54 protein-coding genes, 1 pseudogene and 2 riboswitches (2 of these 57 cut by a window edge) are annotated in these 55,731 nt (G+C 71.4%); of the genes and pseudogenes, 12 read left to right on the forward strand and 43 right to left on the reverse strand.

Features of this window, described 5'->3' with window-relative positions:
- Together RKD23_RS11630 and RKD23_RS11635 are read right to left on the reverse strand one after the other, a co-directional pair.
- Positions 1–2,282, reverse strand: partial view of a putative bifunctional diguanylate cyclase/phosphodiesterase gene (locus RKD23_RS11630; RefSeq protein WP_424853612.1) — the 5' portion only. Its footprint begins 721 nt before the window's first position; only the first 2,282 of its 3,003 coding nucleotides appear in the window; it begins with the start codon at positions 2,280–2,282; the stop codon falls past the left edge of the window.
- 413 nt (positions 2,283–2,695) lie between these two features.
- The gene (locus tag RKD23_RS11635; protein WP_424853613.1) at positions 2,696–3,658 is read right to left on the reverse strand and encodes a 2-hydroxyacid dehydrogenase; all 963 of its coding nucleotides are present in this window, start codon (positions 3,656–3,658) and stop codon (positions 2,696–2,698) included.
- Between the two features lie 76 nt (positions 3,659–3,734).
- Between RKD23_RS11635 and RKD23_RS11640 the strand changes: the two genes are divergently transcribed.
- Together RKD23_RS11640 and RKD23_RS11645 are read left to right on the forward strand one after the other, a co-directional pair.
- Positions 3,735–4,733, forward strand: a complete 999-nt coding sequence (locus RKD23_RS11640; protein ID WP_424853614.1) for an aldo/keto reductase — start codon at positions 3,735–3,737, stop codon at positions 4,731–4,733.
- Positions 4,734–5,091: 358 nt separating this feature from the next.
- Positions 5,092–6,297: a PQQ-dependent sugar dehydrogenase gene (locus RKD23_RS11645; protein WP_424853615.1), complete on the forward strand. Its 1,206-nt coding sequence runs from the start codon at positions 5,092–5,094 to the stop codon at positions 6,295–6,297.
- Here RKD23_RS11645 and RKD23_RS11650 read toward each other — a convergent pair.
- From RKD23_RS11650 to RKD23_RS11715, 14 genes are all read right to left on the reverse strand, one after another.
- On the reverse strand, positions 6,294–6,518 hold the full coding sequence (locus RKD23_RS11650; RefSeq protein WP_424853616.1) for a DUF6191 domain-containing protein: 225 nt from the start codon (positions 6,516–6,518) through the stop codon (positions 6,294–6,296). The two genes, RKD23_RS11645 and RKD23_RS11650, sit on opposite strands and share 4 nt — an antisense overlap.
- Before the next feature lie 48 nt (positions 6,519–6,566).
- Positions 6,567–9,794, reverse strand: coding sequence for a helix-turn-helix transcriptional regulator (locus RKD23_RS11655; RefSeq protein WP_424853617.1), 3,228 nt, complete (start codon positions 9,792–9,794; stop codon positions 6,567–6,569).
- An 89-nt stretch (positions 9,795–9,883) separates the two neighbouring features.
- Positions 9,884–10,099: a hypothetical protein gene (locus RKD23_RS11660; RefSeq protein ID WP_424853618.1), complete on the reverse strand. Its 216-nt coding sequence runs from the start codon at positions 10,097–10,099 to the stop codon at positions 9,884–9,886.
- Positions 10,100–10,279: 180 nt separating this feature from the next.
- On the reverse strand, positions 10,280–10,855 hold the full coding sequence (locus RKD23_RS11665; protein ID WP_424853619.1) for a hypothetical protein: 576 nt from the start codon (positions 10,853–10,855) through the stop codon (positions 10,280–10,282).
- 35 nt (positions 10,856–10,890) lie between these two features.
- Complete coding sequence (locus RKD23_RS11670) at positions 10,891–11,457, reverse strand: GNAT family N-acetyltransferase (protein WP_424853620.1); 567 nt, start codon at positions 11,455–11,457, stop codon at positions 10,891–10,893.
- Complete coding sequence (locus RKD23_RS11675) at positions 11,435–13,663, reverse strand: MMPL family transporter (protein WP_424853621.1); 2,229 nt, start codon at positions 13,661–13,663, stop codon at positions 11,435–11,437. Before RKD23_RS11675 ends, RKD23_RS11670 begins: the two co-directional genes overlap by 23 nt.
- A gap of 190 nt (positions 13,664–13,853) precedes the next feature.
- Positions 13,854–14,785, reverse strand: a protein-coding gene (locus tag RKD23_RS11680) for an IS5 family transposase (RefSeq protein WP_424853622.1) whose coding sequence is annotated in 2 segments (ribosomal slippage) — positions 13,854–14,413 and positions 14,413–14,785 — 933 coding nt in all. Because the reading frame shifts where the segments join, the coding sequence is not laid out codon by codon here.
- A 55-nt stretch (positions 14,786–14,840) separates the two neighbouring features.
- A complete protein-coding gene (locus tag RKD23_RS11685; RefSeq protein WP_424853623.1) occupies positions 14,841–15,188 on the reverse strand; it encodes a hypothetical protein in 348 nt (115 codons plus the stop codon).
- 104 nt (positions 15,189–15,292) lie between these two features.
- Positions 15,293–16,807: an Asp-tRNA(Asn)/Glu-tRNA(Gln) amidotransferase subunit GatB gene (gene gatB, locus RKD23_RS11690; protein WP_424853624.1), complete on the reverse strand. Its 1,515-nt coding sequence runs from the start codon at positions 16,805–16,807 to the stop codon at positions 15,293–15,295.
- A 15-nt stretch (positions 16,808–16,822) separates the two neighbouring features.
- Positions 16,823–17,062, reverse strand: a complete 240-nt coding sequence (locus tag RKD23_RS11695; RefSeq protein WP_404046124.1) for a hypothetical protein — start codon at positions 17,060–17,062, stop codon at positions 16,823–16,825.
- Positions 17,059–18,552 (reverse strand): Asp-tRNA(Asn)/Glu-tRNA(Gln) amidotransferase subunit GatA, encoded by a 1,494-nt coding sequence (gene gatA, locus RKD23_RS11700; RefSeq protein ID WP_424853625.1) that lies wholly within the window; start codon positions 18,550–18,552, stop codon positions 17,059–17,061. Before gatA ends, RKD23_RS11695 begins: the two co-directional genes overlap by 4 nt.
- Positions 18,553–18,558: 6 nt before the next feature.
- The gene (gene gatC / locus RKD23_RS11705) at positions 18,559–18,855 is read right to left on the reverse strand and encodes an Asp-tRNA(Asn)/Glu-tRNA(Gln) amidotransferase subunit GatC (protein WP_016432511.1); all 297 of its coding nucleotides are present in this window, start codon (positions 18,853–18,855) and stop codon (positions 18,559–18,561) included.
- 96 nt (positions 18,856–18,951) lie between these two features.
- Positions 18,952–19,443, reverse strand: a complete 492-nt coding sequence (locus RKD23_RS11710) for a cupin domain-containing protein (protein ID WP_424853626.1) — start codon at positions 19,441–19,443, stop codon at positions 18,952–18,954.
- Between the two features lie 28 nt (positions 19,444–19,471).
- Positions 19,472–19,843 (reverse strand): DUF4267 domain-containing protein, encoded by a 372-nt coding sequence (locus RKD23_RS11715; RefSeq protein ID WP_424853627.1) that lies wholly within the window; start codon positions 19,841–19,843, stop codon positions 19,472–19,474.
- Between the two features lie 86 nt (positions 19,844–19,929).
- Between RKD23_RS11715 and RKD23_RS11720 the strand changes: the two genes are divergently transcribed.
- Complete coding sequence (locus RKD23_RS11720) at positions 19,930–20,514, forward strand: TetR/AcrR family transcriptional regulator (RefSeq protein ID WP_424853628.1); 585 nt, start codon at positions 19,930–19,932, stop codon at positions 20,512–20,514.
- Positions 20,515–20,687: 173 nt separating this feature from the next.
- Here the strand turns inward: RKD23_RS11720 and RKD23_RS11725 are convergent, their stop codons facing one another.
- From RKD23_RS11725 to mnmA, 7 genes are all read right to left on the reverse strand, one after another.
- On the reverse strand, positions 20,688–22,925 hold the full coding sequence (locus RKD23_RS11725) for a putative bifunctional diguanylate cyclase/phosphodiesterase (RefSeq protein WP_424853629.1): 2,238 nt from the start codon (positions 22,923–22,925) through the stop codon (positions 20,688–20,690).
- Between the two features lie 260 nt (positions 22,926–23,185).
- Complete coding sequence (gene ligA / locus RKD23_RS11730) at positions 23,186–25,378, reverse strand: NAD-dependent DNA ligase LigA (RefSeq protein ID WP_424853630.1); 2,193 nt, start codon at positions 25,376–25,378, stop codon at positions 23,186–23,188.
- 15 nt (positions 25,379–25,393) lie between these two features.
- A complete protein-coding gene (locus RKD23_RS11735; RefSeq protein WP_424853631.1) occupies positions 25,394–26,395 on the reverse strand; it encodes a methionine synthase in 1,002 nt (333 codons plus the stop codon).
- Between the two features lie 60 nt (positions 26,396–26,455).
- Entirely contained in the window at positions 26,456–27,154 is a 699-nt protein-coding gene (locus tag RKD23_RS11740; RefSeq protein ID WP_424853632.1) for an SDR family oxidoreductase, read from the reverse strand.
- A 7-nt stretch (positions 27,155–27,161) separates the two neighbouring features.
- Entirely contained in the window at positions 27,162–27,701 is a 540-nt protein-coding gene (locus tag RKD23_RS11745) for a TIGR00730 family Rossman fold protein (RefSeq protein ID WP_424853633.1), read from the reverse strand.
- Between the two features lie 48 nt (positions 27,702–27,749).
- Positions 27,750–28,568, reverse strand: coding sequence for a hypothetical protein (locus RKD23_RS11750; protein WP_424853634.1), 819 nt, complete (start codon positions 28,566–28,568; stop codon positions 27,750–27,752).
- A gap of 108 nt (positions 28,569–28,676) precedes the next feature.
- Complete coding sequence (gene mnmA / locus RKD23_RS11755) at positions 28,677–29,810, reverse strand: tRNA 2-thiouridine(34) synthase MnmA (protein ID WP_424853635.1); 1,134 nt, start codon at positions 29,808–29,810, stop codon at positions 28,677–28,679.
- 60 nt (positions 29,811–29,870) lie between these two features.
- Here mnmA and RKD23_RS11760 point away from each other — a divergent pair, with 60 nt between their 5' ends.
- Positions 29,871–30,572, forward strand: a complete 702-nt coding sequence (locus RKD23_RS11760) for an N-acetylmuramoyl-L-alanine amidase (RefSeq protein ID WP_424853636.1) — start codon at positions 29,871–29,873, stop codon at positions 30,570–30,572.
- A gap of 146 nt (positions 30,573–30,718) precedes the next feature.
- Here the strand turns inward: RKD23_RS11760 and RKD23_RS11765 are convergent, their stop codons facing one another.
- From RKD23_RS11765 to RKD23_RS11775, 3 genes are all read right to left on the reverse strand, one after another.
- Positions 30,719–31,888, reverse strand: a complete 1,170-nt coding sequence (locus RKD23_RS11765; protein WP_424853637.1) for a cysteine desulfurase family protein — start codon at positions 31,886–31,888, stop codon at positions 30,719–30,721.
- An 88-nt stretch (positions 31,889–31,976) separates the two neighbouring features.
- Positions 31,977–32,249, reverse strand: coding sequence for a DUF4190 domain-containing protein (locus tag RKD23_RS11770; RefSeq protein ID WP_424853638.1), 273 nt, complete (start codon positions 32,247–32,249; stop codon positions 31,977–31,979).
- A gap of 19 nt (positions 32,250–32,268) precedes the next feature.
- Positions 32,269–32,436, reverse strand: a complete 168-nt coding sequence (locus tag RKD23_RS11775) for a hypothetical protein (RefSeq protein ID WP_404046086.1) — start codon at positions 32,434–32,436, stop codon at positions 32,269–32,271.
- 146 nt (positions 32,437–32,582) lie between these two features.
- On the opposite strand from RKD23_RS11775, the gene RKD23_RS11780 reads away from it, so the two are divergent.
- Positions 32,583–33,209 carry a TetR family transcriptional regulator gene (locus RKD23_RS11780; RefSeq protein ID WP_424853639.1) on the forward strand — a complete coding sequence of 209 codons (627 nt, stop codon included), beginning with the start codon at positions 32,583–32,585 and terminating at the stop codon, positions 33,207–33,209.
- On the opposite strand, the gene RKD23_RS11785 is transcribed toward RKD23_RS11780, so the two are convergent.
- The 11 genes from RKD23_RS11785 to RKD23_RS11835 all read right to left on the reverse strand — a co-directional run bounded on the left by RKD23_RS11785 (position 33,175) and on the right by RKD23_RS11835 (position 44,899).
- A complete protein-coding gene (locus RKD23_RS11785; protein ID WP_424853640.1) occupies positions 33,175–34,173 on the reverse strand; it encodes a helix-turn-helix transcriptional regulator in 999 nt (332 codons plus the stop codon). The two genes, RKD23_RS11780 and RKD23_RS11785, sit on opposite strands and share 35 nt — an antisense overlap.
- A 120-nt stretch (positions 34,174–34,293) precedes the next feature.
- The gene (locus tag RKD23_RS11790) at positions 34,294–35,139 is read right to left on the reverse strand and encodes a thioesterase family protein (protein WP_424853641.1); all 846 of its coding nucleotides are present in this window, start codon (positions 35,137–35,139) and stop codon (positions 34,294–34,296) included.
- A 40-nt stretch (positions 35,140–35,179) separates the two neighbouring features.
- Positions 35,180–35,854: a trimeric intracellular cation channel family protein gene (locus RKD23_RS11795; protein WP_404046076.1), complete on the reverse strand. Its 675-nt coding sequence runs from the start codon at positions 35,852–35,854 to the stop codon at positions 35,180–35,182.
- Between the two features lie 63 nt (positions 35,855–35,917).
- A complete protein-coding gene (locus tag RKD23_RS11800) occupies positions 35,918–37,063 on the reverse strand; it encodes an ABC transporter ATP-binding protein (protein WP_424853642.1) in 1,146 nt (381 codons plus the stop codon).
- Positions 37,060–38,154 (reverse strand): ABC transporter ATP-binding protein, encoded by a 1,095-nt coding sequence (locus tag RKD23_RS11805; RefSeq protein ID WP_424853643.1) that lies wholly within the window; start codon positions 38,152–38,154, stop codon positions 37,060–37,062. Before RKD23_RS11805 ends, RKD23_RS11800 begins: the two co-directional genes overlap by 4 nt.
- Positions 38,151–39,149, reverse strand: coding sequence for an ABC transporter permease (locus RKD23_RS11810; protein ID WP_424853644.1), 999 nt, complete (start codon positions 39,147–39,149; stop codon positions 38,151–38,153). Before RKD23_RS11810 ends, RKD23_RS11805 begins: the two co-directional genes overlap by 4 nt.
- A 109-nt stretch (positions 39,150–39,258) precedes the next feature.
- Positions 39,259–41,055, reverse strand: coding sequence for an ABC transporter substrate-binding protein (locus RKD23_RS11815; protein WP_424853645.1), 1,797 nt, complete (start codon positions 41,053–41,055; stop codon positions 39,259–39,261).
- 70 nt (positions 41,056–41,125) lie between these two features.
- The gene (locus RKD23_RS11820) at positions 41,126–42,133 is read right to left on the reverse strand and encodes an ABC transporter permease (RefSeq protein ID WP_424853646.1); all 1,008 of its coding nucleotides are present in this window, start codon (positions 42,131–42,133) and stop codon (positions 41,126–41,128) included.
- 325 nt (positions 42,134–42,458) lie between these two features.
- The gene (locus tag RKD23_RS11825) at positions 42,459–43,259 is read right to left on the reverse strand and encodes an enhanced serine sensitivity protein SseB C-terminal domain-containing protein (protein ID WP_424853647.1); all 801 of its coding nucleotides are present in this window, start codon (positions 43,257–43,259) and stop codon (positions 42,459–42,461) included.
- A gap of 141 nt (positions 43,260–43,400) precedes the next feature.
- On the reverse strand, positions 43,401–44,162 hold the full coding sequence (locus RKD23_RS11830; protein ID WP_424853648.1) for an enhanced serine sensitivity protein SseB: 762 nt from the start codon (positions 44,160–44,162) through the stop codon (positions 43,401–43,403).
- A 68-nt stretch (positions 44,163–44,230) separates the two neighbouring features.
- Positions 44,231–44,899: an AAA family ATPase gene (locus RKD23_RS11835; protein WP_424858218.1), complete on the reverse strand. Its 669-nt coding sequence runs from the start codon at positions 44,897–44,899 to the stop codon at positions 44,231–44,233.
- Positions 44,900–45,071: 172 nt separating this feature from the next.
- A riboswitch (glycine riboswitch) is annotated at positions 45,072–45,165 on the forward strand.
- A riboswitch (glycine riboswitch) is annotated at positions 45,166–45,294 on the forward strand.
- Positions 45,295–45,333: 39 nt separating this feature from the next.
- Here RKD23_RS11835 and gcvT point away from each other — a divergent pair.
- The 5 genes from gcvT (at position 45,334) to RKD23_RS11860 (ending at position 50,206) form a co-directional block, all read left to right on the forward strand.
- Entirely contained in the window at positions 45,334–46,452 is a 1,119-nt protein-coding gene (gcvT, locus tag RKD23_RS11840) for a glycine cleavage system aminomethyltransferase GcvT (RefSeq protein WP_424853649.1), read from the forward strand.
- A 108-nt stretch (positions 46,453–46,560) separates the two neighbouring features.
- Positions 46,561–46,938 (forward strand): glycine cleavage system protein GcvH, encoded by a 378-nt coding sequence (gene gcvH / locus RKD23_RS11845; RefSeq protein ID WP_424853650.1) that lies wholly within the window; start codon positions 46,561–46,563, stop codon positions 46,936–46,938.
- 8 nt (positions 46,939–46,946) lie between these two features.
- Positions 46,947–48,209, forward strand: a complete 1,263-nt coding sequence (gene glyA, locus RKD23_RS11850) for a serine hydroxymethyltransferase (protein WP_424853651.1) — start codon at positions 46,947–46,949, stop codon at positions 48,207–48,209.
- A 61-nt stretch (positions 48,210–48,270) separates the two neighbouring features.
- Complete coding sequence (locus tag RKD23_RS11855) at positions 48,271–49,638, forward strand: L-serine ammonia-lyase (RefSeq protein WP_424853652.1); 1,368 nt, start codon at positions 48,271–48,273, stop codon at positions 49,636–49,638.
- Positions 49,639–49,663: 25 nt separating this feature from the next.
- Positions 49,664–50,206 (forward strand): MOSC domain-containing protein, encoded by a 543-nt coding sequence (locus RKD23_RS11860; protein WP_424853653.1) that lies wholly within the window; start codon positions 49,664–49,666, stop codon positions 50,204–50,206.
- Position 50,207: 1 nt separating this feature from the next.
- Here RKD23_RS11860 and RKD23_RS11865 read toward each other — a convergent pair whose 3' ends face one another.
- Together RKD23_RS11865 and RKD23_RS11870 are read right to left on the reverse strand one after the other, a co-directional pair.
- Complete coding sequence (locus tag RKD23_RS11865; RefSeq protein ID WP_424853654.1) at positions 50,208–50,918, reverse strand: NADPH-dependent F420 reductase; 711 nt, start codon at positions 50,916–50,918, stop codon at positions 50,208–50,210.
- Between the two features lie 55 nt (positions 50,919–50,973).
- Complete coding sequence (locus RKD23_RS11870) at positions 50,974–51,966, reverse strand: zinc-dependent alcohol dehydrogenase family protein (RefSeq protein ID WP_424853655.1); 993 nt, start codon at positions 51,964–51,966, stop codon at positions 50,974–50,976.
- A gap of 113 nt (positions 51,967–52,079) precedes the next feature.
- Between RKD23_RS11870 and RKD23_RS11875 the strand changes: the two genes are divergently transcribed.
- Complete coding sequence (locus tag RKD23_RS11875) at positions 52,080–53,003, forward strand: AraC family transcriptional regulator (protein WP_424853656.1); 924 nt, start codon at positions 52,080–52,082, stop codon at positions 53,001–53,003.
- A gap of 1 nt (position 53,004) precedes the next feature.
- Here the strand turns inward: RKD23_RS11875 and RKD23_RS11880 are convergent, their stop codons facing one another.
- The 3 genes from RKD23_RS11880 to RKD23_RS11890 form a co-directional block, all read right to left on the reverse strand.
- Complete coding sequence (locus RKD23_RS11880) at positions 53,005–53,439, reverse strand: hypothetical protein (protein ID WP_424853657.1); 435 nt, start codon at positions 53,437–53,439, stop codon at positions 53,005–53,007.
- Positions 53,440–53,514: 75 nt separating this feature from the next.
- Positions 53,515–53,727, reverse strand: coding sequence for an EF-hand domain-containing protein (locus RKD23_RS11885; RefSeq protein ID WP_404046033.1), 213 nt, complete (start codon positions 53,725–53,727; stop codon positions 53,515–53,517).
- A gap of 68 nt (positions 53,728–53,795) precedes the next feature.
- Positions 53,796–54,710 (reverse strand): MerR family transcriptional regulator, encoded by a 915-nt coding sequence (locus RKD23_RS11890; RefSeq protein WP_424853658.1) that lies wholly within the window; start codon positions 54,708–54,710, stop codon positions 53,796–53,798.
- Positions 54,711–54,778: 68 nt separating this feature from the next.
- Between RKD23_RS11890 and RKD23_RS11895 the strand changes: the two are divergent.
- Positions 54,779–55,415: pseudogene (locus RKD23_RS11895) on the forward strand (GNAT family N-acetyltransferase).
- Between the two features lie 4 nt (positions 55,416–55,419).
- Here RKD23_RS11895 and RKD23_RS11900 read toward each other — a convergent pair.
- Positions 55,420–55,731, reverse strand: partial view of a YncE family protein gene (locus tag RKD23_RS11900; protein WP_424853659.1) — the 3' portion only. It continues 879 nt past the right edge of the window; the window shows 312 of its 1,191 coding nt (coding positions 880–1,191); its start codon lies off the right edge, out of view; its stop codon occupies positions 55,420–55,422.

The raw sequence follows: 55,731 nt of genomic DNA on the forward strand, positions 1-55,731 counted from the left end.
AGCACCCACCGGCCCAGCTCGGCGGTCTTCTCGCTGTCCTCGGCCACCCGCAGGAACTCCGCGGGCGTGAACAGCACCCCTTGCGAGGACCGCCAGCGTGCCTGCGCCGCGACCGAGGTGATCCGGCCGTCCTCCAGGCACACCACCGGCTGGTGCAGCAGGGTGAACTCGCCGTCGTGCAGCGCGGACCGCAGTCTCGTCGCCAGTTCCGCCTTGCGTACGACGTCCTGCTGCATCTGCGGCTTGTACAGCTCGACCCGGCCCTTGCCGGCCGATTTGGCCCGGTACATCGCGAGGTCGGCGTTGCGCAGCAGCTCGCCCGCGCCGAGGCCGGGCTCGGCGAAGGAGACCCCGATGGAGGCGGCCACGCGGACATCGTTGCCGTCGATCGCGTACGGCTGCGACAGCGTGAGCCTGAGGCGGTCGGCGAGCTCCAGGATGTGCCGTTCGCGGGCCACCCGGTCGCGGCCGCCGTCCCCGACGATCAGGGCCGCGAACTCGTCGCCGCCCAGCCGCGCCGCGGTGTCGGACTGGCGGACCGCCTCCTGGAGGCGGCGCGCGGCCTGGACGAGGAGTTCGTCGCCGGCCTGGTGCCCGATGGTGTCGTTGACCGCCTTGAAGCCGTCGAGGTCGATGAACAGCACCGCCGTACCGCGGTCGGTGGAGCGGCGGCCGGACAGGGCCTGCTGCACGCGCCGGGTGAACAGGGCGCGGTTGGGCAGGTCGGTGAGCGGGTCGTGCTCGGCGTTGTGCTGGAGCTGCGCCTGCAGGCGCACTCTTTCGGTCACGTCCCGGCTGTTGAAGATCAGGCCGCCGTGGTGGCGGTTGACGGTGGACTCCACGTTCAGCCAGCCGCCGTCGCCGGACCTGAAGCGGCACTCGATGCGGGTGGTGGGTTCGTCGGCCGGACTGGCGGCGAGGAAGCGGCGCACCTCGTGGACGACGCAGCCCAGGTCTTCGGGGTGGATCAGCTCGGCCAGTTCGCTGCCCACCAGGTCCTCGGCGGGGCGTCCGTAGACCCCGGCCGCGGCCGGGGAGACGTACCGCAGGACGCCGTTGGGTGCGGCGATCATGATGACGTCGCTGGAGCCCTGCACCAGGGAGCGGAAGTGGTTCTCCTTCTGCGCCAGCTCCTGGGTGAGGGTGATGTTGTCGAGCAGCATGATGCCCTGGCGCACCACGAGAGCGAGCACGACGGTGCCCGCGGTGAGCAGCACGAAGCGGTCGACGCTGCGGCCGTGCAGGACGTTGTAGAGGATGCCGAGGGTGCACACCGCCGCGGCGAGATACGGGGTCAGGGCCGCCAGTGAGCCCGTGATGGGCCGGGCCGCGGCGTAGCGGCCGGGTTCGTGCGGGGTGCGGTGGTGATGGTGGGTGCCGCCGCGCTGTCCGGGCAGGTGCTCGTGGACCACGCGCGTGTGCGGCTCCTCGTCGGGCAGCCCCGGCCGGGACGCGGCCCAGGGGGCGTACGCCAGCAGCAGGGAGCCCGCGAACCAGCCGGCGTCCAGCAGTTGGCCGGAGCGGTAGTTGTTGTGCAGCAGCGGTGAGGTGAACAGCGCGTCGCACATCACGGTCAGGGCGAGAGCGCCGATCGCGGTGTTGATCGCGGAGCGGTGGGCGCCGGAGCGCCGGAAGTGCAGCGCGAGCACCATGCTCACCAGCGCGATGTCGAGCAGCGGGTAGGCGAGCGAGAGCGCGGTGTGCGGCACGCTGGAGTCGTCGGCTCTCGCCGTCTGCGCGAGCGCCAGGCTCCACGACAGGGTGAGCAGCGAGCCGGCGATCAGCCACGCGTCCAGCGCGAGACAGATCCAACCGGCCTTGGTCACCGGCCGTTTGGCGAGCACCAGCAGGCCGACGATGGCCGGGGGCGCGAAGCACAGGAAGAACAGGTCGGCGTAGCTCGGGCTCGGCACGGGCCGGGCCAGCACGACCTCGTACCAGCCCCAGATCAGGTTGCCCAGGGCCGCCATCGCCGAGGAGAGGGCGAACAGCAGCCAGGCGGGGCGAAAGCGGACCCGGTGGCTACGGGCGTAGAGGAAACAGGAGACGGCCGCGGTGCCCGCCGCGGCGCTCAGTCCGAAGTCGCCCATCACCAGGGCGGCTTGCTCGGATCCCCAGCCGAGCGCGGAACCGACGGCGTATCCCGCGCACACCAGGGCCAGGCCGAGCTGGCGGCCGGGGCGCACCCCGCCGCCGACCGGCGGACGGTGGGGCGCCGACGCCGGTGCCGGCCGGCCACGCAGCGCTCCGTCGAGGGTGGTCGTGGGGGGCGGCGAACTCACCGGTCGCTCCCGGTCCGTGCCGCCCCCGCGCCCCTCGGCGTCCGGTGCGCGGAATGCGTCTGCCTCCTGCGGCCACTGTGCCTGCGGTGGCTGTTTCCGCTGCCGTGGCCGCTGTTCCTGCTGTGATTGCCGTGACTGCCGTGGCAGCCGCGTTCGTGCGCGGCCGCACGCCAGGGTCGCCGTCGGCGGCCTCGCCGCGTCGGATCGCTTGTCCATAGGCCGTGCATCGCCCGTCGCCCCCCTCACAGTCCGAAATGTCCGTCCCCGGCGCCGATCGTGCGCGGCGCAGCCCCTGTCGGGACGATACACCAGTCTCGTCACTCAGGGACATAGCTTCTCTACGCTCTGTGACGACCAGGGGTAACGCGAGCACCGCCCGCATCCGCAGGACTGCGGAGGGTGCCCGAACCGGATCACACGCCGGTCGCACTCGTCGTAAGGATCACGTTCGCCAGCGGCTCCCGGTTCACAAAACGGCGCAACTGCCCTACGAGGAGCCGCTTGGCGCGCGGCAGGAACGCGGACGTGGGACCGCCGACGTGCGGGCTGATGAGCACCCCGGACGCGCGCCACAGCGGGTGCCCCGTGGGCAGCGGCTCGGGGTCGACGACGTCCAGGGCGGCGGTGATACGGCCGCTCTCCAGTTCGGCGAGGAGGGCGCCGGTGTCCACGACGGCCCCGCGCGCGACGTTCACCAGCAGGGCACCGTCCTTCATCCGGGCCAGGAAGTCCTTGCCCACCAGGCCGCGCGTGCTGTCGTTCAGCGGTGTGGACAGGATGACGACGTCCGCGTCGGGCAGCAGGGAGGGCAGATCGGCGATCGGGTGCACGGGGCCGCGCTCCGTGGTGCGCGCCGAGCGTGCGACGCGCGCGACCCGCGCGAGCTCGAACGGCACGAGCCGGTCCTCGATGGCCGAGCCGATCGCCCCGTAGCCGACGATCAGCACGCTCTTGTCGGCGAGCGACGGGTGGAAGGTGCCCTGCCAGTGCTCGCGTTCCTGCGCGCGCACGAACGAGGGGATGCCGCGCAGGGACGCCAGGGTGAGGGTGAGCGCCAGCTCGGCGGTGCTCGCCTCGTGCACCCCGCGCGCGTTGCAGAGCTGTACGCCCGGGGCGAGATCGTCCAGGCGGGACAGGACGTCGTCCACGCCCGCGGTCAGCGTCTGCACCAGACGGAGGTTCGGCATCTGCGCGAGCGGCCGCACCTTCACCGGGTACCGCTTCATGTACGGCACGACGTAGACGGCACAGTCCGCGGGGTCGGCGGGGAACTCCTGGTTCCCGTCCTCGCCGCCGTCCCAGAAACGGTAGGTCAGGCCCTCGGGAAGGCCCTCGATCTCGTCCGGCGGGATCGGCAGCCACACATCGGAAGTCATGGTCAGGAGGCTATGCCAGGGATCCTCGGGCGCAGAGGTTAGGTTGGGGTGCCAAGAAAGGGAGGGTCACGACCACGTGGAGCGCAGGACGATCGGCGCGGAGGCACTCTCGGTGGGGGCCGTCGGGCTCGGGTGCATGCCGATGAGCTGGGCCTACAGCACGTCACGGCAGCGGGGCGAGGAGTCCCTCAGGGCGGTGCACAGCGCGCTCGACGCGGGCTCGACGCTGCTGGACACCGCCGACATGTACGGGCCGTTCACCAACGAGCTGCTCCTCGGGCGGGTGTTGAAGGAGCGGCGCGCGGACGCCTTCGTGTCGACCAAGGTCGGCCTGCTGGTCGGCGAGCAGCACATCGTCGCCAACGGCCGCCCCGGCTATGTGAAGCGGGCCTGCGACGCGTCCCTACGACGCCTCCAGACGGACGTCATCGACCTCTACCAACTGCACCGCGCCGACCCCGAGGTGCCGGTGGAGGAGACCTGGGGCGCCATGGCCGAGCTCGTGCAGGCGGGCAAGGTGAGGGCGTTGGGGCTCTGCGCGGTCGGCGTGCGGGGCAGCCGCCGCTCGGGGGCCCGCCTGTACGACGCGACGATCCGGCAACTTCAGCGCGTGCAGCAGGTCTTCCCGGTGAGCGCCGTGCAGGCGGAGCTGTCCCTGTGGTCGCCGGAGGCCCTGCGCACCCTGCTGCCCTGGTGCGCGGCCCGCGGCGTGGGCTTCCTCGCGGCGATGCCCCTCGGCAACGGCTTCCTCACCGGCACGCTCACCCCGGGCCAGGGATTCGAGCCGGACGACATGCGGGCCCGGCACCCTCGCTTCACCGCCGAGATGATGGCCGCCAACCAGCCCATCGTCGCCGGCCTGCGCCGGGTCGCCTCCCGCCACGGCGACGACGTGACCCCCGCGCAGGTGGCCCTCGCCTGGGTACTGACCCAGGGCCCGCACGTGGTGCCCGTGCCGGGGGCCAAGCAGGAGCGCTGGGTCGTGGAGAACGCGGGGGCGGCGGGGCTGCGGCTGACGGAGGGGGACCTGGCCGAACTGGCGGGGGTGCCTCAGGCACGGGGATCCTGGGACTGACGGGATCGGGCTCCACGGGTCCGGGGTCGCGGGAGACGGACGGGATCGCGTGCCGCGGGCCCGGGACCGCGGAAGACGGACGGATCACGCGCCACGGGCCCGGGACCGCGGAAGACGGACGGATCACGCGCCACGGGCCGGGGATGCCGGGACGACGGGATCGCGTGCCGCGGGCCCGGGATCGCGGAAGACGGACGGATCGCGCGCCACGGGCCGGGGATGCCGGGACGACGGGATCGCGTGCCGCGGGCCCGGGACCGCGGGAGACTGACGGGATCGCACGCCACGGGCCGAGGTGTCATGGATCGCCGGCGAAGCCGGTCGCGCGGATCGGGAACCTGAGGGGCGCGAGCGGTGTATGAGAAGTAGTAGCCGCCGCGTCGAAGGGACCAAGATCGTGCAACGTCGAGTCGGGACGGCCGTGCTGGCCGCGGCCGCGCTTCTGCTGACGGCCGGCTGCTCCTCGGACGGCGGCGGAGGGTCTCCGCCGGGCGGAGCGAGCAGCACGGCGTCCGGGGGGACGACGTCCGGGGCACCCTCCACCGGGACCGCCGAGGAGACCCCGCCCGCGAAGGGCTCGGTGAAGGTCGTCCGTACGGTCGCCGAGGGCCTGGACTCCCCCTGGGGGCTGGCCCCGCTGCCGGACGGCGATCTGCTGGTCTCCTCGCGCGACGAGGGCACCATCCTGCGGGTCGACGTGGAGACCGGCCGCAAGACCGAGCTGGGCGAGGTGCCCGGGGTGTCCCCGGAGGGCGAGGGCGGCCTGCTGGGCATCGCCCTGTCGCCGGACTACGCCTCGGACCACATGGTCTACGCGTACTTCACCTCCGCGTCGGACAACCGCATCGTGCGGATGCTGTACGACACGGACAAGCCGTCGGGTGAGCAACTGGGCGCTCCGGACACGGTGTTCAAGGGCATCCCCAAGGGCTTCATCCACAACGGCGGCCGGATCGCCTTCGGCCCGGACGGCATGCTGCATGTCGGCACGGGCGAGAGCGGCAACACCGGCCTGTCCCAGGACAAGGATTCCCTGGGCGGCAAGATCCTGCGGCTGACCCCTGAGGGCGAACCGGCGCCGGGCAACCCCTTCCCCGACTCCCCGGTGTACTCCTTCGGCCACCGCAATGTGCAGGGCCTGGCCTGGGACGCCAAGCAGCGGCTGTTCGCCTCGGAATTCGGCCAGGACACCTGGGACGAGCTGAACGCGATCTCCCCGGGCGGCAACTACGGCTGGCCCGACGCCGAAGGCCGCTCCGGCGAGGGCGACTTCATCGACCCGATAGCCCAGTGGCGCACCTCCGAGGCCTCCCCCAGCGGTATCGCCTACGCCAAGGGCTCCGTGTGGATGGCGGGCCTGCGCGGCGAGCGGCTGTGGCGCGTCCCGCTGAAGGGCACGGCGGCTTCGGCCGATCCGCAGGCCTTCCTGGAGGGCGAGTACGGCCGGCTGCGCACGGTGGTCTCCGCGGGCGGGGGCAAGCTGTGGCTGGTGACGAGCGAGACGGACGGCCGGGGCTCCCCGGAGAAGGGAGACGACCGGATTCTGGAGCTGGAGGTGAGCTAGACCTGCTCCGGCGGCCTCTCGGAGCGCTCCTCGCCCGACCGGCCAGAGTCCTCTTCCGCCTGCTGAGGCGCCCGGACGACCACCTTCCCGGACGCCAGGTCTATCGGCCCACGCCCGGGGTCGTTGTCCCCCACGTCCTCGCGGGTCAGCTCCAACCGCTTCCGCTCGTCACGGGTGTGCTTGCGGCCCGGAGCGAAGAGTTCCTCGAAGGCGTTGAACATCGTTCTCCCTTTCCGGGGCCGGGTGGCGGGGTGGCTCACCTCGTTCCATCATCGCGCAGGCGGGGAATCCACCGCCCCGGGAGCGAACAGTCCCAGCCGATGAGCCAGCGCCGCCGCCTCACCCCGGCCGGAGACGCCGAGCTTGGCGAGGATGTTGGAGACGTGGACGCTGGCCGTCTTCGGGGAGATGAAGAGTTCCTCGGCTATCTGGCGGTTGGTGCGCCCGGCAGCGACCAGGCGGAGCACATCGCGCTCCCGGCTGGTCAGCCCGAGCGCCTCGGCGGGGTCGGCGGGGGCGAGCGCCGCCGGTGCGGTGCGGTCGAGGGTGAGGCGGGCACGCCGGGCGAGACGGGTGACGCGGTCGGCCAGCGGACGGGCACCGAGGTGGCGGGCGGCGGCGAGGGAGAGACGCAGCAGCTCCGTGGCGCGGGCCCGGGCGTCGTCGGTGGCGCGGGCGGAGATGGCGTCGGTGGTGCTGTCGTGGATGTCGTCGGCGGGGCGGGGGCTGGGGCCGGTGGTGGTGCTGTTGGTGCGGGCACGGGTGCCGTCGCCGGTGGTCGGGCGACCCGGGTCGGTCGGCGTGTGGCTGTCCCGGTCGGTCGGCGTGCGGCGGGACTCGTCCGTGGGGGCCGTCCCCGCTGTGAGGAGGGCCTCGGCGAGGCGGTGGCGGACGCGGGCGAGGTCGTAGGGGCGTTCCAGGCGCTCGAAGGCGGTGACCACGGCCGACCAGGTGTCGGGGGTGTCCTCGCCCTGGGCGTGGGCGAGTTCGGCGCGGAGCCAGGCGTCGTGGGCGTGCCAGACGGGTGCGCCGGTGGTGAGTGTCCTGGTGGCCTCGCGGATGCGGGCGAGGGCCTCGGCGCGGCCGTCCTGGGCGGTGGGCAGAGTCCGGGCGTCGGCCTCGGCGACGGCGGCGTCCAGGAACAGGGGCCAGGCGTAGCGGTGGGTGCCCGGGGGGATGCCGGCGTCCAGGGCACGGGCGAGTTCGGCGCGGGCGTCCGGGAGCCGGCCTTCCGCGGCGGCGACGCCGACGGCGATACGGGCCAGGGGCAGCCACTGCTGCGGCATCCGGTCGTGGGAGCCGAAGTAGCGCTGGGCCGAGGACAGTTGGCCGACGGCCTCGGTCAGGTCGCCGCGGTCCAGGGAGATCTGGGCGAGGCACATGGCGGCCGCGCCGAGGGGCTTGGAGCCGAGGTCGCGGCGGGCCGCCTTCTGTGCGGCCTCGACGGCCTCGTCCCAGCGGCCGACGGAGTACAGGGTGTCGGAGAGGTTGGCCCAGGTCCACGCCTCGGCGACCAGCAGGCCGTAGCGCTGGGTGTAGCGGATGCCCTCCTCCAGCAGCGGGGCGGCCTCGCGGGAGCGGCCGACGGATTCGAGGGCGTGGGACAGGTTGGCGTAGGCGCGGCCGGCGACGTAGGGGACGTCTTCCCGGAGGGCCTGTTCCCTGACTCGGTCCATCTCGTCGAGGCCGGTGTCGACGTGGCCGGCGTCGACCATGAGTCCGCCGTGGGTGACGCGGGCGTTCAGTTCGATCTCGCGGGCGCCGACCATCCGGGCGTACTCCACGGCGCGTTCGGCGGCCGCGAGGGCCTCGGGGCCGGGCTCGTGGAGCATCGCCCAGCCGGCGACGCTGCCGAGCACCTCGGCGTGCACCTCGGACGGGGGCAGTCCGCGCAGGAGTTCCTGGGCGGTGCTCAGTTCGTGGTGTCCGTCGCCGCGGCCCAGGGACTGCACGAGCGTGGAGCGCTGGGTCCAGAACCAGGCGGCGCGCAGGGCGTCGTCGGGGTCGCCGTCGAGCAGGTTCAGCGCCCGCTTGGTGATCTTCAGGGCGCGTTCGCGTTCCCCGCACAGCCGCCCGGCGACAGCGGCCTCGGCCAGCAGGTCGAGGTAGCGCAGGGTGGTGGTGGCGGGGTCGCAGCCGCAGTAGGCCTCGGTGTAGTCGGCGAGCCGCAGGGCTGCGCGGGTGTCCTCGGGGGCGCTGTCCCACAGCTCCATGGCGCGTTCCAGGAGCCGCAGTTGTTCGGCGTAGGCGTGGCGGCGGCGGGCGGAGGCGGAGGCGTCGAGGACGGCGGGCAGGGCCTTGGCGGCGTCGTGCGCGTGGTACCAGTAGCTGGCCAGGCGGGTGACGCGTTCGTCGGCGGGGACGAGCGTGGGGTCGGCTTCCAGGGCCTCGGCGTAGCGGCGGTTGAGGCGGGCGCGTTCGCCGGGCAGCAGATCGTCGGCGACGGCCTCGCGGACCAGGGAGTGGCGGAAGCGGTAGCCGTCCCCGTCGGGGGCCGGGGTGAGGATGCCGGCGTTCACGGCGGCGCGCAGGGCGGTGATGAGGTCGTCCTCGGCGAGCCGGGCGACCGCCGCGAGGAGCCGGTGCTCGACGGTGGAGCCGCCCTCGGCGACGATCCGGGCGACCTGCTGGGCGGCGTCGGGCAGGCTCTCGACGCGGACCAGCAGCAGGTCGCGCAGGGAGTCGGTGAGGCCGGTGGGGCAGCCGTCCTGGGCGGCGACGGCGAGTTCCTCGACGAAGAAGGCGTTGCCGTCGGAGCGTTCGAAGATCGCCTCGACCTGTGCGGGGTCGGGTTCGGTGGCGAGGATGCCGGCGATCTGACGGCCGACCTCCTCGCGGCTGAACCGGCCGAGTTCGAGGCGGCGTACGGTGCGCAACCGGTCGAGTTCGGCGAGCAGGGGGCGCAGCGGATGGCGGCGGTGGATGTCGTCGGAGCGGTAGGTGGCCAGGACGACGAGGCGGCCGGTGCGCAGGGTGCGGAAGAGGTAGGCGAGGAGATGGCGGGTGGAGGTGTCGGCCCAGTGCAGGTCCTCCAGGGCGACGACGACCGTGCGGTCGGCGGAGGCGCGTTCCAGCAGTCGGGCGGTGAGTTCGAAGAGGCGGGCCGTGCCCTCCTCGTCGTGCCGGCCGACTCCGGTGTCGCCCAACTCGGGCAGGAGACGGGCGAGTTCGTCCTCCTGACCGGAGGCCGCGGCGGCGAGTTCGTCCGGCAGGGCGCGGCGCAGGGCGCGCAGGGCAGTGGAGAACGGGGCGAAGGGCAGTCCGTCGGCGCCGATCTCCACACAGCCGCCGAGCGCGACGACGGCCCCCGCGCGGGCGGCGGCGTCGGTGAACTCCTCCACCAGGCGGGTCTTTCCGACTCCGGCCTCGCCGCCGACGACAAACGCCTGCGGCTCGCCCGCGGCAGCGCGGGCGAGCGCATCGTTCAGCGTGTCCAACTCCTGGGCGCGGCCGATGAACACGGGACTGACGGACCTGGTCTCCACGAGGGTGAGCATCGCACGGTGATCGAAGTGCGGTGCACCCATTTCATGGAGCTCCGGGGTCGGCAGGTCCCGCGTCTGCACGGCAGGCCCGCCGGCCGTGCTCACGCGGTGCGCGGTGAACGCAGCCGGCGCGGGCGGCGGCTATGCGACTCCGCCTCGTCGGGGCGTACGCCGGCCAGTCCTGCCCCGGCCGCGCGGCGCTCGGCCTCGGTGCGGGCGGCACGGCCCTGGCGGACGGCCTCCCGGGCCAGGCGCTCGTGGTCGGCCCGGCGGATCAGCTCGGCGGAACGCAGCTGCTGGATCTCGTACTCGAACATCTCGTCTCCCTGGTGAAGGCCCGGTCTCCGGTGCTTCCGGAGCCCGGTTCGGCATCGCTCGGTGCGATGACTCAACCTTCGTCTCCCAGGGGGGTCCGCCACATCGGGAGAGTTCCGCATCTTCCGAGGTGGGAGGGGCCTTAGACAGGCCTGAGGGGCCTCAGGCCGCGTCTAAGGCACTTATGCGGCGGGCAGGCCCAGCAGGACGTCCGTGTACTTCAGCACGGCCAGCAGCAGGCCGACGACGCCGAGGGAGATGCCCGCCCAGGAGACCGACTTGATCCAGGGCGCCTGCGGCCTGCCGGGCGCACCGAAGGCGGGGCGGGCGAGCACGACCACGCCGGTGATCAGTGCGGCGAGCGCGAACAGGCCGGCCCACAGGGCGCTGGCCTGCCAGGCGTCGCCGTAGCCCTCCTTGACCATGGTGGCGACGCTGGACGACGACGAGGTCTCCAGCTGGCCCATGAGCGACTCGCGCGCGGAGGCTACGGTGCCGATCCAGCCACCGGTGAGGGAGACCAGACCGAGGGCGGCGGAGACGACGGCCCCGGCGCCCTGGCCGACCCCGGAGGGACCCGCCTCCGCCTCCTCGTCGGCGGAATCCTCCACGGCCTCGGCTTCCGCGTCCTCCATGGCCTTCTCGGCCTTCTCGGCCTCTTCAGCCGAGGCATCGTGCGCCTCGGTGTCCGCCACGGTCTCGGTGGTCTCAGTGGTCTCGGTCGTCTCGGCCGTCTCGTCCTCAGTCTTCGTTCCCATGCCCCGCACCGTACGGACGGAGTCTGAGAGGGGCCTTAATGATCGGCGAGGGCCTCACGGGCCGTCCGCCACTCGGGGGCGAGGAGCGACCAGACCTCCATGTCCAGCCGTACGCCGCGATGCGGATAGCTCTCGCGCTGCACGCCCTCCCGGGTCATGCCCAGGCGGCGGGCGACGTTGATGCTGGCCGTGTTGCCGGTGGCGGCGATCCACTCGACGCGGTGGATGCCGCGGTCGAGGACGACATGGTCGAGCAGCACCCGCATCGCGCGGGTGACCAGGCCGCGCCCGGTCGCGGCGGGCTCCAGCCAGCAGCCGACCTCGCAGTTGCCCTGCGCGGCGTCGAAGTTGAGGGTGAGCACACCGCCGACGAGCTTGCCGTCGAGCCAGATGCCGTGCAGGGCCGCGGTGTCGGCGGCGCGCCAGTCGGCGTACCGCTGGAGCGACTCGCGGGCCGAGGCCACGTCCGTGGCGCGTGAGCCGAAGGGCACGTACCGGTTGATGAACTCCCGGCCCCGCTCCAGGTGGGTGAGGAACTCCTCGGCGTGCCAGGGCTCCAGCGGGCGCAGTTCGGCCCCGTCACCCAGCGATATCGCGTACATCCTGTTTCCGCTCCTCTTCGAACTCGGCCGCAACTTCGGCGAGCTTCTCATGGGCGGCACGGCACTCGGGCGGTTCGATGCTGATGCGGGGCAGCCGCCGGTCGAGCCAGCGGGGCAGCCACCAGTTGGCGCCGCCGAGCAGATGCATCAGGGCGGGCACCAGCAGCGTACGCAGGACGAAGGCGTCGAGGGCGACGGCGGCGGCGAGCGCGATGCCGAACATCGCGATCACCCGGTCGCCGCTGAGGACGAACGCGAGGAACACGGAGATCATGATGACCGCCGCGGAGTTGATCACCCGGCTGGTCTCGGCGAGGCCCACGCGGACCGCGCGCCGGTTGTCGCCGGTCTCCAGCCACTCCTCGTACATCCGGCTGACCAGGAAGACCTGGTAGTCCATGGACAGCCCGAACAGGACCGACACCATGATCACGGGCAGGAAGGGTTCGATGGGGCCGGCCCGGCCGAGGCCGAGCAGTTCGCTGCCCCAGCCCCACTGGAAGATCGCGACGACGACCCCGAAGGCGGCGGCGACGGCGGCGACGTTCATGACGGCGGCCTTCAGCGGGATGCCGATCGAGCGGAAGGCCAGCAGGAGCAGCACGCAGCCCAGGCCGATGACGACGCCGACGAACAGCGGCAGCTTGCCGACGATCACGTCCGCGAAGTCGTCGTAGCCGGCCGTGACTCCGCCGACGTGCAGGTCGAGCGAGGTGCCGGACTCGGCGCGCGGCAGCACCTCGGCGCGCAGCCGGTCGACGAGCTCGCTGGTCTGCCGGGACTGCGGCGAGGACTCGGGTACGACGGTGAGGTACGCGGTGTCGCCGCCGCTGTTGTAGCTCACCGGGGTCACCGCGGCGACGCCGTCGGTGGAGCGCAGGGTGGCGTCGAGGTTGTCCAGGGCGAGCCTGTCGTCGGCGCCGTGCACCTTCCCGACCAGGGTGAGCGGGCCGTTGACGCCGGGGCCGAAGCCGTCGGCGAGCAGGTCGTAGGCCTGCCGGGTCGTGGAGGTCTCGGGGTTGTTGCCCTGGTCGGAGGTGCCCAGGCGCAGGGAGAGCGCGGGCAGGGCGAGCAGGGTCATGACGACGAGGGCGAGGGCGCCGAGCTTCTTGGGGTGGCGTTCGACGAAGGCCGACCAGCGTGCGGCGAACCCCGTGGGGATCTCGGGCTGGGGCCCGTGCTCGGCGAGGCGGCGCCGTTCGCGACGGCTGAGCGCCCGCATGCCGATCAGTTTCAGCAGCGCGGGCAGCAGGGTCACGGAGGCGGCGACGGTGAGGACGACGGTGAGCGAGGCGGCGATGGCCACGCCGTTGAGGAAGCTCAGGCGCAGTATCAGCATGCCGAGCAGGGCGATGCACACGGTGGCGCCCGCGAAGACGACCGCACGTCCGGTGGTGGCGACCGCGGTGGTGGCGGCCTCGGTGACGCTCAGACCGCGTTTGAGGCCGCGGCGGTGCCGGGTGACGACGAACAGGGCGTAGTCGATGCCGACGCCGAGTCCGATCAGCATGCCGAGCATGGGCGCGAAGTCAGCGACGGTCATGGCGTGCCCGAGCAGCGCTATCCCGGCGTAGGCGGTGCCGACGCCGATCAGCGCGGTGGCGATGGGCAGCAGTGAGGCGGCGAGCGAGCCGAAGGCGAGGAACAGCACGACCGCGGCGACGACCACCCCGACGATCTCGGCGAGATGCCCGCCGGAGGACTCGGTGAGGGCGATGGCGTTGCCGCCGAGCTCCACCTGGAGCCCGTCGGTCTCGGCGCCCTTCGCCGTCTCGACCACGGCCTTCACCTGGGCGGCGTCGAGGTTCTCGGTCGACTGCTCGAAGGTGACGGTGGCGTAGGCGGTGTGCCCGTCCTCGCTGATCCGGTCCGCGCCGTGGCCGCCGTACGGGCTGGTCACGGAGGCGACGCCCGGCAGCTCCTCCATCTCGTCGAGGGTGCGGGTCATGGTCTGCTCGACGTCGGCGGCGCGGACGCTGCCGGATTCGGTGTGCCAGACGACGGTGTCGCTGTCCCCGCCGAGCCCCTGGAAGCCGTCCCCCAGCAGTTGCGTGGCGCGGCCCGACTCGGTGCCGGGGACCTCGTAGTTGTTCGAGTACGCCGTTCCGGCGACGGTGGCCGCGGCGGACACTCCGCCGAAGGCGAGGAGCCACAGCAGAACGGTGACGAGGCGGTGCCGGACACACCAGCGTGCAAGGGCTGCCACGAACCTGCTCCCAGAGACGACCGTTTGTGAATCTTTGACCGGGAACAGTCGTTCATGAACCGAACAGCCCGCAAAGAACGTATGAGCAATGCCTAGTCACTCTTACAGGCGGAAATGATCCTTTGGTCTGTTCGTGGGGTTATTCACAGGAGTGGGAGCCAAGTCACAGCCCTAGGCCATGTTTCTCGGATCATGTTCTGAGCCAGACCATGAGGGCCGCGACGGTGACAGTTCCGAGATAGGTGTAGGCGCGTTTCTCGTAGCGTGTGGCGACGGCGCGGAAGCTCTTCAACCGGTTGATGGCGCGCTCGACGGTGTTGCGCTTCTTGTAGAGCTCGCTGCCGAACTCGGTGGGCCGGCCGCCGCGGGAACCTCGGTTCTGCCGATGTCTTTGCTGGTCGAGACGTTCCGGGATGGTGTGTGGGATTCCGCGTCGTCGCAGGTAGCGGCGGTTGCCGCGGGAGGTGTAGGCCTTGTCCGCCAGGACGCGGTCGGGCCGTTTGCGAGGTCGCCCGACCCCGACACGCGGCACGGAGACCTCCTCGAGCACCCGCGCGAGCTGGGGGCCGTCACCGTAGTGTCCAGGCGTCAGGACGAAGGCCAGAGGCCTGCACCGTCCGTCGGAGACGAGATGGATTTTGGTGGTGAAGCCGCCTCGGGAACGTCCCAGACACTCGCCGACCTGACCACCTCCTCCAGCCGGACCGTCAGTTTCCGCAACACCGGATCGACCTGGTTCGTCCCTCGCTCGGCCCCCTTTTGAGAGACCGCGGCGGCCGGTGTCTTCCTCGCGCCGGCGGCATGCTGGTGGGCACGGACCGCGGTCGAGTCCACCGACACCTCCCAGTCGATCTGGCCCGCGGCATCCTGGGCAGCCTGGATGCGTGACAGCAGCATCTTCCACGTGCCGTCCGCTGACCAGCGGCGATGCCGCTTGTAGACCGTTTCCCAAGGCCCGAACCGCTCCGGCAGATCCCGCCACTGCACCCCCGTTCGCACCCGGTAGAGGACACCGTTGATCACCCGACGGTGATCACTCCACCGGCCCCCACGGGCACCACCAAGAGGTAAGAACGACTTCAGCCGATCCCACTCCGCGTTCGTCAGGTCACCACGGCCCATGCAGCCAGCGTGGACCCAACTCCCCGCTCGTGTCCGGAGATCCGATAAACACCGCCTAGTCGAACTGGTCGCCGAGCGCCATCACCGTCACCCCGGCGATCAGCAGCCACAGCGCCCGTCGGGTGCGGCCGCGGGAGCCGATGAGCGCGGCGGTCGCGCAGACCACGGCGCCGAGGGCGTAGGCGGCGGGGACCAGCGCCGGGACGGCGCCGCCGGTCGCCCGCAGAGCGGCCGCCGCGCCGCCGGCGAGGGTCAGCAGGGCGCCGCTTCCGGTCGCGGTCCAGCGCGCCCGCCGCGCCTCCTGGGCGGGGTGCTCATCGGCGCTCTCGGCCGTCGCCACCGTCTCGGCTGTCGCCGCCGTCTCGGTTATCCCCACCGTCTCGGAATCCACACGTCCGTTCATGGCGCGGGAGCGTAGCGCCTGGCCGCCGCGGGCATGCCACAGGCCCTGGGGAAACGGGTCCCCAGGGCCTGTACGCGAGGACGGTTCAGCCCTCGCCGGCGGGCTCAGCCCTCGCTGACGCCGAGCTTCTCAAGGATCAGCTCCTTGACGCGGGCCGCGTCGGCCTGGCCGCGGGTGGCCTTCATGACCGCGCCGACCAGGGCGCCGGCCGCGGCCACCTTGCCGCCACGGATCTTGTCCGCGATGGCCGGGTTGCCGGCGATGGCCTCCTCGACGGCGGTGGTCAGGGCGCCCTCGTCGGAGACGACCTTCAGACCGCGCTTGTCGACGACCTCGTCGGGGGTGCCCTCGCCCGCGAGGACGCCCTCGATGACCTGGCGGGCCAGCTTGTCGTTCAGGTCGCCCTTCGCGACGAGCTCGGTGACGCGGGCCACCTGCGCCGGGGTGATCGCCAGCTCGTCGAGCGCCTTGCCGGATTCGTTGGCGCTGCGGGCCAGCTCGCCCATCCACCACTTGCGGGCGGAGGCGGCGTCGGCACCGGCCTCGATCGTCGCGACGATCAGGTCCAGCGCACCGGCGTTCAGGATCGACTGCATGTCGGTGGCGGAGATGCCCCACTCGGCGAGCAGCCGGGTGCGGCGCGCCAGCGGCATCTCCGGGAGGGCCGCGCGGATCTCCTCGACCCACTCACGGGACGGGGCGACCGGGACGAGGTCGGGCTCCGGGAAGTACCGGTAGTCCTCGGCCTCCTCCTTGACCCGGCCCGAGGTGGTGGAGCCGGTGTCCTCGTGGAAGTGGCGGGTCTCCTGGATGATCGTGCCGCCGGACGAGAGCACGGCCGCGTGGCGCATGATCTCGAACCGCGCCGCACGCTCCACCGAGCGCAGGGAGTTGACGTTCTTCGTCTCCGAGCGCGTGCCGAACTTCTCGGTGCCGTGCGGACGCAGCGACAGGTTCACGTCGCAGCGCATCTGGCCCATCTCCATCCGGGCCTCGGACACGCCGAGCGCGCGGATGACCTCGCGCAGCTCACGGACGTACGCCCGCGCGACCTCCGGCGCACGCTCTCCCGCGCCCTCGATCGGCTTGGTGACGATCTCGATGAGGGGGATGCCGGCGCGGTTGTAGTCGAGGAGGGAGTGCGAGGCGCCGTGGATACGGCCCGTCGCGCCGCCGACGTGGGTCGACTTGCCGGTGTCCTCCTCCATGTGGGCGCGCTCGATCTCCACGCGGAAGGTCTCGCCGTCCTCCAGCTGCACGTCGAGGTAGCCGTTGAAGGCGATCGGCTCGTCGTACTGGGAGGTCTGGAAGTTCTTCGGCATGTCCGGATAGAAGTAGTTCTTCCGGGCGAAGCGGCACCACTCGGCGATCTCGCAGTTCAGGGCGAGGCCGATCTTGATGGCGGACTCGACGCCGGTCGCGTTGACGACCGGGAGCGCGCCGGGCAGGCCGAGGCAGACCGGGCAGGTCTGGGTGTTGGCGTCCTGGCCGAGGGCGGTCGAACAGCCGCAGAACATCTTGGTCTTGGTGCCGAGTTCGACATGGACCTCGAGGCCCATGACGGGGTCGTACGACGCGAGTGCGTCCTCGTACGACACCAGGTCGGTCGTGGTGGTCACGGTGAAACTTCCCTCTCAGCCCAGCAGGACGTCGTCGTCGCCCAGCCGCTTCAGCTCGCGGTAGAGGATGGCGAGGCCGGTGACGATCGCGGCGGCGGACACGGCGGCATCGACCAGACGGAGCGTGTCGCTCTCGGAGCGGGCGAGCTTCGCCTGCTTCGCGACGCTGAACGCACCGAACGCGGTGGTGGCCATGGACAGGTACAGGCCGTTCTTGGACTTCTTGAAGCCCTTGGCCTTCGACAGCTTGCTCACAGCGACGGAGCCTCCTCCAGCAGCGGGTGGCCCCACTTTTCCACGAAGGCGGCCTCGACGGCGGCGCCGACCTTGTACAGACGCTCGTCCTTCAGCGCCGGAGCGATGATCTGCAGGCCGACCGGGAGGTTGTCCTCCGGGGCGAGGCCGCAGGGCAGCGACATGGCGGCGTTGCCGGCGAGGTTCGTCGGGATCGTGCACAGATCCGCGAGGTACATCGCCATCGGGTCGTCGGCGCGCTCGCCGATCGGGAAGGCGGTCGTCGGCGTGGTCGGCGAGACGATGACGTCGACCTGCTCGAAGGCCTTCTCGAAGTCGCGCGTGATGAGCGTGCGGACCTTCTGGGCGCTGCCGTAGTACGCGTCGTAGTAGCCGGAGCTGAGCGCGTACGTGCCGAGCATGATGCGGCGCTTGACCTCGGGGCCGAAGCCCGCCTCACGGGTGAGGGAGGTGACCTCCTCGGCGGAGTGCGTGCCGTCGTCGCCGGTCCGCAGGCCGTAGCGCAGGCCGTCGAAGCGGGCGAGGTTGGAGGAGCACTCGGAGGGCGCGATCAGGTAGTACGCCGACAGAGCGAGGTCGAAGGACGGGCAGTCCAGCTCGACGATCTCGGCGCCCAGCTCCTTGAGGAGCTCGACCGACTCGTCGAACCGCTGGATGACGCCGGCCTGGTAGCCCTCGCCGCGGAACTGCTTGACCACGCCGACGCGCATGCCCTGCACGCTGCCGTTGCGCGCGGCCTCGACGACCGGCGGGACCGGGGCGTCGATGGAGGTCGAGTCGAGCGGGTCGTGCCCGGCGATGACCTCGTGCAGCAGGGCCGCGTCCAGGACCGTGCGAGCGCAGGGGCCGCCCTGGTCGAGGGAGGACGAGAAGGCGACCATGCCGTAGCGGGAGACCGCGCCGTAGGTCGGCTTCACACCGACCGTGCCGGTGACGGCGGCCGGCTGGCGGATGGAGCCGCCGGTGTCGGTGCCGATGGCGAGCGGGGCCTCGAAGGAGGCGAGCGCGGCGGAGGAGCCGCCGCCGGAACCGCCGGGGATGCGGGTGAGGTCCCAGGGGTTGCCGGTCGGGCCGTAGGCGCTGTTCTCGGTGGAGGACCCCATGGCGAACTCGTCCATGTTGGTCTTGCCGAGGATGACGACGTCGGCGGCCTTCAGCCTCTTGGTGAGGGTCGCGTCGTACGGCGGGATCCAGCCCTCGAGCATCTTGGAGCCGACGGTCGTCGGGATGCCCTCGGTGGTGAAGATGTCCTTCAGCGCGAGCGGGACGCCGGCCAGCGGGCCGAGCTTCTCGCCGCGGGCACGCTTGTCGTCGACGGCGCGGGCCTGCGCGAGTGCGCCCTCGCGGTCGACGTGCAGGAAGGCGTGCACCTTCTCGTCGACGGCGTCGATCCGGGCCAGGTGGGCCTCGGTGACCTCGACGGCCGTGAGCTCGCCGGAAGCGATCTTCTCGGCGATCTCGGCGGCGGTGAGCTTGATGATGTCCGTCATGGCTTCTTAGTCCTCCCCCAGGATCTGCGGCACCTTGAAACGCTGCTGCTCCTGGGCCGGGGCGCCGGAGAGCGCCTGCTCGGGGGTGAGCGACGGACGCACCTCGTCCTTGCGCATGACGTTCGTCAGCGGGAGCGGGTGCGAGGTCGGCGGTACGTCTTGGTCGGCGACCTCGCTGACGCGGGCGACCGCGCCGATGATGTCGTCCAGCTGGCCGGCGAAGTGATCAAGCTCTTCGGGCTTCAGCTCCAGACGCGCCAGCCGGGCGAGGTGGGCGACCTCCTCGCGCGTGATGCCAGGCATGCAGCGATCCTCTGGGGTGAGTGTGTGTGGTTTGGGGCCAATCCTAGGGGGCAGCGCCCTGTACCCGTTAAACGGTTTCCCCTGCGCCGGGCCGCCTCACCGGCGGCCTTCCCAGGCGGGGCTGCGCAGGAAGTGGTTGTCGTACAGCTCCTGGACCTCCAGCAGGCTCTGCGGGCCGACCTCGCCGAGGCGTATGCGCTGCAGATGGCGGAAGTAGTCGAAGCGCTCCACGCCGGGTGTGATGACGATGAGCAGGTCGGCGGTGCTGCCGGGGGCGGCGGCGAAGGCGTGCGCCCGGCCCGGCGGGACGATCACCAGGTCACCGCGCTCGGCGGTGACCACGTCGTCCCCGGACAGCAGCTCGGCCTCGCCGTCCAGCAGGAAGAACATCTCCGCGGAATTGCGGTGCAGATGCGGCTTGGCGCCGTCGGCGCCCTCCCCCAGCGTGACCCGCACGGTGGACAGCGCCCCGCCGGACGCACTGCTGTCGGCCAGCAGCTTCACGGCGAACGGGCCCGCGCCGAGCGTCTCGGCGTCGGCGTCCCGGACCAGCACGGTCTCGTCGAACTCGGGCACGAAGAGCGACATGTGACTTCCCCCTGATGCGTGTGGTGGCTCAGACCGCGAACAGCAGTCCGGCACTGATGATCACAACGACCGCGGTGGCGAAATGAATCCCGTACGCGACCGCCTTCGTACCGCCGTGGCGCAGGACTATCAGCGTGTCGAACAGCGGGATGATCGCGACGCAGAGCATGAACCATGCCTCGGCCCGCGCCCCGGCGAACGCGAGCAGCGCCAGGCCCATCACTCCGAAGGTCGCGTCCCGCAGGCCCTTGATCGCGAGGTAGGCGGACGCGTCGCCGCCGGGGTCGGCGGGGACGCCGTAGCCGACGGCGGAGGAGCGGGGCTGCAGCAGGAACCGCAGGCCGATGAAGAGCACGAACAGGTCGAGTACGGCGGCGAGGGTGTACGCGGTGACGGTCATGCGAGCTCCTTGCTAGCAGCGCTAGGGACGAGAGCGAAGCTAGCACAAGCAGCGGCAGAATTGCTAGCACTGCTAGAATTCCTGGCATGTCGATCCAGAAGCGCCGGGAGCGCGAACGAGCGGAGCGGGAGCGGCTGATCGTGTCGGCCGCCCGGGAACTGGCCGAGGCCGAGGGCTGGGACGCGGTCACCACGCGTCGGCTGGCGGCCGAGATCGAGTACAGCCAGCCCGTCCTGTACAGCCACTTCAAGGGCAAGGACGCGATCATGGCCGCGGTGGCCGTGGAGGGGTTCGCGGAGCTGGCCCTGCAGCTGCGGTCGGCCCGCGTCGGTGCCGAGGGCGCGAGGGCCGCGCTGGCGGCTGTGGGCGCCGCCTATACGGCCTTCGCCCGGCGGCAGCCCGCGCTGTACGACGCGATGTTCACGCATCGGGTGGACCTGCCGTTCGCCACGCCCGAGGCGCCGCCGGCCCTGCGGGAGGGTTTCGGCGAGCTGCTGCTGGCCGTGGGGCCGATCGCGGCCGACCGTGAGGACCCGCGCCTGCTCACCGAGACCTTCTGGGCGGGCCTGCACGGCCTGGTGACCCTGATGCGCAGCGGCCGGCTCCCCGAGGAGGCCCACGACCAGCGGCTCGCCCTGCTGATCGGCCACTTCACGGCGGCAGCGGGGTAGGGCCTGCCTTCCGGATCAGCCGGCTGCAAAAGGGCTACCGCGTCCTGGCCGGCTGCGAGGGGCTCCGCGTCCTGGCGGGCTGCGAGGGGCTCCGCGTCTTGGCCGGGGCGGCCGAGGTCAGCTGCGCCCAGCCGCAAGGCCGGACGGCAGGCCCTGGCTGCCGCCCCGCGCGGTCACTCCGCCGCGGGAAGCGCCGCCTTCGGCCGCTGCCAGCCGCGGGCGCCGCGGGCGCGGAGCCAGGCCGTGGTCTCCTCGGGCGGCATCGCGGCGGCGACGAGCCAGCCCTGTACGGCGTCGCAGCCCAGGTCGCGCAGGCGTTCCCAGGTCTCGTCGTCCTCGACGCCCTCGGCGACGACGAGGAGGCCGAGGGAATGGGCGAGGTCGACGGTGCAGCGGACGATCTCGGCGTCCTCGTTGTCGACGGCGAGGCGGGCCACGAAGGACCGGTCGATCTTGAGCTCGCTGACCGGCAGGCGGCGCAGGTGGACGAGGGAGGAGTAGCCGGTGCCGAAGTCGTCCAGGGACATCTTCACGCCGTGGCCGGTGAGCCCGGCGAGGGTGTCGGCGGCGCGCTGCGGGTCCTCCAGCAGGACGTGCTCGGTGATCTCCAGCTGGAGCGCCCCGGCCGGGACGCCGTGGCGGGCCAGGCGGGCGGCGACGGAGCCGGCGAAGCCGGGGGTGTGCACGTCGCGCGGGGAGACGTTGACCGCGACGGGCACGAACAGGCCCTGGGAGCGCCACTTGGCGACCTGGCCGAGCGCGGTCTCCAGGACGTACTCGGTGAGGTGCGGCATGAGCCCGGAGGACTCGGCGATCGCTATGAACTCGTCCGGCGGCACCTTGCCCCGCTCCGGGTGCACCCAGCGGACCAGGGCCTCCAGGCCCGCCACCTGGCCGTCGAAGCGGACCTTGGGCTGGTAGTGCAGCTGCACCTCGTGCGCGTCCAGCGCCCGGCGCAGGTCGGCCAGGAGTCCGAGGCGGTCGGGGGTGTTGGAGTCGCGCTTGGACTCGTACACCTCGACGCCGGTGCGGTCCCGCTTGGCCTGGTACATCGCCACGTCGGCGCGGCGGAGCATGCCCTCCGCGTCGAGGGCGTGGTCGGGGAAGACGGCGACTCCGGCGCTGGCCTCCAGGACGAGCGTGAGCCCGTCGAGGTCGAGCGGGGAGCTGAGGGCGGCGACGATGCCGCGGGCGATACGGGTCGCGGACGTGGTGGAGTCGGCGACCGGCAGTAACACGGCGAACTCGTCGCCGCCGAGCCGCGCCACCTCCGCGCCGCGCGGAAGGGCGAGGCGCAGCCGGTCGGCGGTCTGCAGCAGCAGCCGGTCACCGGCGAGATGGCCGAGCGTGTCGTTGACCGATCGGAAACGGTCGAGGTCGATCAGCATCAGGGCGGCCCGGGCGCCGATGCGCTCGGCGTCGTCCAGGGCGGTCCAGATGCGCTCCAGGAGCCACTGCCGGTTGGGCAGCCCGGTCAGCGGGTCGCGCAGTTGCTCCTCGGCGCGGGCGCGGGCTATCCACAGGGTGGAGTCGAGGGCGACGAGCGGGATCGCGAACAGCGGCAGCAGGATCGGCTCGGCCATGGCGACGACGCACACCAGCGGGGCTATGCCGAGCAGTGCGACCGCCACCAGGCCCTGTCTGACCAGGGCGGTACGGGCGACGGTGGGCAGTCCGCCGGAGCGGGGCGCGTGCAGGTACCACAGCAGGGCGCGGGTGACGACGAGGTACGCGACGGCGGCCAGCACCACCTGAGGGGCGGTGTAGAAGGTCCAGGTGTCCGGGTACCAGGGGTGCTCCACGGACGGCACCCGGCCGAAGCCGGCCAGCACCAGGGCGCCCGCACCGATGCCGAGGATGTCCACCCCGCCGTGCAGCACGCCCTGCCGCCAGCGGTGGCGCCGGGCTATGCCGACCAGCACGACGACGGTGAGGCTGACCATCCCGGCCGGCACCCAGCCGTACAGCAGCAGCACGGCGAGGGTGAGGGCGGCGCCCGAGCCGGTGCCGCCCCACCAGCGGGCGCGGCCCAGCATGACCAGATGGCCGACGATCAGGCCGGTCAGCACGGCCAGCGACCAGCCGGCCGTGCCGGCCGGGAAGAGGGCGTGGCCGCCGGTGAAGGCCCGGTAGAACCCGGCGCCCAGGGTGAACCCGGCGGCCGCGACGACCGCGGTGGGCAGCGGGGGCCAGGAGGCGTGCCGTTCGGCCTCGGCACCGGGCAGTCCGTGGACCTGCCCGGCCGTGAGCCGGGCGGTGCCGAGGGGCACGGTGCCGAGCCGGCCCGTGCCCGTCCGGTCGGTGGCGTGCTCGCGTGCGTCGGCGCTTCGGGGGGCTCCCCAGCCCCCGCGCCACACGCCGGCCAGTCGCCGCAGCCATGAGTGCGGGGCGGCGCTCTCGGTCGGTTCCATTCCCGTCCCTCTCACAGCCGGCGGTGCCCACGCCACGCGGCCCGATGCCCGACATCCTTCAACGGCACCGCGTCGGAAATCCCTTTCCCTCTGCCCTCCGGGAGCAGAGCGATGCCCCGACCGCAGCGGGGCACGGCAGGCGCATATCCCAACAGTAGGCCGCTGACGGCTTCCTCGGGCAGCGGTCGCGGACGGTTGCCCGAATGCGCCCTGGCCACCCGTATGCATCTGATATGCGCCGATCGGGTGGCCTTCAACCGCTACTCCTCGGTCGGAAGTGCGACTTCTGCGGCTGCTTCCGGCCCTTCTTCGAGCAGGACGTCGAAACCGTCCTCGTTCAGGACGGGAACCTTCAGCTGCATCGCCTTGTCGTACTTCGATCCGGGGTTGTCACCCACAACGACGAACGAGGTCTTCTTCGACACCGAACCGGTCACCTTCGCGCCGCGGCTCTGCAGGGCGTCCTTGGCCGCGTCCCGGGTGAAGCGCTCCAGGGTGCCGGTGACCACGACGGTGAGGCCCTCCAGCGGGCGCGGGCCCTCGTCCTCGCCTGAACCTTCCTCCTCCAGCCGGACGCCGGCGGCCTTCCACTTGCGCAGGATCTCCTGGTGCCAGTCCTCGGCGAACCACTCCTTGAGGGCCTTGGCGACGATCCCGCCCACGCCGTCGACCGCGGTGAGCTCCGCCTCGTCGGCCTGCTGGATGCGGTCGATCGAGCGGAACTCGCGCGCGAGCGCCTCCGCGGCGACCGGGCCGACGTGCCGGATGGACAGTCCGGTCAGCAGCCGGGCCAGGGGGCGCTCCTTGGCGGCCGCGATGTTCTCCAGCATCGCAAGCGCGTTCTTCTTCGCCTCGCCCTGCTGGTTGGCGAAGACCGTGACGATCTTCTCCTCGCCGGTCTTCGGGTCCCGCTTGGGCAGCCCGCTGTCCTGGTCCAGGACGTACGCCTTGATGGGCAGCAGCTGCTCCACCGTCAGGTCGAACAGGTCGCCCTCGTCCTTCAGCGGCGGGTCGGACGGCTCCAGGGGCTTGGTGAGCGCGGCCGCGGCCACATAGCCGAAGTGCTCGATGTCCAGCGCCCTGCGGCCCGCGAGGTAGAACAGACGCTCGCGCAGCTGGGCCGGGCAGGTGCGGGCGTTCGGGCAGCGCAGGTCGACGTCGCCCTCCTTCATCGGCCTGAGCGGGGTCCCGCACTCGGGGCACTCCGACGGCATCACGAACTCCCGCTCGGTGCCGTCCCGCAGGTCCACCACCGGGCCGAGGATCTCGGGGATGACGTCACCGGCCTTGCGCAGCACCACGGTGTCGCCGATCAGCACACCCTTGGCCTTGACCACGTCCTGGTTGTGCAGCGTCGCGAACTCGACCTCCGAGCCCGCCACCGTCACCGGCTCGACCTGCGCGTACGGCGTGACCCGGCCCGTACGGCCCACGCCCACGCGGATGTTGATCAGCTTGGTGTTGACCTCCTCCGGCGCGTACTTGTACGCGATCGCCCAGCGGGGGGCGCGTGCCGTGGAGCCCAGGCGGCCCTGAAGGCGGATCTCGTCGAGTTTGACGACCACGCCGTCGATCTCGTGCTCCACGGAGTGGCGGTTCTCGCCGTAGTAGGCGATGAACTGCCGTACGCCGTCGAGGTCGTCGACCACCTTGTTGTGCGTGGAGGTGGGCAGGCCCCAGGACTTGAGCAGGTCGTACGCCTCGGAGAGGCGGGTCATGCCGTCGTAGCCCTCGAGGGCGCCGATGCCGTGGACGACCATGTGCAGCGGGCGCGAGGCGGTGACGCGCGGGTCCTTCTGGCGCAGCGAACCGGCCGCCGCGTTGCGCGGGTTGGCGAAGGGCTTGTCGCCGGCCTCCACCAGACGGGCGTTGAGCTCCTCGAACTTCTCCATCGGGAAGTAGACCTCGCCGCGGATCTCCACCAGGTCCGGGACGCTGTCGCCCTTCAGGCGGTCGGGGATCTCGGCGATCGTACGGACGTTGGGCGTGATGTCCTCGCCGGTGCGGCCGTCGCCACGGGTGGCCGCGCGGGTGAGGCGGCCGTGCTCGTACGTGAGGTTGACGGCGAGGCCGTCGACCTTCAGCTCGCACAGGAAGTGGTACGCGGAGGTGCCGACGTCCTTGTGGACGCGCTCGGCCCAAGCCGCCAGCTCCAGGTCGTCGAAGGCGTTGTCCAGCGACAGCATGCGCTGGGCGTGCTGGACGGCCGTGAACTCGGTTTCGTACGCGCCCGCGACCTTCTGCGTGGGCGAGTCCGGCGTCCGCAGCTCCGGGTACTCCTCCTCCAGCGCCTCCAGAGAGCGCAGGAGCTTGTCGAAGTCCGCGTCGCTGATGACGGGAGCGTCCTTCACGTAGTACCGGAAGCGGTGCTCCTCGATCTGCTCAGCGAGCTTCGCGTGCTGCTCCCGCGCTTGTGCGGGCACCGTCGTCTCCGCTTGCTTGTCGCCGGCCACCGTGTCGTCCTCCCGTTACTCAGGGTTGTCCGCGAGTGATCTCGCCGCCCGGGCGCAGTGGGCGAGGGCCCGGCGGGCGTACTCGGGGGACGCGCCCGCGAGTCCGCATGCCGGGGTGACCGTGACCGCCTCCGGGAGAAGACCCGGTTGCAGCCCCAGCCTGCGCCACAGCGTCCTGACACCCATGACGCTACCGGCAGGGTCTGACAATGGGCCGTCCGTGCCCGGTACGACACCGGTGAAGAGCCGGGTGCCCGCCTCCACGGCCTCCCCGATCGCGTCGTCGTCACGCTCGGTGAGGAGCGAGAAGTCGAAGGAGACCCCGGCCGCGCCCGCCCGGCGCAGCAGGGCGAACGGGACGTCCGGTGCGCACGAGTGGACCACGGTGCGGCCCTCCTCGTGCACCCCGATCACGTCCCGGAGCGTGGCCTCGACGACCTGCCGGTCGACAGCGCGGTGGGTGCGGTAGCCGCTGGCGGTCCTCACCTGCCCGCGCAGTACGGCGGTCAGGGACGGCTCGTCGAGCTGGAGGACGAGCTGGGCGCCGGGGATGCGGCGTCGCACCTCGGCGAGGTGCTGGCGCAGGCCCTCGGTGAGGGAGGCGGCGAGGTCGCGGCAGGCACCGGGGTCGGACAGCGCGGCCTCGCCGTTGCGCAGCTCCAGGCTCGCGGCGAGGGTCCACGGACCGACCGCCTGCACCTTCAGCGGGCCCTGATAGTCCTGGGTGAACTCCTCCAGCGCGTCCAGGTCCTCCCGCAGCCAGGAGCGGGCCCGCTTGGTGTCCCGGCCGGGCCGGTCACCGATGCGCCAGCCGCTGGGCTCCACGCGCGCGTACAGCTCGACGAGCATCCCCGCGGTCCGCCCGATCATGTCCGCGCCCGGACCGCGCGCGGGCAGCTCGGCGAGATACGGGAAGTCCTCGAAGGACCCGGTGACGGTCTTGGCGGCCTCCCGGGCGTCACCACCGGGCATGGAGCCGATGCCGGTGGCGGGGGCGAAGCTGAAGTGTTGGTTCACGCCAGGAAGCCTACGTAGTGGTCCAGGGGGCTGAGCCCCCTGGGCGTGAGCAGCGGGCCGTCAGCGGCCCGGCCGTACCGTCAGGTCGTTGATCTCCGCGTCCCTCGGCAGGTCGATCGCCGTCAGGATCGTCGTCGCGACGGACTCGGGGTCGATCCACTTCGAGGCGTCGTACTCCTTGCCCTCCTGCTGGTGGACCTTGGCCTGCATGGGGCTGGCGGTGCGGCCGGGGTAGACGGAGGTGACGCGGACGCCGTTGGCGTGCTCCTCGTGGCGCAGGGAGTCGGCGAGGGCCTTCAGGCCGTGCTTGGAGGCGGCGTAGGCGGACCAGTCGGCGTGGGCGGCGAGGCCCGCGCCGGAGTTGACGAAGACCACATGCCCGCGCGTGGCGCGCAGCTGGGGCAGGAAGTGGCGGGTCAGCTCGGCCGGGGAGATCAGGTTGACGTTGAGCTGGTGGCGCCAGGCCTTCGGCGTCAGGTCCCCGACCGGGCCGAGGTCGACCACGCCGGCGATGTGCAGCAGGGTGTCGACCTGGTCCGGCAGCGTCTGGTGGGAGAAGGCCCAGCTGAGCTTGTCGGGGTCGGCCAGGTCGCCGACGAGGGTCCTGGCGCCGGGGAACTCGGCCGCCAGCTCCTTGGCGCGGCCCGCGTCGCGCGCGTGGAGCACGAGTTCGTCCCCGCGCGCGTGCAGACGGCGGGCGACGGCCGCGCCGATGCCGGAGCCGGCCCCGGTGATCACATGTGTAGCCATGCCCGCCATGCTCGCACTACCGCACGCCCTGGCTCTCCTCGAGGTAGGCCAGCGCGCCCACCGGCTCCTCGGCGAAGAACACCAGGTCGGTGAGCGGCCGGGGCAGGAAGCCCTCGGTGTCCATGCGGCGGAACTGCTCCTTGAGGCCGTCGTAGAAGCCGGCGGTGTTGAGCAGCACGACCGGCTTGTCGGTGTGGCCGTGCTTCTTCAGCTCGAGGATCTCGGTCGCCTCGTCGAGGGTGCCGGTGCCGCCCACCATGATCACGACGGCGTCGGCCTTCTCCAGGAGCAGCTTCTTGCGCTCGGCGAGGTCGCGGGCGATCACCATCTCGTCGGCGCCCGAGCGGGCCTTCGCGGACAGGAAGCCCACGGAGACGCCGACCAGCCGGCCGCCCGCCTCCTGCACACCGTCCGCCACGACCTTCATCAGGCCGACGTCCGAACCGCCCCACACGAGCGTGTGCCCGCCCTTGCCCATCAGCTCGGCGAACTCACGGGCGGGGCGGGTGTATCGGTCGTCGAGGTCGGCGGCGGAGAGGAAGACGCAGATGTTCATGCAGAACACCGTACGGGGCCCGCTCCGCCGCCCGGCCGGGACGCCTCGTTAGCGGACGTCCACGTAGTCGCCGGTGGTCGCCTTGGCGCCCGTGATGGAGTTGCCGGCGTAGTACCAGCGCCAGGTGCCGTCCTTGGCGGCGGTGACGGTGGTCTTCAGGGCGCCCGTGGTGGAGGTCGTGACCGTCTTCACATAGGTCCACGCGGTGGTGCCCGCCGCCTTGAACTGCAGGACGACCTTCTGGCCGCCGTACAGGTCGTAGCGGTGGGTGTTCCAGTTGGCGCGCTTCAGCGTGCCCTTGATCGTGATCGGCTTGCCCTTGGCGACCGGCTCCGGGCTCGCGTCGGCGCTCTCGATGACGGAGGCGCGCTTGAGGCGGGTCGTGTAGGAGAGCAGGTCGGTGTCGTAACCGCCGCCGACCTTGATCGCCGTGCCGGTGGTCTTCCAGACGGTGGCGTCGCTGTTCACGAGCTTGTCGCCGCCGACCAGCAGGTCGGGGTCGACCTGGAGCGACTCGTCGCAGTCGTAGAAGGTGTAGCCGCCGGCCGTGGACTGCCGGCAGCTCCACTGGATGGTCCCGATGGCCAGCACCTTCTCGCTGCCGTCGAGGGTCCCGCGGTAGGCCGAGACCCACCAGTCGTCCAGCTTGACGTTCGTCTTGACCGTGTACGTCAGCGGCACCTCGATCTGGGCGCCGGTGCCGAGGACGATCGGCTTGCCCTTGTTGATGACCACGTTCGAGAACGTGATGTCGCTGTCGGCCGCGTGCGCGCCGGGCGCCATGAGCAGTGTGCTGGCGAGCGCCGTACCGGCGGCCGTGAGCACGGTCGCCGCGCGCGAGAGTCTGCGCTGCTTCCGCAGAGTCATGTCCCACCCCTGTTGTGTACCTGTGATCACCGGACGAACGATCTTCCGTCCGGTGCAGGCACTTTAGATCACGGGTGCGACAGCCGGATCAGGCGTGCGACAGCCGGATCAAGGCTGTGACAGTGCCGCCACGCGCGTGGTCGAGGCGATCGTCGCCGAGCCCACCACGCGCGTGCCGTCGTACAGGACGATCGCCTGGCCGGGGGCGACGCCGCGCACGGGCTCTCGGAACGTCACCTGCAACGAGCCGTCCACCAGTTCCGCGGTGACCTCGGTCTCGCCGCCGTGGGCACGCAGCTGGGCGGTGTAGGTGCCGGGGCCGGTGGGGGCGGCGCCGCACCAGCGGGGCTTGATGGCGCGCAGCTCGCTGACGTCCAGGGACTCGGCCGGGCCGACCGTCACGGTGTTGTTCACCGGGGAGATGTCGAGGACGTAGCGCGGCTTGCCGTCGGCGGCGGGCGTGCCGATGCGCAGGCCCTTGCGCTGGCCGATGGTGAAGCCGTAGGCGCCCTCGTGGGTGCCGAGCCGGGTGCCGGACTCGTCGACGATGTCGCCCTCCGCCTTGCCGAGCCGCTTCGCCAGGAAGCCCTGGGTGTCACCGTCGGCGATGAAGCAGATGTCGTGCGAGTCGGGCTTCTTCGCCACGGCCAGGCCCCGGCGCTCGGCCTCCGCGCGGATCTCTTCCTTCGTCGTCAGTGTGTCGCCGAGCGGGAACATCGCGTGGGCGAGCTGCTGGTCGTCCAGGACACCGAGGACGTACGACTGGTCCTTGGCCATGTCGGAGGCGCGGTGCAGCTCGCGCGTGCCGTCCTCGCCGACGATCACCTTGGCGTAGTGGCCGGTGCAGACCGCGTCGAAGCCGAGCGCGAGCGCCTTGTCCAGCAGCGCCGCGAACTTGATCTTCTCGTTGCAGCGCAGGCACGGGTTGGGCGTACGGCCGGCCTCGTACTCGGCGATGAAGTCCTCGACCACGTCCTCGCGGAAGCGGTCGGCGAGGTCCCAGACGTAGAACGGGATGCCGATGACGTCCGCGGCGCGGCGGGCGTCGCGGGAGTCCTCGATGGTGCAGCAGCCGCGCGCGCCCGTGCGGAAGGACTGCGGGTTCGCGGAGAGCGCGAGGTGGACGCCGGTCACGTCGTGGCCCGCCTCGGCGGCGCGGGCGGCGGCGACGGCGGAGTCGACGCCTCCGGACATGGCGGCGAGGACGCGGAGGGGGCGGGAGCGCTGCGGGGTGTCAGTCATAACCCTTCCAGGGTACGGGGGCGCGGGAACCGGATCCCGCGCATATCCGTTGGAGATCACATGGGACGGACTACGGGCGACACGGACCGGCAGATCAGGCGGCGCGCGCTGATCGCCGGCGGCATGGCGGCCGCGGCCGGCGTCGCGGTGCTCGCCCGCGACGAGCTGCGCAGACTGTGGTGGCGGGCGCCGGGCGTGGAGAAGCCGCGCGTGGAGGGCGCGGTCGACTTCGAGGGTGCCCGCTGGACGGCGGCGTCCGACGCCAACTTCCGCTGGGCGGACCGGCCAGACGACTACGGCATCGACCTGGTGGTCATCCATGTCACCCAGGGCAGCTTCGCGAGCGCGGTGCAGGTGTTCCAGGACCCGGGGCACAAAGCGGCGGCGCACTACATCGTCGGCCAGGACGGCCGGATCACCCAGATGATCCGCGAGCTGGACGTGGCGTACCACGCGGGCAACCGGGAGTACAACGAGCGCAGTGTGGGCATCGAGCACGCCGGATTCGTGGACCGCCCGCAGGACTTCACGGACGCGATGTACGCGGCCTCGGCGCGTCTGACGGCCCGGATATGCGCGCGTTACGACATCCCCGTCGACCGCGAGCACATCATCGGCCATGTGGAGGTGCCGGGCACGGACCACACCGACCCGGGGCCGCACTGGGACTGGGACCGCTATCTGAAGCTCGTACGACGGGCTCGTACGGCACCGGCGACGACACAGGCCCCGTCGTCGTCCCCGACACCGGCCCGGGCGTAGCAGCTCAGGTCAGCCCCGGCACCGGCCCCCGTCCAGCGGCTCAGGTCAGCCCCGCCGCCCGCGCCCGCGTAGCGGCTCAGGTCAGCCCCGCACCGGCTCCCACGCAGCAGCCCAGGTCAGCCCCGCACCGGCTCCCACCCAACGGCTCAGGTCAGCCCCGCCGCCCGGGCTCGCTCCACCGCCGGACCGATGGCCTTGGCGACGGCCTCGACGTCGGCCTCGGTGGAGGTGTGGCCGAGGGAGAAGCGCAGGGTGCCGCGGGCCAGGTCCGGGTCGGTTCCGGTGGCGAGCAGCACATGGCTGGGCTGGGCGACTCCGGCCGTGCAGGCGGAGCCGGTGGAGCACTCGATGCCCTGTGCGTCGAGCAGCAGGAGCAGGGAGTCGCCCTCGCAGCCGGGGAAGGTGAAGTGGGCGTTGGCGGGCAGGCGGCCCTCGGGCGCCGGGTCACCGCCGAGGATCGCGTCGGGCACGGCCGCGCGGACCGCGGTCACCAGCTCGTCGCGCAGGGCGCCGATCTCGCGGGCGAACCACTCGCGCTGCTCGGCGGCGAGGCGTCCGGCCACGGCGAAGGAGGCGATGGCGGGCACGTCGAGTGTGCCGGAGCGCACATGCCGCTCCTGGCCGCCGCCGTGCAGCACGGGCACGGGGGTGTACTCCCGGCCGAGGAGCAGCGCGCCGATGCCGTACGGCCCGCCGATCTTGTGGCCGGAGACGGTCATCGCGGCGAGTCCCGAGGCGGCGAAGTCGACCGGAATCTGACCGAAGGCCTGGACCGCGTCGGCGTGCAGCGGAACCCCGAACTCCCCCGCCGCGTCGGCCAGTTCACGGACCGGCAGGACGGTGCCGATCTCGTTGTTTGCCCACATGACGGTGGCGAGGGCGACGTCGTCGGGGTTGCGGGCGATGGCCTCGCGCAGGGCGTCGGGGTGGACGCGGCCGTAGCTGTCGACGGGGAGGTACTCGACCGTGGCGCCCTCGTGTTCGCCGAGCCAGTGCACGGCGTCGAGCACGGCGTGGTGCTCGACGGGGCTGGCGAGGACCCGGGTGCGGGCCGGGTCGGCGTCACGGCGGGCCCAGTACAGGCCCTTCACCGCGAGGTTGTCGGCCTCGGTGCCGCCCGAGGTGAAGACGACCTCGCTGGGGCGGGCGCCGAGCGCCTCGCCGAGGGCCTCGCGGGCTTCCTCGACCGTACGGCGAGCCCTGCGGCCCGACGCGTGGAGGGACGAGGCGTTTCCGGTGACGCCCAGGTGGGCGGTCAGGGCCTCTGCCGCCTCCGGAAGCATCGGGGTCGTCGCGGCGTGGTCGAGGTATGCCATGGTGACGCCGATTCTACGGGGCCTTCATGGCGGGGCCGCGTGCGGTGCCCGCGGAGCGAGGCCGGAAACCGACTCAGCGGCCGCGGACTCAGAAGCTCCAGGAGAGCGCGTTGTCCGCCTGCATCAGCGCGACGAGCACGACGAGGTCGGCGACGCCGAGTCCGAGCCCGAGGAGGGCGCGGCCGCGCCGGCCGGTCCCGCGCCACAGCGCGACGCCCGCCAGGACGATCGCGGTCGGGCCGAGGAAGAGGTTGAAGACGAGCAGGCCCAGCAGGCCGAGGACGAAGGACGCGACGGCCATGCCGTCGGCGTCGCGGGCGTTGGTGGTGGTCCGGCCGGTGGCCGGGGCGGTCAGCTGCATGACGATCGGCTCCCGATGGTCAGCGGGTGGGTGTGTGGTGGCGGCGGCCGTGCCGCTCGCGCAGGGCGAAGACGCCGAGCCAGACGGCGATCACGGCGGCCGCGACGAGGCTGACGGAGAGCGGTGCGTGGGCGACGGCGCCCAGGACCACACCGAGCAGCAGGAGTGCGGCGACGAGAAACAGCATGGGATGGAATCCCCCTCCGGAACGCCTCAGGGGTTCGCCCCCCTGAAGCTTCGGTGAACGTTTGTAGTTACACTTGTTCACTGACTCTTGAGTCTAGCGCACAGGACGACTTCCCAATTCCGGAGAACAGTTGTTAACTGTATGGCATGAGTCACATCCTCGGCGTCCGGCAGGCCCAGAAGCAGAAGACCCGTCAGGCCCTCCTGGACGCGGCCCTGGAGCTGCTGGAGCACCAGAGCCTGAGCAGCCTGGGCCTGCGTGAGGTCACCCGTGCCGTCGGGGTCGCGCCGACCGCGTTCTACCGGCACTTCCGCTCCACCGCGGACCTCGGAGTCGCGCTGGTCGAAGAGGCGCTCGGCAGCCTGCACCCGATGATCCGGACCACGGTGTCCACCACCGGCGACAGCGACCGGCGCATCGCCCGCGCCATCGAGCTGATCAGCGGCCATGTGGACACCCACCCCGCCCACGTCCGGTTCATCGCCCGCGAACGGCACGGCGGGGTGCAGCCCGTGCGCGAGGCCATCCGCGACCAACTCGCCCGCTTCACCGAGGAGGTGAAGACGGAGCTGGCCAAGGACCCGGAGGCCGAGGGCTGGAGCGACGACGACCTGCTGATGCTGGCCGGCCTCTACGTCGACCAGATGCTGATGACCGCCTCCCTGCTCCTGGAGGCCCAGGAGGCCACCGAGGAACAGCGGCAGCGCGTCACCCGGGTCGCCGCCCGCCAGCTGCGCCTCATCGGCGTAGGCCGCGCGCACTGGCTGGACTGACCCCGCCGCCGTACAGCTCCGCGACGGCCCGCGCCGCCCGCGCCAGCTCCTCGCGCACCTCGGCCGGCTCCAGGACCTCCACGCGATCGCCGAACTGCAGCAGTTGACGCGCCTCGCCGAGGACCTCGTACGCCAGTCGTACGGTGATCCAGTCGCCGTCGGTGTCCTCCTCGGCCGGACGGCCGGTCAGCCAGGGGGCGTTCAGGCGCAGGAAGAGGTCGAGGCGGTCGCGGCGGACCCTGGCGGTGACCTCCAGGCCTCCGCGGCGCTTCTCCACCTCGCGGCGCAGCGCCTCCCAGACGTCGGCGAGTTCGACGCCGGGGCGGCGGTGGACGGTGTCGGGCAGGACCGTGGCCTGGTGGATGCGGTCGGCGCGGAACAGACGGGGGGTTCCCCGGCGGTCGGCCACCAGGTACCAGACGCCGGCCTTCGCGACGAGGCCGTACGGGTCGACCGTGTAGGTGCGGGGCTCGGGGGCGCCGCTGTGCCGGTAGCTCAGCCTCAGGCGTCTGTCGGTGAAGACGGCGTCCTGGAGTGTTCCGAGGTCGGCGGGGTCGGCGGCCTCACCGCGCCAGCGGGTGGCGTCCACGAGGATGCGGCGGGAGGTCGCCTCCGCGGCCGGGCGGTGGGGGGCGGGGAGCGCGGCCATCACCTTGCGCAGGGCCTGGCCGAGGGCCGTGTCCAGGCCCAGGGCCTGGTGGGCGCCCTGGGCCGCGAGGACGAACAACGCCCTCGACTCGTCGGCCGTCAGGCCGGTGACGTCCGTGCGGAAACCGTCGAGGAGTTGGATGCCGCCGGTTCGCCCGCGCTCGGCGTAGACGGGGATGCCTGCCGCCGAGAGGGCCTCTACGTCTCGGTAGATCGTGCGGACGGAGACTTCGAGGCGGTCTGCCAACTCTGGGGCGGAGACGCGGCCGCGGGTTTGCAGCAGTAGGAGGATCGACAGCAGGCGGTCCGACTTCACGGGGTCAGGCTACGGCGCCTACTGAGGTGCCTCTGTTGTACGTTTGCGGCCTTCTGTCGTCGCTGGCTGGTCGCGCCCACGCGGCGGAGCCGCAGATCGATACAGCCCCGCGCCCCTGGGTCAGGCCAGCCGGACCCTTGCCAATTGGCGGGACTGGGCGACCAAGCGGTCCTCGGCGTCCCAGATCTCCGCGTCCTCCTCCAGGAAGCCGCCGGCCAGGTTGCGGGTCGTGATCGAGACCCGTACGGGGCCCGGGGCCGGGCGGCGGCGGACGTGGACGGTGAGTTCGACGGTCGGGACCCAGCCCTTGATGCCCAGCTCGAAGGCCGTGGGCGGCAGGGCGTCCACCGCGAGGAGGAGGGAGAGGGGGTCCATGTCGCGGCCGTCGGCGAGGCCGAACCAGGCGCGCATCTCGCCCTTGCCGGAGGGCTGTCCGAGGGCCCAGCCGAGGGTGGCGGGGTCGAGCTTGAGCATCAGGCGGTCGGCGATGGCGGAGCTGCCGTCGACCGGGGCGGGGCCGTCCTCGGGGCCGAAGCACTGGGCCATCGGCGGGATCGCGGGCGGCGTCGCCGTGGTGCGGACGTCGTCCGGCAGGGAGTCCAGGTCGCCGTAGGAGGCGAGGACCCGGATGCGCTCGACCTCGGCGCCCTGCTCGTCGTACTGGAAGAGGGAGGCCTGGCCGGTGGAGAGCGTGCGGCCGGTGCGGACGACGTCCGTGCGGACGACCGCCGGGCCCGGCTGGGACGCCGTCAGATAGTGCGCGGAGATCGTGAACGGGTGCGGGTGCGGCAGGGCGTCGGCGAGGGCGCGGCCCAGTACCGCCAGCAGGTAGCCGCCGTTCACGGCGCTGATGATGGTCCAGCCCGCGGAGAGGTCGATGTCGTAGACGCCATCGGAGCGGCGGGTGAGCGCGGTGTCTCGGTCGAACTCGCTGTCGCCGATGATCGCCTGGGATGCCTGAGCCATGGCGGTACCGTACAACAGGAAACTACTAAGCGGTAGCTTTTTAGATCTGCCGGCTCTCGTCCGCCTCCCTCGCCGTCGACCTCCGGTTCCAGGCCCGCGGCGCCCGCCAGTGGTAGTGCATGGCCAGCAGCCGCAGCACGAAGGACGTGACGACGGCGAGACCCGAGGTGAAGGTCGTCAGCGCGTCGAAGCGGATGCAGAGGACCACCATGCCCGCGCCGACCATCGCCGGCACCGCGTACAGGTCGCGGTCCCAGCGCAGCAGGGAGGGCACCTCGTTCGCGAGGACGTCCCGGAGCACACCGCCGCCGACCGCTGTGGCGAGGCCGAGCGCCGCGGACGCCGTCAGGTTCAGGCCGTACTCGTACGCCTTCGTCGTGCCCGCGACGGCGAACAGGCCGAGGCCCGCCGCGTCGAAGACGTTCACGCCGAACTGGATGCGCTCGACCTCCGGGTGCAGGAAGAAGACCAGGAGCGCGGCCAGCAGCGGCGTCAGGAAGTAGCCGAGGTCCGTGAACGCCGCCGGGGGCACGGCGCCGATGATCAGGTCCCGGAAGAGCCCGCCGCCGAGCGCGGTGACCTCGGCGAGGACGGCGATGCCGAAGACGTCGAAGTTCTTGCGCACGGCCAGCAGGGCGCCGGAGATGGCGAAGACGAAGATGCCGACCAGATCGAGCGTGTGCTGGACGGACGGGCTGAAGAGTTGCTCAAGCACCCCTAATTCTTACCTATGAGCGAGCCCCCGCCTTACATTGCAAGGCGGGGGCTCGTTCAGGGGTCACTTCTCTTTGGCGACCTCGACCTCGACCTCGGCGTCGGCCTCGGGGACGTCCTCGGCCGCGGCCTCGGCCGACTTCAGCAGCTTGGTGTCCTGCGGCTGCTGGTCCTCGAAGTTCTCCGGGTGGTGGCAGGCGACCTGCTGGCCGGGGCGCAGCTCGATCAGCGGCGGCTCGGTCGTCTTGCAGATCTCCGTGGCCTTCCAGCACCGGGTGTGGAAGCGGCAGCCGCTCGGCGGCGAGATCGGCGAGGGCACGTCGCCCTTGAGCAGGATCCGGTCGCTCTTGGCGGCCTTGCGCCTCGGGTCGGGGATCGGCACCGCCGACATCAGCGCCTTGGTGTACGGGTGCATCGGCGTCTTGTAGAGCAGGTCGCGGTCGGCCAGCTCCACGATCTTGCCGAGGTACATCACCGCGATCCGGTCCGAGACGTGCCGGACGACCGAGAGGTCGTGCGCGATGATCACGTACGTCAGGCCCAGTTCCTGCTGGAGGTCGTCCAGCAGGTTCACGACCTGCGCCTGGATCGACACGTCCAGGGCGGAGACCGGCTCGTCGGCCACGACGAGCTTCGGGTTCAGCGCGAGCGCGCGGGCGATGCCGATGCGCTGGCGCTGGCCGCCGGAGAACTCGTGCGGGTAGCGGTTGTAGTGCTCGGGGTTGAGCCCGACCACCGACAGCAGCCGCTGCACCTCCTTCTTGATGCCGCCCTCGGGCTCGACGCCCTGGAGCTTGAAGGGGGCGCCGACGATCGTGCCGATGGTGTGGCGCGGGTTCAGCGAGGAGTACGGGTCCTGGAAGATCATCTGCACGTCGCGGCGCAGCGGGCGCATGCCCGCCACCCCGAGGTGCGTGATGTCCTTGCCCTCGAACTCGACGGTGCCGCCGGTCGGTTCGAGGAGCCGGGTGATCAGCCGGCCCATCGTGGACTTGCCGCAGCCGGACTCGCCGACGACGCCCAGGGTCTCGCCGGAGCGGACCTCGAAGTCGATGCCGTCGACCGCGTGCACCGCGCCGACCTGCCGCTTGAGCAGGCCCTTCTTGATCGGGAAGTGCTTCTGCAGGCCGGTGACCTTCAGCAGCACCTCCCGCTCGGCACGGGGGCTCTCGCTCTTGGCGGCGGTCGTCACCGCTTTCTCGTCACTCACAGCTTCGGCGCAATCTCTTCGGTCCAGATACGCTCCCGCTGCTCCTGCGTCATGTGGCAGGCGGCCCAGTGCTTGCTGCCGACCTCGGTCAGCTCGGGGCGGACCGTGCGGGTGACGTTGTCCTTCGGCAGATCCGCGTACGGGCAGCGCGGGTTGAAGGCGCAGCCGGACGGGACGTTGATGAGGGAGGGCGGGGAGCCCTTGACCGGGATCAGCCGCTCCTGCTGGTCGCGGTCCAGGCGCGGCATCGAGCCGAGCAGGCCCCAGGTGTAGGGGTGCCGGGGCTCGTAGAACACCTTTTCCGCGGGCCCGCGTTCGACGCATCGGCCGCCGTACATCACCAGCAGGTCGTCGGCGAGCTCGGCGACGACGCCCAGGTCGTGGGTGATGATGATGACCGCCGAGCCGAACTCCGTCTGCAGATCGCGGATCAGGTCCAGGATCTGCGCCTGGACGGTGACGTCCAGGGCGGTGGTCGGCTCGTCCGCGATGAGCAGCTCGGGGTTGTTGACCAGCGACATCGCGATCATCGCGCGCTGGCGCATACCGCCGGAGAACTCGTGCGGGTAGTTGTCGACGCGCTTGTCGGGCTGCGGGATGCCCACCCGGTCGAGCATCTCGACCGCACGGCGCTTGGCGGTCTTCTTGTCGACGTCGTGGTGGATCCGGTACGCCTCCACGATCTGCTGACCGATCGTGTAGTACGGGTGCAGCGCGGACAGCGGATCCTGGAAGATCATCGCCATCTCGCGGCCGCGCATCTTGCGGACCTTGTCGGGGTCGGCCGACAGCAGCTCGGTGCCGTTCAGCCAGATCTCGCCGGAGATCTGCGCCTTGCGCTTGCCGTACTGGCCGGCGGTGTGCAGGCCCATGATGCCGAGGCTGGTCACCGACTTGCCGGAGCCCGACTCACCGACGATGCCGAGGGTCTTGCCCTTCTCCAGCTGGAAGCTGAGCCCGTCGACGGACTTGACCAGGCCGTCGTCGGTCGGGAAGTGCACCTTCAGGTCCCGCACTTCGAGGAAGGCGGAGGGGGCGTTGCCGGTGGTGGGCTCGCCGACGGCGGCACCGGTCTTGCTGAGTTCGGTCATGTGAGCCTCACTCGGGGGTCGATCACGGCGTACATAACGTCCACCACGAGGTTGGCGAGGAGCACTGCGAGGGAGGTGATCAGGGTGACGCCCAGGATGATGGGCAGGTCCTGGGTGCGGATGCCGTTGAGCACCGCCTGGCCCAGGCCGGGCAGGCTGAACGCGGTCTCGGTGAGGATCGCGCCGCCGATGAGGGCGCCGAGGTCCATGCCGAGCATGGTCAGGATCGGGGTCATCGTCGAGCGCATGGCGTGCTTGGAGATGACGACCTTCTCGGTGAGGCCCTTGGCGCGCGCGGTGCGGATGTAGTCCTCGCCGAGGATCTCCATCATGGTGGCGCGCGTGATCCGGGCGTACATCGCGGCGTAGAGGAAGGCCAGCGTGACCCAGGGCAGCAGCATGCTCTGGAACCAGCCGCCGAAGCTGTCCTCCAGCGGTACGAACTCACCGTCGACCCAGCCGAGGCCGTAGTCGAAGATCGCCAGCGAGAGCATCGCGGTGAAGTAGATCGGCAGCGAGACACCGCCGAGGGCGACGACCATCGCGCCGCGGTCCCACAGGCTGCCCCGCTTGAGCGCGGAGAGCACACCCGCCGAGACACCGAGCAGCAGCCACAGCACGGCCGCGCCGAGCGCCAGGCCCAGGGTCACCGGGAGGCGGTCGGTGAGCACCGGCCAGATGGCCTGCTCGCTGCGGAAGGAGTAGCCGAAGCAGGGTGCGGCGCACTCGGTGACGTCCCCGCCGCCCGAGTAGGTGCGGCCGACGAAGATGCCCTTGAAGAACTCCCAGACTTGGGCGTAGATCGGGTCGGCCAGACCCAGCTTCGCCCGTACGGCCTCGACGGCCGCAGGGTCGGCCTGCTTGCCCACGAAGCTCGAGGCGATGTCGACGCCCGCCCACTTCGGGACGAGGAAGAAGATGCCGAAGACCACCATGACGATGACCACGAGCATCACTGCGGCGGCGAACAACCGCCTGATGAGGTAAGTGAGCACAGCTCTCGGCCCGCGGCGGGACCGCGGACCACCGGAGGTCTTCCGGTGGTCCGCGGCTCACGCCTCGCCGGCCTTCACCTGCCTTTCGTGCGTTCGGCGGGTGTGCCGGTTACTTCGCGGACTTCAGGCCGAGGTTGACGAAGTCGTACATGCCGCTGTAGCCGTCCGTGGTGTAGACGTTCGCCAGCCGGCTGCCGCGCCAGTTGATGAACTTCTCGAAGACGAAGGGCAGGTAGTAGCCGCCTTCCATGACCTTGTGGTTGATCTGCGTGGAGATCTTGGCCTTCTCGGCGTCGTCGAGCGTGTTGACGTAGTCGTCGAACAGGCCGTCGATCGCCTTGTCCTTGATGAGGGCGTAGTTGTTGTTGCCCGACTCGAGGATGTACTTGCTGTGCCACAGCGGCAGACCGAAGCCCTGGACGGACGGGAAGTCCGGACCCCAGCCCATGATGATGATGCCGAAGCCCTTCTTCTTCACGTTCGAGGGGCTGCCGATGATGCCGGAGGTCTGCGAGCCGTCGTACTGCTCGATGTCGGCGGTGACGCCGATCTTCTTCAGCGACGCCTGGAGGGACTCGGCGGTGGCCACCTCGACCGGCTTGTTGTTGCGCACGGCGATGGTGGTCTTGAAGCCGTTCGGCTTGCCGCAGGCCTTGAGCAGCTTCTTGGCCTCGGCCACGTTGCCGCTCTTGTTCTTGCTGGCCAGCTCGAACGGGTCGTAGGACTGGCCCTCGGAGCCCGGGATCGACGGCGGCAGCATGTTGGTGCCGATGTCACCGCCGGCGATCGGGCCGCCACGGGCGTTCTGCAGCGACACGTGGTCGGCGCCCAGGATCACGGCCTTGCGGCAGTTCTCGTTGTCGAACGGCTTCACGCTCTGCGGGAAGACCGCGTAGCGGATGTAGCCGGAGACCGGGTTGTCCAGGTTCTCCTTGTGCTGCTTCAGGGCGGTGGTGCGGCCCTGCGGGGACATGCCGGTCTGGTTGATGTCCAGGTCGTAGTCGCCCGCGATCAGGCGCTGGTCCATGTCGTTGGCGTTGGAGAAGATGTTCAGCGTGATCGCGTCCGGGTACGCCTTGCGGACCGGGTCCGAGGACTGCTTCCAGTTCTCGTTGCGGACCAGCTTCAGCGACTTGCCCGGGTCGTACGACTCGAACTTGTACGGGCCGGAGGAGAACGGCTTCAAGCCGTACTTGGACTTGGTGTCCTTGTCCTGGCGGACCGGGGAGGCGGAGATCAGCGCCAGCATCTCCTCGAAGTCCGAGTTGGCCTTCGGGAGCTTGAAGACGATGGTCTTGTCGTCCGGCGTCTCGATCGCCTTCAGGCCGAGCTTGTCCGCGGACTTGTCCTTGTACGGGCCCTGGTACGTACCCGTGGGGTCGAGGACCTCCTTCAGGTACGTCGGGCCGCCGGCCAGGACGTCCTGGGCCCAGACGCGCTCGATGCCGTACTTGATGTCCTTGGACGTGATCGGCTTGCCGTCCTCCCAGGTGACGTCGTCACGCAGGGTGTACGTGTAGGTCTTGCCGTCGTCCGTGACCTTCGCGAGGCCCGTGGCGAGGTCCGGGGTGAGCTCGGCGCCCGCCTTGCCCGGCTCGGTCTTGTTCGTGACGAGCTGGCGGCTGTAGTAGCGCGCGAAGTTCCACATGAAGCCGTAGTAACCGCGGGTGGTGTCCCACGAGTCGGCGTCCTGGGCTCCGGCGAACTTCAGCGTGCCGCCCTTCTTGGCCAGCGAGGCCTGGGCGACCTTGTTGTTGGCGGCGTCGAAGCCGGCAGCGCCGGTCTTGGAGCCGTTGTCGCCGTCGCCGTCGCCGCCGCCGCACGCCGCCGTGGTCAGCAGCGCGGCGACCACCGCGGCAGCGGCCATGGCCTGCTTGCGCCGCCCTGAGGTGCGTTGGGTAGTCACGATCTCGGACCCTCCGGTTGTGATGAGAGATCCCGTGTGGTGTGCCACGGGTCGCTTGAGGTACGGCAGTTCAGCGGGAGCCCTTCGGGTCGAGCGCGTCACGCACGCCGTCGCCGAAGAGGTTGAAGGCAAGAACCGTGATGAAGATCGCTACACCCGGGACGACCATGTACATGGGGTCCGACTCGTAGTAGTCGATCGCGTTCGACAGCATCTGACCCCACGAGGCCGTGGGCGGCTTGACGCCGACGCCCAGGAAGCTGAGTGCCGCTTCGGTGAGGATGTTGGTGGGGATCATCATCGTCGTGTACACGACGATCGGGGCGACCAGGTTGGGCAGCAGCTCCTTGAACAGGATGTAGAAGCGCCCGGCGCCCAGCGATCGGGCGGCCTCGACGTACTCCCGCTCACGCAGGGAGAGGGTCTGGCCGCGCACCACGCGTCCGATGTAGGGCCACCCGAAGAAGCCGATGACGAGGATCATCACGAACAGGCGGACGTTCGTGCCCTCCAGGCCCAGCATCTCGCTCGGCATGACGGAGACCAGCGCGATGATGAAGAGCAGCTGCGGGAAGGCCAGCAGACCGTCCATCACCCGGCTGATCAGGGAGTCGACCCAGCCGCCGAAGAAGCCCGCGAGGATACCGAGGACGGTGCCGATGACGACCGCGACGACCGCCGACAGGAAGCCGACGAGCAGCGAGATCCGGGCCCCGTAGACGATGCGCGCGAAGATGTCGCGGCCGCTGACCGGCTCGACGCCCAGCAGATGATCGCCGCTCATGCCGCCCAGGGACCCCTTGGGCGTGCCGAACAGCGGGTCGATGAGGTCCTCGTGGTGGGACTCGGGGTCCTGGCCGACGAGGTTGCTGATCACAGGGGCGAGCACGGCGACCAGGATGAGCAGCAGCACCAGGGCGCCACCCGCCAGAGCGAGCTTGTCGCGCTTGAGGCGCTCCCAGGCGATCCGGCCCAGGGAGCGGCCCTGTACGGCCTTCGCGCCACCGCTGACTGCCGCGGCTTCCTCGGCCGCGCTCGGGGCCGCTTCCGCGGTCGGCTCGTGCAATGGTGCCGTCATCTGGCAGGGACCCCTCTCAACCGGCGGTAGCCGGCCCGCACTTGCCGCTGTAGCGGCGTTGTCAGTCCGTCGTACTGGGGCGAACACCCGGGCGAACACCCCTGGTGCGGGAGTCTTCAACGCTTTGGCGATCTGTTGCCAGACTTGGCGGTGAATGGATGCGTAAACGTGATGCTGTCCTGGGGAATCCGTTATCCGGACAGCAGGTAACGACGGCCGGACGAGGAGAACTTGGGGCGTGTGGGACAGACGTGTCGATACCGACCGCATCTACGCGCGCAGAAGGCCCTCTCGCGATCCGGGTGGCCTGAAGGGTGAGACGGCTCTAGTACGCGCCGCGCACCGGCGGATAACCGTAGCCCGGGGCGGGTGCCGGCGCGGCCACGGCGCCGTGCGCCTCACGGTCGTAGAAGGGGCGGGCATGGGTCCGCATCCACATCGCGACGGGGCAGTACTCGTCGGACATCGCCACCGTCGACACGGGCAGTCCGTCCGGTACGGCGCCGATGGACTGGTGCATCATCGCGCGTACGGAGTCCACGGCCGGCGGCGAGGTGTCGTACACGTCCAGACCGATGGCGAGGTACGGCTCCCCGAGCGCGGGCTGCACCCAGGCGCGGCGCAGGGTGCGTACGGCGGGGGTGCGGTGGGCGTTCTGCGCGAGCAGGGCGTAGAACTGCGGGATCTCGATGCCGGGTTCGGCCAGCCGCAGCGGGCCGGCCGGCTGACGGTCCAGGCCCGTCGCGATCCGGCGCAGGTCGAGCCACGGGATGCCCACGCCGCCGTTGGAGGCGTGCGGGTTGAGCCAGAGGCCGTAGTGGTCGGGGTAGAGCGTGCGGGCGACGTCGATGCCCTCGACCACTTCGTAACTGCGGTTCCAGCCGCTGGCCGCGAGTTCCTGCGCGGACGTGACGCAGGGGGCGTACGCGTGGCCCCCGACCTCCATCGTGCCGTACTGGGCGTCCGGCGAGCCGGCCTGGCCGTGCCACAGCAGCATCCAGATCTGGCCGGAGGTGGGTGTCGCGAGGGCACGCAGGAGCGCCTCGTAGGCGTCGTAACGCCCCGGGGTGACCTGGCGCAGCGTGTGCTCGACCGTGCCGGTCGCGGCGGTGCCGCTCGCGCTCACTGTGTTACGCCCCTTCTTTCTTCGACTGGGTAATGAAACCAGGTTATGTCGTCCGGGGGGAGGATCGGAGGGGGCTCGGGGGCGATCCGGTCCCGTACTTCCGGAAGAAGGGTGCGCTACTTCCGGAAGAAGGGGCGGCCCCTACTTCTGGAAGAACGGGCGGACCTTGTGCTTCATCCAGTCCCCCACCGGGTCCTGGGCCACGTCCAGCAGCACCAGGTTCACCGGCCAGCGCACCGGGGTCCTGCCGAGGGCGCGGCCCAGGGCCTCCGCCGGGATCGTGCGCAGGTCGCCCTCCCACTGGGAGAGTTCGACGCCGACGAAGAGGACCGGGTCGGCGGTCTCGATCGCGGCGAGACAGCGGCGGGCGGTGAGGACGATGCCGGTGGCGTCGAACTCGGCGGAAGCCGCGGAGAGGAAGTCGACCGGGTCGTCCTGCCAGTCGGGCTCGAAGAGGCGGACCCGGCCGCCGCTCGCGGGCCCGTCCAGCGGAGTGCGCCCGGCCCGGCAGAGCTCGGCGACGGCCTCGGGCGGCAGCGGGACGCCGACCACGCCGCCCGGGTTCAGCGCGATGCCCGCCTGCGGGGGCAGACCGCGCGCGAACTCCACGGCGGGCGCGATGGCGTACGACATCGTCGGCCCGGCGCCCTGACGGAACTGCTCCTCGGAGCTGAAGACGGGCACGAAGGCCTGGCCGTCGATCTCCAGCGTGGGCAGGTCGAGGGGGCCGCTGTCGGGGCCGCCGCCGTTGGGCAGGGGCACCCACACGAAGCTGCGGCCCAGGACCTCGACTATGCGGGGGCCGGCCGACGGCACGCCCAGGGAGGCGGAGAGCACCTCCTCGAGTTCATTGCCGGGCCAACCGCCGTGCGGATGGGGGTGCGCCTGCGCCGGGAAGTCCATGTGCCGCCTACCGCCTGCCGAGAACCTGCTGAGGCTGAAAAGGCTAACCCGTGCGGGTGGCCGCCTTCTCAGCCCGTGAAGCCGATGCGCCGCAGCGTGTCCGCCGCGTCCCGGTCGAGCAGCACCGCCGAGCCGCAGCCTCGGGGCAGGCCGCCGCGCTCCGCCCGGCGCAGCAGCCGGGAGGCGGCGTGGCGGTGCCGGCGGAAGGCGTAGCGGGAGACCCCGCGGCCGCGCTCGCGCTGCCCGGCCAGGGCCTGCTCGGGCGTGACGTCCAGGAGCAGCAGGTGCAGGGTGCCGCCCCGGCGGCGGGCCTCCCGGGCCAGCCAGCCGCGCACCCAGGCCTGCGTGCCGCAGTCGTGCACGACGACGCCCTCGCCGGTGCGCAGGGCACGGCGCAGCCCGGCGTAGTGCGCGAGCCGGACCAGGGGCCGGTAGACGGCGTACGGCAGGAGGCGGGGCGTGGCCGCGTCGAAGCGGTCGCGGGTGTCCTGGGAGTCGATGCGTATGCCCGGCACCGCGCGCCGCATGAGGGTGGACTTGCCGCTGCCGGGCAGGCCGGTGATCACGACGAGGTCGTGGGGGCCGAAGAGCAGGGCGTGCGGACTGTGGCCACCGCGGTCGCGCAGGTCGCGGACGACAGGGGCGGAGGGGACCTCGCGGGCCGGGGCCGCGGCCGACGCGGGCAGCGCGAGGGCGGGGGTCGTGGTGGCGTACGACGTGGTCCTGTTCACCGTGATCGTCCTCCCCTGGGGCGGGTCGTAGGACCCTTGCCCATCGTGTGTAAAGAGACGGTAATGCGGTGCGGCCGGTGATTTCGTGTGCGTACTGCCACAGGCCGGTCACAGATGCGGCCTGCCGTGCCGGGCGGATGCGTGCAATGATGGCCCCGCCAACTGCATACCGGCCGTTTGAATCCGCGCGGGAGAGTCCCCAGCCTCGCTGGGGCGCCGAAGGAGCAAGTCCCTCCCTTGAATCTCTCAGGCCCCGTTACCGCGCGGGCGAGGCACATCTGAAAAGCGGACCGCTGATCTGCAGTGGTCCCACCCAAGGTGCAAGCCATGTCCCTTCCTGTACACCCGTTGTACGGGCGGTCATGGCGAACCTCTCAGGTTCCGATGACAGATGGGGAGGAATGACCTCGCCTGTCGTGTACTTGGGAGACGACCGACCGATGAGCAGTACCGAACTCCGCCGTACCGCGCTCGATGCGCTGCATCGTTCGCTCGGCGCGACGATGACCGACTTCGCCGGCTGGGACATGCCGCTGCGCTACGCCTCCGAGCGCGACGAGCACAACGCCGTGCGCACCAGGGCCGGGCTCTTCGACCTCTCGCACATGGGCGAGATCACCGTCACCGGCGCACAGGCCGCGGACTTCCTGAACTTCGCGCTCGTCGGCAACATCGCCGCCGTCGGCGTGGGCCGCGCCCGCTACACCATGATCTGCCAGGCCGACGGCGGCATCCTGGACGACCTGATCGTCTACCGCCTGGCCGAGACCGAGTACATGGTCGTCGCGAACGCCTCCAACGCCCAGGTGGTGCTGGACGCGCTGACCGAGCGCGCCGCCGGTTTCGACGCCGAGGTCCGCGACGACCGTGACGCGTACGCGCTGATCGCGGTCCAGGGTCCCGAGTCCCCGGGCATCCTGAAGTCGCTGACGGACGCCGACCTGGACAATCTGAAGTACTACGCCGGTCTGCCCGGCACGGTCGCGGGTGTCCCGGCGCTGATCGCGCGCACCGGCTACACCGGCGAGGACGGCTTCGAGCTGTTCGTGAAGCCGGAGCACGCCGTGGAGCTGTGGCAGGCGCTGACGAAGGCGGGCGAGGGCGTCGGCCTGATCCCGTGCGGTCTGTCCTGCCGGGACACGCTGCGCCTGGAGGCGGGCATGCCGCTGTACGGGCACGAGCTGACGGCGGAGCTGACGCCGTTCGACGCCGGTCTGGGCCGGGTCGTGAAGTTCGACAAGGACGGCGACTTCGTGGGCCGCGAGGCGCTCACCGAGGCCGCCGCGCGGGCCGAGCAGAACCCGCCGCGGGTGCTCGTCGGCCTGGTCGCCGAGGGCCGTCGCGTCCCGCGCGCGGGCTACTCCGTGGTCGCGGGCGGCGAGGTGATCGGCGAGGTCACCTCCGGCGCCCCCTCCCCCACCCTGGGCGAGCCGATCGCCATGGCCTACGTCGACGCCGCGCACTCCGCGCCCGGCACCGAGGGCGTGGGCGTGGACATCCGGGGCACGCACGAGCCGTACACGGTCGTCGCGCTGCCCTTCTACAAGCGCCAGAAGTAGTCACTGCGGGCGTTCCGTGCGTGACTCTGCGCACATCGCGCTGCTCACGCACGTTCCCGGCAGTCCCCCCGTCATCAGCACATCCGCGCGTACAGGAGAATTCAGGCCATGAGCAACCCCCAGCAGCTGCGCTACAGCAAGGAGCACGAGTGGCTGTCGGCCGCCGAGGACGGTGTGTCGACGATCGGCATCACCGAGTTCGCGGCCAACGCGCTCGGCGATGTCGTCTACGCCGACCTGCCGGCCGTCGGCACCGAGGTCACCGCGGGTGAGACCTGTGGTGAGCTGGAGTCGACGAAGTCGGTGTCCGAGCTCTACTCCCCGGTGACCGGTGAGGTCGTCGAGATCAACGAGGACGTGGTGAACGACCCGTCGCTGGTGAACTCGGCCCCCTTCGCGGGCGGCTGGCTGTTCAAGGTGCGCGTCTCGGGCGAGCAGGACGACCTGCTCGACGCCGACGCGTACGACGCCCACACCGCCGGCTGAGGAGACACATGTCCGTCCTGAACACGCCCCTGCACGAGCTCGACCCGGAGGTCGCCGCGGCGGTCGACGCCGAGCTGGTCCGGCAGCAGTCCACGCTCGAGATGATCGCCTCGGAGAACTTCGCTCCGCTCGCGGTCATGGAGGCGCAGGGCTCGGTCCTGACGAACAAGTACGCCGAGGGCTACCCGGGCCGCCGCTACTACGGCGGCTGTGAGCACGTCGACGTCACCGAGCAGATCGCGATCGACCGGATCAAGGAGCTGTTCGGCGCCGAGTACGCCAACGTCCAGCCCCACTCCGGTGCCTCCGCGAACCAGGCCGCGCTGTTCGCGCTGGCCCAGCCCGGGGACACGATCCTCGGTCTGGACCTGGCGCACGGCGGTCACCTGACCCACGGCATGCGCCTGAACTTCTCCGGCAAGCAGTTCAACGTGGTCGCCTACCACGTGGACGACGCCGGCCTGGTCGACATGGCCGAGGTGGAGCGGCTCGCCAAGGAGCACCGCCCGAAGGTGATCATCGCCGGCTGGTCGGCGTACCCGCGCGAGCTGGACTTCGCGGAGTTCCGCCGGATCGCCGACGAGGTCGAGGCGTACCTGTGGGTCGACATGGCGCACTTCGCGGGCCTGGTCGCGGCCGGCCTGCACGCCAACCCGGTCGAGCACGCGGACGTGGTGACCTCCACCACGCACAAGACGCTCGGCGGGCCGCGCGGCGGCATCATCCTGGCGAAGAAGGAGTTCGCGAAGAAGCTGAACTCCTCGGTGTTCCCGGGCTTCCAGGGCGGTCCCCTGGAGCACGTGATCGCGGCCAAGGCGGTCTCCTTCAAGGTCGCCGCCTCGGAGGACTTCAAGGAGCGCCAGCGGCGTACCGTGGAGGGTGCGCGCATCCTCGCCGAGCGGCTCACCGCGCCCGACGCCCGTGAGGCCGGGGTGAACGTGCTGTCCGGTGGCACGGACGTGCACCTGATCCTGGTCGACCTGCGCGAGTCGGAGCTCGACGGCCAGCAGGCCGAGGACCGGCTCCACGAGGTCGGCATCACGGTCAACCGCAACGCCGTCCCCAACGACCCGCGTCCGCCGATGGTGACCTCCGGTCTGCGCATCGGTACGCCGGCCCTGGCGACCCGCGGCTTCACGGCCGAGGACTTCGCCGAGGTCGCGGACGTGATCGCACAGGCGCTGAAGCCGTCGTACGACGCGGAGTCCCTCAAGGCCCGCGTCAAGGCCCTGGCGGACAAGCACCCGCTGTACCCCGGCCTGAACAAGTAAGTCCCCGGCGGGGGCACCCGGCGATCCCGGGTGCCCCGCCACCCCATCCTGAGGAGTGACCGTGGCCATCTCGGTCTTCGACCTGTTCTCGATCGGCATCGGCCCGTCCAGCTCCCACACGGTGGGCCCGATGCGCGCGGCGCGCATGTTCGCCCGCCGGCTGCGCAACGAGGGCCTGCTGCCCTCCGTCGCCGCGGTGCGCTGCGAGCTGTACGGCTCGCTGGGCGCGACCGGCCACGGCCACGGCACCCCGAAGGCGGTGCTGCTCGGCCTGGAGGGCGACTCTCCGCGCACGGTCGACGTGGAGTCCGCCGACGAGCGCGTGGAGTCCATCAAGGCGCAGGGCCGCATCCGGCTCCTCGGCGAGCACGAGATCCCCTTCTCCTTCGACGACCACCTGATCCTGCACCGCCGCAAGGCGCTGCCGTACCACGCGAACGGCATGACGATCTGGGCGTACGACGCCCAGGGCGGCGAGCTGCTGTCGAAGACGTACTACTCGGTGGGCGGCGGCTTCGTCGTCGACGAGGACGCGGTCGGCGAGGACCGCATCAAGCTGGACGACACGGTCCTGAAGTACCCCTTCCGCACGGGTGACGAGCTGCTGCGCCTGACGCAGGAGACCGGCCTGTCGATCTCCGCCCTGATGCTGGAGAACGAGCGCGCCTGGCGCACCGAGGAGGAGATCCGCGAGGGTCTGCTCGACATCTGGCGCGTGATGCAGGCCTGTGTGGCGCGCGGCATGTCCCGCGAGGGCATCCTGCCGGGCGGCCTGAAGGTGAAGCGCCGTGCGGCGACGACGGCCCGCAAGCTGCGCTCCGAGGGCGACGCGCAGGCGCTCGCCATGGAGTGGATCACCCTCTACGCGATGGCGGTGAACGAGGAGAACGCGGCCGGCGGCCGGGTGGTCACCGCCCCGACGAACGGCGCCGCGGGCATCATCCCCGCCGTCCTGCACTACTACATCAACTTCGTGCCCGGCGCCGACGAGGACGGCGTGGTCCGCTTCCTGCTCGCCGCGGGCGCGATCGGCATGCTCTTCAAGGAGAACGCCTCCATCTCCGGCGCCGAGGTCGGCTGCCAGGGCGAGGTCGGCTCCGCCTGCTCGATGGCCGCGGGCGCCCTCGCGGAGGTGCTCGGCGGATCGCCGGAGCAGGTCGAGAACGCCGCCGAGATCGGCATGGAGCACAACCTCGGCCTCACCTGCGACCCCGTCGGCGGCCTCGTCCAGATCCCCTGCATCGAGCGCAACGGCATGGCCGCGGTCAAGGCCGTCACCGCCGCCCGCATGGCCATGCGCGGCGACGGCTCGCACAAGGTGTCCCTGGACAAGGTCATCAAGACCATGAAGGAGACCGGCGCCGACATGTCGGTCAAGTACAAGGAGACGGCCCGGGGCGGGCTGGCGGTCAACATCATCGAGTGCTGAGCACGGACATCGGGGGACGCGTTCCATGAACGGCACGGTCGCTGCGGTCAGCAGCAACGGCACCTACTCCTTCACCAAGCCGAACCGGGACAGCATCACGCTGATCGCCGGCCACGGCGTGGAGGGGGACGTGCACGCCGGTACGACGGTGAAGCACCGGTTCCGGATGGCGAAGGACCCCTCCCAGCCGAACCTGCGGCAGGTGCACCTGATCCATGAGGAGCTGTTCGCCGAGGTCGCCGAGGCCGGTTTCGAGGTGGCGGCGGGACAGCTCGGGGAGAACGTCACCACCCGCGGCGTCGACCTGCTCGGCCTGCCGGTCGGGGCCCGGCTGCACCTCGGGGACGAGGCCGTCGTGGAGGTGACCGGGCTGCGCAATCCGTGCGCCCAGATCGACGGCTTCCAGAAGGGCCTGATGAAGCAGGTCGTCGGCCGGGACGCCGACGGGGCCGTGCGCTTCAGGTCCGGGATCATGAGCGTCGTCGTGACGGGTGGCGTGGTGCGGCCCGGTGATCCGGTGAAGGTGGAACTGCCACAGGGGCCGCACCGGCCTCTGGAGATCGTCTGAGTCAGCCGCGGTACTCCGGCTTGCGCTGCGGCGACGCCGCCGCCAGGGCCTTGGTGACGGCCTCCACGCCGGCGCGCAGGCCGTAGACGGGGGTGTCGGGCTCCTGGCGCCAGGAGTCGGCGAGGCCGCCCGCGTCGACGGTGTCGAAGCCGAGTTCGTCGACCAGGGCGCGGACCTTGGCCTTGGCGGCCTCGTCGTCGCCGGCGACGGGGACGGCGAGGCGGTCGGGGTCGCCGGCCGGGCGGTGGCGGTCGAGGAGGTCCTGGGCGTAGGTGCCGTTGAAGACCTTGACGACCGGGTGGCCGATCTCGCGGGCGGTCCAGGCGCTCTCGGTCAGGCCCTCGTCCTCGATGCCGGCGATGCGGCCGTCGCGCTGCTTCGGGTAGTAGTTGCCGGTGTCGATGACGGCGACGCCCTCGGCGGCGTCGTCCAGCAGGCCCTTCGGCAGGTCCGGGACCGCCTTCACGGGGATGGTGATCACGACGACCTCGGCGCCCTTGGCCGCCTGCTCGACGGGAACCGGCGTCGCGCCGGTCTCCTCCGCGAGGGCGGTGAGGGTCTGCGGGCCGCGGGAGTTGGCCACGGAGACGTCGTGGCCGAGCGCGGTGAGCCGCCGGGTGAGGTTGCCGCCGATGTTGCCCGCGCCGATGATGCCGATCTTCATGACAGACCCTTCCAGGGTTGATGCACTTGCATGTAATCGTGTGGGCATCAACCCCGGTCCGGTGCGGCCTATTCCGGGGACAGGACCGATCGGGTGACGGATCTCAGACCCGTACGACGATCTTGCCCGTGTGCGCGTTCGAGTCCATCAGCCGGTGGGCGTCCCGGATGCGGTCCAGGCCGTCGAAGACCTCGGCCACGACCGGGCGCAGCGTGCCGTCGGTGAGGCCGGAGCCGATGTAGTGGGCGGCGCGGCGGCGGCCCTCGGGGGCGCCGACGAGGGCGAAGTTGTTGTAGCCCAGCACGGTCAGCGGCCACTGCATCGGCAGCAGGATGGGCTGCTGGTTCAGCCAGCCGTAGCTGATCAGCGTGCCGTCCTCGACGGCCGCAGCGCCCAGGGCCGCGAACTCGGCGCCGCCGATGGCGTCCAGGACGATCTCGGCGCCGCGCCCGCCGGTGAGCCGCTTCGTCTCCTCGACGACGTCGGCGTCGTCCGTGACGATGACGTGCTCCGCGCCCAGCTCCAGCAGCCGCTGCCGCTTGGCCTCGGTGCGGGTGGTGACGACCGGCACGGCACCGGCCCGGCGGGCCACCTGGATCGCGGCGGTGCCGACGCCGCTGGAGGCGCCGGTGATCAGCACATGGTCGCCCGCCCGCATCCCGGCCCGCTCCACCAGCGCGCCGTACGCCGTCGAGTACGTCACCCACACCGCGGCCGCGGTCTGAGCGTCCACCCCCGCGGGGCGCGGGACCAGGGCCGTCTCCGGCAGCAGGATCAGATCGCCGTAGACCCCGTGGTCGCTCAGCTCGCGGTTGGCGGCCGACAGCACGAGGTCGCCCGGCGCGAAGGCGGTCACGTCCGCGCCGACCGCCTCCACCACGCCCGCGGCCTCGTAGCCGTTGCGGGAGCCGGGCAGGGTCGGCTGGTAGAAGTAGCCGCCGGAGCGGAAGAGCGCCTCGGCGCGGTTGAGGGCGAGCGCCTCGACACGGACGAGGACCTCGCCGGGGCCGGGAGCGGGCAGCTCGACCTCCTCGACACCGAGGACGTCCGGGCCGCCGATCTCATGAAAGAGCACTGCACGTGCGGTGATTGACATGCCGTCAACGCTAGGCAGGGCTGTGGAGACGAACCATGCCCGACGGTCTCGGTTTCCTGTCCGATCGTCTTCGCCCAGGGACGCGGCCGTGCGCTCCCGCTAGCGTTGCGGGCATGGACGTGCTCAGTGACGCGGTCGCCGCGATGCGTACCGGACGGCCGCACTCGGGACTGCGGGACAAGTACGCGCCCTGGGGGCTGCGGTTCGAGGCCGCGAGCGGCGCCGGGTTCCATGTGGTGCTGCGCGGGTCGGCCTGGCTGATGCCGGCCGAGGGGGAACCGATCGCGCTGGGGCCGGGGGACGTGGCGTTCCTCGCGCACGGGCGCGGCCACGCCATCGCGGGCTCGCTCGATGCGCCGCTGGAGGACGTGAGCCTGGACGCCGAGGGCCGCTGGCCCGCGCTGCCCACCCCGCCGAAGGGCTCGGTGCCCGACACGGTGATGCTGTGCGGCGCCTATCTGCTGGACCGCAGCCGCGCGCATCCGCTGCTGACCGAGCTGCCCGAGGTGGTGCACCTGCCCGCGCGGGTGGGGGCGTACGGCTCGCTGCGGACGGCGGTGGAGCTGCTGGGCCGGGAACTCACCGATCCGCAGCCCGGCTCGGACACGATCGTCGCCAACCTCCTCGACACCCTGCTGCTGTACATCCTGCGCGCCTGGTGGCAGCGCGAGGGCCAGCAGGACTCCGGCCACCCCACCGGCTGGGCGGCCGCCCTCGCCGACCCCGGCATCGCGGCGGCTCTGCGCGCGATCCACGAGGACCCCGCCCACCCCTGGACCGTCGGCGAACTCGGCCTGCGCGCCGGTCTGTCCCGCGCGGCCTTCGCCCGCCGCTTCACGACTCTGGTGGGCCAGCCCCCGCTGACCTACCTGACCTGGTGGCGCATGACCACCGCGGGCCGCCTCCTGCGCGAGGCCGACACCCCCCTCCGGGTCGTCGCCCAACACGCGGGTTACACCTCGGAGTTCGCCTTCGCCAAGGCCTTCAAGCGGGAGTTCGGGGTGGCACCTGGGCAATACCGCCGCCGGGCCTCGTGAGCTATTCGAACGCCACGACCAGACGGACGTTGTCGTCGCCGTGGAGCCGGGCGAGGGTGCGCATCACGTCCCACAGCGGCAGCCACACGTCCTTCTCCAGGACCACCTCGCGCCGGGTCACCGCGTCCCGGCAGGCCGACCTCTCGTCCCAGTCGACACCCTGCATCTCGGCCCAGGTGAACCAGGATGTGCTCTTGCAGAGGAACCCGATGGCGCTACGGGTCGGCGTGGACGCGTCCCCCGGCAGACCCCGGCCGGCAAAGAGCGGCTCGAAGTCGTACACGTCGCGAACGCCGAAGAGGCAGCCGAACGAGGCGTAGTCGTTGTGGAGCAGCAGCAGATCGAGGTCGATCGCGCAGTCCCAGTCCTCGTCCTCGTAGTCCCACGCGCCGTGCCCCGTCCGGCACTCGACCTTGCCCCAGATGCTGATCCCCATGCCCGGATCCTGACACGGGAAAAGGGCACCCGACCAGGCATTTTCGCCCCGGCCGAGCGCCCCTTCGCGCGCGTGTCACTTGTTCAGGTGGGCCCAGAACTCGTCGAAGGACAGCACCTTGTCGCCGTCCAGGTCGCGGGTGGCGATGATCGCCTCGGCGACCGACTCGGTGACGTTCCAGTCGCCGCCCTGAGCGAGCGCGGACTTGAACTCGGCAGCCGTGATCTGGCCGTCACCGTCCGTGTCGATGCGGTCGAACTGCTTGCGTGCTTCTTCGATGTCGGCCACCGATCCGCCCCTTTTCGTCATACCTTGCCGTCGTGCCTGTCGTACGAGTCGTACCGGCGCAGGTCAGACTAACGGCCCGCCCGGGAGCGCAGTGCGGCGACCACCCATGCGAACTCCTTCTCGTAGGTCGGCTGCGGCTCCAGGCCCTTCACCACGGCCCACAGTTCGCGGTAGCGGGCCATCCGGAGGTTCCCGGCCGCCTCCAGCCTCTCCAGCACCTCCGCCCGGTCCGCGTCCCCCAGCAGCTGCCGCAGCAGCTCGTCGGCCTCCGGCGCGTCGGGGGCGACGCCCTCCCGCAGCGCCTCGCCCGCGAGCTGGACCAGGCGGCTCATGAACCACAGGGAGGTGCCGGCGGGGACGCCGGGCCCCCGGTCCGCCGCGTTGAACTCGATCATCTCGCGCATCTGCGCCCGGAACCGCGGGTCCTGGATCATCCCGGCGAGCTCCACCCAGGCGTCCACCTGCTCGGCGGTCGGGTCGTCGGGCAGGTCGGCCGGGGCGAACCGCAGCCGCCGCCGGATGTCCGGGTCGGCCGTGTCCAGGCCGTCGAAGATCTCCGTCATGAAGTCCTCGACGATCCGGGCCCGCTCGGCGGCCGACAGCCGCGCCAACTTGTTCATCAAGGTCGTCTCCTCAGCACTCGAGCCACGTCGCGCCACGCTCGACAGCACCGCCCGCGTCACCTTCAGCGCCCTGATCTGCGCGTCCAGGGCCGCCACATGCGCGGCCGCCACCTCCGCCACCGTCCGCTCGCCCGCCAGCACCCGCCGTACGTCGTCCAGGCCGAGGCCCAGCTCGCGCAGGGTGCGGATCAGCTCAAGGCGGGCCGCGCACGCGGTGTCGTAGAGCCGGTAGCCGCCGGCCGAGCGGGCCACGGGCGTCAGGACGCCCTCGTCGGACCAGTAGCGGATGGTGCGCACGGTCAGGCCCGTGGCGCGGGCCAGCTCGCCGATGGTGAGAAGACCGGTGCCGTCGTCGATCATGGGTGCGAGTGTGGGGCTTCCAGTGGGTGGAGACTCAAGACGCTGCGAGAGAGCTCGGGGAGCAGACGGTGGGACAGACCTTGCGGGACATTCTCGACGCGGCGGCCGCACGGTGTCTTCCCGCCGCCGGACGGCCGTACGACCGTCGTCCCGCAGCCGTCCCCCCGGGACGCCGGGGTCATGTCCTTCACGGCCCACTCCGTCGTCTTCACCGACGAGGACCCGGAGTGGGTGTACGCCACCCTGCGCGGCCTGGACTGCGATCCGCTCGCCGCGACCATGAACCCGCGCTTCCTGGCGGCCCTGCTGGAGCGGACGGGCCGGACGACGGAGTGTGTGGACGCCGTGCTGGTCGGCACACCCCTGCCCGGTGAGCCCGCGCTGCCGCTGAAGGAGATCGCCGACCCCGGCCATCCGCGCATCGCCTACGCCCGCGAGCGGCGTGACGACGTACGGGCCTGGACGGCGCCGGGCGGCGTGCTGGTGACGGGCCGCGGGGTCGCGGGGCGCCTGGAGGTGTCGGTGGAGGTCGACGAGGCCGTGCGGCACGCCGGGCTCGGGCGGGAGCTGGTGACGGCCGCCCGGCAGCTCGCGGGAGAGCCGCTGTGGGCGCAGGTGGCGCCGGGGAACGCCCGCAGCGCACGGGCGTTCCAGGCGGCCGGCTACCGGCAGGTGGGCGCGGAGGCCCTGCTGCGCCCCCGGTAGGCGCTCAGCGGAAGATGCCGGTGTGGCCCAGGGAGTAGCGGCCGGGCTGCGGGTACACGGCGAGGCCGTGCGGGCCGCTGCCGACCTTGATGCGGGCGAGCTGGGTGCCGGTGCGGGTGTCGATGGCGTACACCTCGGCGTCGTACCGCCCGGACAGCCACAGCACCTTGCCGTCGGCGGAGACGCCGCCCATGTCGGGGCTGCCGCCGTCGGGCAGGTGCCACTTCTTGGTGAGCTTGTTCTGCGTGAAGTCGAAGACGGAGATCGTGCCCTCGCCGCGGTTGGAGACGTACATCTCGCGCGAGTCGCGGCTGAC

The sequence above is a fragment of the Streptomyces sp. SAI-170 genome, from assembly GCF_049739565.1.
Taxonomy (GTDB): Bacteria; Actinomycetota; Actinomycetes; order Streptomycetales; family Streptomycetaceae; genus Streptomyces.

Excerpts from the sequence above, each read along its gene's own strand:
- RKD23_RS11635 (WP_424853613.1), bottom strand. The coding sequence starts at position 3,658 with ATGACTTCCGATGTGTGGCTGCCGATCCCGCCGGACGAGATCGAGGGC.
- RKD23_RS11645 (WP_424853615.1), top strand. The coding sequence starts at position 5,092 with ATGAGAAGTAGTAGCCGCCGCGTCGAAGGGACCAAGATCGTGCAACGT.
- RKD23_RS11650 (WP_424853616.1), bottom strand. The coding sequence starts at position 6,518 with ATGTTCAACGCCTTCGAGGAACTCTTCGCTCCGGGCCGCAAGCACACC.
- RKD23_RS11655 (WP_424853617.1), bottom strand. The coding sequence starts at position 9,794 with ATGCTCACCCTCGTGGAGACCAGGTCCGTCAGTCCCGTGTTCATCGGC.
- RKD23_RS11660 (WP_424853618.1), bottom strand. The coding sequence starts at position 10,099 with ATGTTCGAGTACGAGATCCAGCAGCTGCGTTCCGCCGAGCTGATCCGC.
- RKD23_RS11665 (WP_424853619.1), bottom strand. The coding sequence starts at position 10,855 with ATGGGAACGAAGACTGAGGACGAGACGGCCGAGACGACCGAGACCACT.
- RKD23_RS11670 (WP_424853620.1), bottom strand. The coding sequence starts at position 11,457 with ATGTACGCGATATCGCTGGGTGACGGGGCCGAACTGCGCCCGCTGGAG.
- RKD23_RS11685 (WP_424853623.1), bottom strand. The coding sequence starts at position 15,188 with ATGAACGGACGTGTGGATTCCGAGACGGTGGGGATAACCGAGACGGCG.
- gatA (WP_424853625.1), bottom strand. The coding sequence starts at position 18,552 with ATGACGGACATCATCAAGCTCACCGCCGCCGAGATCGCCGAGAAGATC.
- gatC (WP_016432511.1), bottom strand. The coding sequence starts at position 18,855 with ATGCCTGGCATCACGCGCGAGGAGGTCGCCCACCTCGCCCGGCTGGCG.
- RKD23_RS11710 (WP_424853626.1), bottom strand. The coding sequence starts at position 19,443 with ATGTCGCTCTTCGTGCCCGAGTTCGACGAGACCGTGCTGGTCCGGGAC.
- RKD23_RS11715 (WP_424853627.1), bottom strand. The coding sequence starts at position 19,843 with ATGACCGTCACCGCGTACACCCTCGCCGCCGTACTCGACCTGTTCGTG.
- RKD23_RS11720 (WP_424853628.1), top strand. The coding sequence starts at position 19,930 with ATGTCGATCCAGAAGCGCCGGGAGCGCGAACGAGCGGAGCGGGAGCGG.
- RKD23_RS11725 (WP_424853629.1), bottom strand. The coding sequence starts at position 22,925 with ATGGAACCGACCGAGAGCGCCGCCCCGCACTCATGGCTGCGGCGACTG.
- RKD23_RS11740 (WP_424853632.1), bottom strand. The coding sequence starts at position 27,154 with ATGGCGGGCATGGCTACACATGTGATCACCGGGGCCGGCTCCGGCATC.
- RKD23_RS11745 (WP_424853633.1), bottom strand. The coding sequence starts at position 27,701 with ATGAACATCTGCGTCTTCCTCTCCGCCGCCGACCTCGACGACCGATAC.
- RKD23_RS11750 (WP_424853634.1), bottom strand. The coding sequence starts at position 28,568 with ATGACTCTGCGGAAGCAGCGCAGACTCTCGCGCGCGGCGACCGTGCTC.
- mnmA (WP_424853635.1), bottom strand. The coding sequence starts at position 29,810 with ATGACTGACACCCCGCAGCGCTCCCGCCCCCTCCGCGTCCTCGCCGCC.
- RKD23_RS11760 (WP_424853636.1), top strand. The coding sequence starts at position 29,871 with ATGGGACGGACTACGGGCGACACGGACCGGCAGATCAGGCGGCGCGCG.
- RKD23_RS11765 (WP_424853637.1), bottom strand. The coding sequence starts at position 31,888 with ATGGCATACCTCGACCACGCCGCGACGACCCCGATGCTTCCGGAGGCG.
- RKD23_RS11770 (WP_424853638.1), bottom strand. The coding sequence starts at position 32,249 with ATGCAGCTGACCGCCCCGGCCACCGGCCGGACCACCACCAACGCCCGC.
- RKD23_RS11775 (WP_404046086.1), bottom strand. The coding sequence starts at position 32,436 with ATGCTGTTTCTCGTCGCCGCACTCCTGCTGCTCGGTGTGGTCCTGGGC.
- RKD23_RS11780 (WP_424853639.1), top strand. The coding sequence starts at position 32,583 with ATGAGTCACATCCTCGGCGTCCGGCAGGCCCAGAAGCAGAAGACCCGT.
- RKD23_RS11790 (WP_424853641.1), bottom strand. The coding sequence starts at position 35,139 with ATGGCTCAGGCATCCCAGGCGATCATCGGCGACAGCGAGTTCGACCGA.
- RKD23_RS11805 (WP_424853643.1), bottom strand. The coding sequence starts at position 38,154 with ATGACCGAACTCAGCAAGACCGGTGCCGCCGTCGGCGAGCCCACCACC.
- RKD23_RS11820 (WP_424853646.1), bottom strand. The coding sequence starts at position 42,133 with ATGACGGCACCATTGCACGAGCCGACCGCGGAAGCGGCCCCGAGCGCG.
- RKD23_RS11830 (WP_424853648.1), bottom strand. The coding sequence starts at position 44,162 with ATGGACTTCCCGGCGCAGGCGCACCCCCATCCGCACGGCGGTTGGCCC.
- gcvT (WP_424853649.1), top strand. The coding sequence starts at position 45,334 with ATGAGCAGTACCGAACTCCGCCGTACCGCGCTCGATGCGCTGCATCGT.
- gcvH (WP_424853650.1), top strand. The coding sequence starts at position 46,561 with ATGAGCAACCCCCAGCAGCTGCGCTACAGCAAGGAGCACGAGTGGCTG.
- glyA (WP_424853651.1), top strand. The coding sequence starts at position 46,947 with ATGTCCGTCCTGAACACGCCCCTGCACGAGCTCGACCCGGAGGTCGCC.
- RKD23_RS11860 (WP_424853653.1), top strand. The coding sequence starts at position 49,664 with ATGAACGGCACGGTCGCTGCGGTCAGCAGCAACGGCACCTACTCCTTC.
- RKD23_RS11865 (WP_424853654.1), bottom strand. The coding sequence starts at position 50,918 with ATGCCCACACGATTACATGCAAGTGCATCAACCCTGGAAGGGTCTGTC.
- RKD23_RS11870 (WP_424853655.1), bottom strand. The coding sequence starts at position 51,966 with ATGTCAATCACCGCACGTGCAGTGCTCTTTCATGAGATCGGCGGCCCG.
- RKD23_RS11875 (WP_424853656.1), top strand. The coding sequence starts at position 52,080 with ATGGACGTGCTCAGTGACGCGGTCGCCGCGATGCGTACCGGACGGCCG.
- RKD23_RS11880 (WP_424853657.1), bottom strand. The coding sequence starts at position 53,439 with ATGGGGATCAGCATCTGGGGCAAGGTCGAGTGCCGGACGGGGCACGGC.
- RKD23_RS11890 (WP_424853658.1), bottom strand. The coding sequence starts at position 54,710 with ATGATCGACGACGGCACCGGTCTTCTCACCATCGGCGAGCTGGCCCGC.